We start from the raw sequence: 57,671 nt of genomic DNA, 5'->3' as shown, positions 1-57,671 counted from the left end.
AATATGCAGTGTTAAGTGATGAATATGTAAAAAAAGAAATTGATAATAAAATCTTTTCAAATGCTTTAACAAACGAACAAATTGCTGCCGGCTTAACAAAATTAATGAATAAAACTGTTGAGCCGAAAGAAGTTAATAATCCTAATCTTAATTTAGTTGAAATAAGAAAAGTAAATCCTGAAATATTTGATAAATTATTATTTGCCAACCAATCTCAAACATCTTCAAAAGACAAACCTGCTATTCATCAAGAGAATCAGAAAGTAAGAACAAGAGGACCTGCTCTTTAATTAGCCTTCTTTCCAAGCTGTGAAGATTTCTAAAAATACCTTAAAATGGGATATGTATTAGAAATCTTCATAGAACCTATCGAGGGTGTCAGGAAGTTTGTGTAAGTTGTAAAAATAGTTAAGAATAAAAATAACATAAACAACTTACATGGAGCTAATATGAAGAACAATAACAAAGTATCAAATCCAGCTATAGAAAAATTAGTATCAGAAATACTATCACAAAGTGATCCATCTGAAATATTTGGTAAAGAAGGGATATTTCAGGGAATTAAAAAGCAGATAGTAAATAAGATTTTAGAGAAAGAAATGGAATCTCATATAGGTTATGAGAAACATTCTAAAAATGAGAAATACTCAGATAACAGACGTAATGGTAATTATGAAAAGACTCTAATAGATCCAGAAGGTCGTAAATTGACAGTAGAAGTGCCAAGGGATCGGGATGGAGAATTTGAACCTCAACTAATTCCAAAAGGAGTGCGTAAATTTGAAGGATTTGATGATAAAGTAATATCCTTATATGCTCGGGGAATGACCATTAGGGAAATACAAGGGCACTTAGAAGAACTATATGCCACCAAGGTATCATCTGAGTTAATATCAAAGGTAACTGATGGTATTTTAGAGGAAGTAACTGCTTGGCAGAATAGAGCACTTGATAATGTATATCCTATAATGTACTTAGATTGTATTCATGTTAAGGCAAGAGATAATCATGTAATAATAAATAAAGCGGTTTATCTAGCTATTGGAGTGAATATGGAGGGCAAGAAAGAGCTATTAGGAATTTGGATAGGCAAGAATGAAGGGTGTAAATTTTGGATGCAGGTAGTAACAGAACTGAAGAATCGAGGAGTTGCACAAATATATGTTGCATGTGTTGATGGTCTTAAGGGTTTTCCAGAGGCGATAAATAGCATTTTTCCAAAGACGATAGTGCAGTTGTGTATTGTTCATATGGTAAGAAATTCTGTAAAATACGTATCATACAAAGATCTAAAAGCGGTAACAGCTGATTTAAAAGCAGTTTATTCTGCAATAAATGAAGCAGAGGGATTAAGAGAATTACAAAACTTTGCCAAAAAATGGGATGAAAAATATCCAGTTATTTTTGACATATGGCAACGAAATTGGTCTGGCATAGCTCCATTTTTTAGCTTTCCGGAAGACATTAGGAAGGCGATTTACACTACTAATGCTATTGAATCCACTAACCGTCAAATTCGTAAAATTATTAAAAATAAAGGAGTATTTCCAGATGACAAATCGATTCAGAAAATAATCTTTTTGGCGTTGACAAATGCCTCTAAAAAATGGACAATGCCTATTAAGAATTGGGCGATGGCTTTAAATCAATTTGCTATACTTTGTGATACTAATTTACAAAATTGGGCAAATGGAGAAATCGTACTTACACAAAAAATCTGACAGACCCTATCTTAGTTATTTTACATCGTTAATTTTTTAAATATTTCTATCAAAAGATAAAAAAGTTGCAAATTAATGTACATTGTGCTGAATTAGGATGCTTAAATTTAATCAGTATCTTCTCTTTTCTCCTAGTTGGCTGATGGGCATTCTCAATCCGATTATTTAGTCTTTTATCGGTACGATGCTTAGTCCTAGGACACATATACCTAACTGGTTTAATGTAGCTTTTTAGCTTATCAGTCACAATAACCCTTGGACATGGATAATGACCCAATAATCTTGATAAAAAGCGAATAGCTGATTTCTTGTTACGACGCTTCTGCAGTAATACTTCTAATTCATGTCCCTCAGAGTCAACAGCTCTCCATAATATGAATACTTCACCTTTGATCTTGATATTCATCTCATCCAAATGCCATTTATCAGTTGGCTTTCGCTCTCTCTTACTAATAACATCTTGAAAATAAACTACAAACTTATAACACCAAAACCTTACAGTCTCATGACTTAATATAATACCTCGATAAGCCATCTGCTCTTGAACATCTCGGTAACTATTATTAAAGCGATGATATAACCATACTGTATGGCTAATAATGCTTGCTGGAAAACGATGTCTATTCGGGGCTTGAGTAATATGCATAGCGGTAAAATCTAGGATAAATTGTTACTGCTATTCTATAAATCATTCCCTGTAATTGCTCAATACTTAATTTATACCTCCCTTAACTTGACGGTGCCGTTGCTACATATGAAATAGATCAATCAAATATAAAATTAATTGAATTAACAAAAGATGAAAACAGATTCTTAGAATTTTCTGCTTATTGTTTTAAAACTTATTATTATATTAATTGGGAAAAGAAAATAAAAAAGATAAAAGCTAATGCTCGAAAAAATAATAGCTCTATTATTAGAGCTAAAGAATTAAAACTATCGGAGTAATAACTTTTTCAGATGCGTACAGATTTTTTAGAAAATACTAAAAATCATAAAATCTTCTCAAAAATACTATTAGGGTCACTATACTTCTAATAAATTGAACTTAACACTAATATCTTTGTAGGCTTAAAATGTAATTGAATACACAATAGGGATAAGGTGCTGGGAATTAAGCTCAGCCATTAATATAACGACTTTCCGCTATACTTCTTATTTTAAAAATAATTATAATAGCAGATTCCCAGCATAAAGTGTACACTTGGATTTGGTTTATATTAATAGTAGAGTTCAAATACTATTAGATAAGTAAACTATAGATAAAATTATTAATTAGTCAACCCTCAATTTAAATTTATTTCATATTTTTATAGTTTATTTTTTATTTCATTTATAGTTAAGCGTTGTTTTTTTAATTTTTGAATTTTTTTGCCTTGCTCAAATGCTTCCATAGAGTAAAGTTGATAATTTGAAGTAGTAATATCAGCAACTTCAAGCAACCCTGCCTTAGCCCAAAAACGAATTGTAGAAACGTTTTCTCCTATAGCACTGGCTAACTCTCCGATCTTCATTAATTTTTCAGATTTTCTAATATCTGTTGGCTCTTTCCCTGTTACCGCTTTTAAATAAATATCAAGTGAACGATTAACTGCGTTATAAATAATTTTCTGATATTTTTCTTTTGAACCACCGAGTTGAGCAATCTCTAAAGATGTAATATATGGCAATCGTTCTTGAGGTCTTATAATTGCGGGAGGATACCCTTCCATAATTAAGATTAAATTCATTAACAAACGTGCAGTACGTCCATTTCCATCTGAAAATGGATGGATAGTGACAAGTCTATAATGAGCCTCCCCTGCTAGTTCAACTAAAGGAACATTTTTACTTGAATTTAACCAATTTATAAAATCTGTCATTAACGATGGTACTTTTACAGGGTTAGGCATTACTACACTAGAACCTGAGATGCGGACAGGTACAGACCTATAACATCGAGCATTATGATCATCAATCCCATGAAGAATTGTATAATGAATTGCTAAAATATCTTTTTCAGTAATTTCATAATATTTTTTTCTAGCAAGTTCATAGATAATATCCAAAGCTTTTGCATGGTTTGTTGCTTCTAGATGCTCTGCTAGGGTTTTACCTCCTACAGTTAAACCCTTTTCAATAATTATAGCAGTCTCTTTACGGGATAAAGTATTCCCCTCAATAGCATTACTTGTATAGGTTAACTCTACCCTAAACCATTCTTCTAAATTTTTAGCTAATTCAGAACTTAATGGACGTAAGACATCTAATCTCTTCTTTTTTTTATCTAAAAAATCATATTTCATAAGTAAAGTATAAAGTATTACTTAATACTTTATACTATTTTTATTTCATTATCAATATTTTTTATTTTTCCTCTGTCATCCCGTGATTTATTAAATATAGTAAAAGGGCACCGTCAAGTTAAGGGAGGTATAAATTAAGTATTGAGCAATTACAGGGAATGATTTATAGAATAGCAGTAACAATTTATCCTAGATTTTACCGCTATGCATATTACTCAAGCCCCGAATAGACATCGTTTTCCAGCAAGCATTATTAGCCATACAGTATGGTTATATCATCGCTTTAATAATAGTTACCGAGATGTTCAAGAGCAGATGGCTTATCGAGGTATTATATTAAGTCATGAGACTGTAAGGTTTTGGTGTTATAAGTTTGTAGTTTATTTTCAAGATGTTATTAGTAAGAGAGAGCGAAAGCCAACTGATAAATGGCATTTGGATGAGATGAATATCAAGATCAAAGGTGAAGTATTCATATTATGGAGAGCTGTTGACTCTGAGGGACATGAATTAGAAGTATTACTGCAGAAGCGTCGTAACAAGAAATCAGCTATTCGCTTTTTATCAAGATTATTGGGTAATTATCCATGTCCAAGGGTTATTGTGACTGATAAGCTAAAAAGCTACATTAAACCAGTTAGGTATATGTGTCCTAGGACTAAGCATCGTACCGATAAAAGACTAAATAATCGGATTGAGAATGCCCATCAGCCAACTAGGAGAAAAGAGAAGATACTGATTAAATTTAAGCATCCTAATTCAGCACAATGTACATTATCACTGATGGGAAAAGTCAGAAATATATTTGCTGTAAATGTTGGAAGATATACTAAAACAGCATCTGAGCAAAGAATTGCATTTGCGTCCGCTAAATCCATTTGGGATGAAGCTACTCAAAGACTTCTTGCTGTCTGAAATCTAAAAATATAGTACTTTCTGACACTAATTTACTTAACTTGACGGTGCCCCGGATAGTTATTATTCTATATCATTCCCGCTTAAGGCTTGCTTGTGTAGATCGAAAAAAGTAAAAACAACTTTTAATACTAATAATTTTAGTATTAAAAGCTGGATTCCGTAAATAAATCACGGGATAACAGGAGGGAGAATGATTCACACAGGCAAAGCTTACTTAGATAGAAGTGTTTATTTCCTACTCGTTTAGTCCGTGGCAATATTTATATTTCTTACCTGAACCACAAGGGCATAGCTCATTTCTAGATACTTTGCCCCAGCTTGTAGGATTTTTAGGGTCTCTATCCTCTGGGTTAATGCGTGATATGATAGGTCTGAGATCAGTTTCTAAGTTACTACCTGCATTATACTTACTAAATGCCAGATCTTCACGGCTTTCATGCATATTATTTTGTAGCTTTTTATTTTCAAGCGATATATCTTCTTTTTGAATATGCTTTAAGTCAATATGGAAGTGGTAGACTGTTTGAATAAAGAGTTCTTTTAAATTATTAAGCATATGCTCAAATAAGTTAAATGCTTCTCTTTTATATTCACTTAAAGGATCTTTTTGGGCATAAGCTCTAAGAGATATACCTTGTCTTAAGTGATCTAAGCTATGCAAGTGATCTTTCCAAACTTGATCAAGAGTAGTTAATAAAATATATTTTACAGCATTATGCATTAAGTCAGGACTATAGGCTTCCTCCTTAGACTTATATATGCTATCCGCCGTTTGAATAACAATTTTTGTAACTTCTTCTTCTGTTACATCATTTTTGCTTATTAGATTTTGATCAAGCTTTATAGCAAAGGTGCGGTGTAGTTCTACGCTTAAATTCTCTATATCCCAATCTTCTCTATAAGAGCCTGCTGGCATAAAAGTTAGCACTATTTTTTTAGCTAATTCCTCAGTAGTACTACTTAAGAAGTCATAACTATCTTTAGATTTAATAATTTCAGTTCTTTGTTCGTATATTATTTTACGTTGATCATTCATTACATCATCAAAACGTAATAAATTTTTACGTATTTCATAGTTATGCCCCTCAACTTTTTGCTGAGCTTTCTCAAGTGATCGGCTAATCATTGGGTGATGTATCGCCTCACCATCTTTTAAGCCAAGCGTCCGAAGTACTCCTGAAATAGGTTCTGAGGCAAAAATACGCATTAAATCATCATCAAGTGATAGGAAAAATTTAGTATTACCTGGATCACCTTGTCTGCCCGATCTACCACGCAGCTGATTATCTATTCTACGACTTTCGTGCCGTTCTGTACCTATTACAAATAACCCACCTGCTGCAATTACTTGCTTTTTCTCTTCAGCTATTTGAGCTTTTATCTCATTTACTTTTTCTTTATAAGCAGCATTAGTTAAAGATTTTCTATCTATCTGCTCTATCAGCATTTCAGGATTACCGCCAAGCATAATATCAGTGCCTCGTCCTGCCATATTAGTTGCAATCGTTACTGCTTTAAACCTACCCGCTTGGGCGATAATAAACGCTTCCTGCTCGTGGAATTTAGCATTTAATACTTTATGAGGTATTTTGTTTTTATTTAGAACATTGGAAATTTCTTCTGACTTTTCAATACTTACAGTACCGACAAGCACCGGCTGACCACGATCATAACAATCTTTAATTAGCTTTAAAATAGCATCATATTTTTCTTTTTTGCTTCCATAAATTTCGTCATCAAGATCACGTCTTGTAACTTTATTATGAGTTGGCACTGCTACTACATCAAGATTATATATGTCTTTTAGCTCTGGTACTTCGGTCATAGCTGTACCAGTCATGCCTGATAATTTAGGGTAATTACGGAAATAATTTTGGAAAGTAATAGATGCAAGAGTTTGGTTTTCATTTTGGATTTTTACGTTTTCTTTTGCTTCTAACGCTTGATGTAGCCCCTCAGAATATCTACGCCCTTCCATTACACGTCCTGTAAACTCATCTATGATCATTACTTTACCATCACGTACTAAATAATCTACATCGATTGTAAACATGTTGTGAGCTCTAAGGGCTTGATTAACGTAATGCACTAAGCTTAAATTTTCAAAATCGTATAATCCAGAATCGGGCTTTATAATATCTGCTTGACTTAAAAGCGATTCTACATGACTAATACCGCTTTCCGTTAAATTGATAGTTTTTAATTTTTCATCTTTTTCAAAATCACTTACATTAAGCATGCGTACAAGCTTATCAACTTTACCATATAATTCTGAATTATCATTAACTGGACCAGAAATAACCAATGGAGTTCTTGCTTCATCTATTAAAATCGAATCTACTTCATCGATAATAGCAAAGTTAAAAGGACGAAGTACCCGCTCCTGCAAGCTATATTTCATATTATCTCTTAAGTAGTCAAAGCCAAGCTCGTTATTTGTGGCATATGTAATATCAGAATTATAGGCTTCTCGCTTAGCTTCATCTGTCATGCCAGCAACAATACATCCAACTGATAAACCTAAAAAATTATAAATCTTGCCCATGGAAGCGGAATCACGGCTAACAAGATAATCATTAACTGTTACGACATGTACACCTTTCCCAGCTAAAGCGTTTAAATATGCAGGAAGTGTTGCAACTAAAGTCTTGCCCTCCCCTGTACGCATTTCGGTAATCATTCCTCTATGTAATACCAAACCACCTATAAGCTGCACATCAAAATGACGCATTCCATATACTCTTCTAGAAGCCTCTCTAACTACCGCAAATGCTTCATATGCTATATCATCTAAAGTAGCACCATTTTTAAGTTTTTTCTTAAATTCTATAGTTTTATTTTTTAATTCTTCATCTGATAATTTTTGAATTGCTGGTTCAAGCGAATTAATTTTTGCAATGTCAGAAAATAGTTTTTTTATCGTACGATCATTTGCCGTACCAAAAATTTTTTTCAATATAGAAAACATCAAAATCCTTAAATATATTTTTGTACATATAAATATAGGCTATTTTATAAAATAATCAATTAGTTATATATTTATTTCAAACAACCCTGTTGCAGAATAATCCGTAAATAATTATTAATAAATAAATATTATAAAATAGCTGTTGACGGGTATTTATTATTTTTATAGGATTTAAATTTATATTTAATAAATTATGAGTCATAAATAATGAAAAAACTATCAATTGTACTTTTATCCGTTAGTATGCTTTCTAGCATAGCTTTTGCAGATAACTCAGACAGAGTAGTTGCTACTTACACAGGTGGTGAAGTGAGAGAATCACAAATAATGAAAGAATTTAAACCACAACTTAATCTTCCTTCAGGTGAAGCTATCAAAAATTTTGACGATTTTCCACCACAGGATCAAGATAAATTGATAAGAATTTATGTTAATAATATTTTATTAAAGAAAGAAGTTGAGAAGTCAAACATCACCTCTTCTAAAGAATTCCAAGCAAAGCTTGAAAATGCAAAAAATCAGTTAGCTCAAAAAGAATTATTAGAAAATTATGTAAAATCTAATCTTACCGATAAGATGTTTGATGATGAATATAATAAATATGTAACTAGCTTAAAAGGTAAAGAACAAATAAAAGTTGCTCATATTTTAGTTAAATCTGAAAAAGAAGCTAATGATTTAAAAAATAAATTAAACAAAGGTGCAGATTTTGCTAAACTTGCTGGAGAATCTTCTCTTGATAAAGCTTCAGCTGCAAATGGTGGCGTAATTGGTTACATTTTATTAAATCAACCAGGACAGTTAGTGCCTGAGTTTGAAAATAAAGCCTTTGCTTTAAAAGTAAACGAAGTTTCAACACCAGTGAAAACTGACTATGGTTGGCATATCATTAAGGTTCTTGAGAAAAAACCTGTACCTATCCCAACTAAAGAAGAAGCTAAAATGACTATCGATAATGTATTAGCAGCAGAAATACTAAAAAAATATATTAGCGATTTAGAAGCTAAAGCTGATTTAAAAATTATGTTACCTCCAGCTGCAAATAACGAAGCCAAAAAGTAGTTATACTCTATCCTATGTCATTCCCGCGGAGGCGGGAATCTAGAAAAATAAGCATCAATACAGCGAGTTTTTAAAATTAAAAGCTTAAGTATCTCGCTTTATGCTGGATTCCCGCCTCCGCGGGAATGACATTAAACATTAAAAAACGTAGTCTAATTTCAAAATAATATATCTTTTAAGCTAAGCAACTATTGACAATCCGGCAAAAAAAAATTATATTCTACAAAATCTAATTTAAGTTAAAAAATTATTAAGCTATGTCTAAAGCAAAAACTGCTTCTAAAAACAACCCAACCGCTAGGGAATCAGCTAAAGTACATTTTTATAAAGGTGAAGAGATTATACCATCAAAATATATTCCTCAACAAGGTTCTTCTTTTTTAGCTGCCGAAATTAAATCTTCTGGAAATTTGGTATTAGGAAATAATGGGCAAGTGCTACCTTGGAACTTAGTCAAAAATTTAGCTTAGTTTGATTTAATTACTTACAAATATAACAATTCCACTTCAGTAACTTATATAATAAGTCACATATTGGGGGCATAGCTCAGGGGTAGAGCATCTGCTTTGCACGCAGAGGGTCAAGGGTTCGATTCCCTTTGCCTCCACCAGTTCCTACAAGGGTTTTCAGCCTTTCTTAAATCTTCTAAAAAACACATATGTTCCTTATATGTTCCAAAATACTTAATTTTAATATTGAGACAGTATAAAAAAATAATCAGCTCATAAGCTATTCTTACTTAAAACATAATCAAGCAATGCCAAGCTATTGGCTTCGTTATCATCTCTAGACTCAAATACTTTCTGCTTAATAGCATCTAATACGTCATATTTAGTAGCGTTACCTTTACCGGTTATATGCTTCTTTATAAGTACCAACGTGCTAGTAACTAAAAGCCAATAATCCATCTTGATTTCATTTATCTTCAATTGCGGCTGCGGGGCATTTTAAGTACCAACCTTGCGACAAAAATTTGACCGAAGAACGTTGTGTTGTTGCATAGCTAGATTTTTCCCTGTCATGCTGTGATTTATTCTATAGTATCAGGGTAGTTTTATTATTATAAGGATATTAAATGGCTTCCAAATCGTCATTGCGAGGAGCGTAGCTTTGTTGCAATCTCATGAGGAAAAACTCCTGAGATTGCTTCGTCAAAACTTATAGTTTTTCCTCGCAATGACGAGAAAAAGTGATCCACGCAACAATGCCGGCTTGATTAGACGCCGAACATTAGAGCGATCATTGTTTTTAAACGAAACAACTACAGAAACAGTTGTTAGCTCTGCCTAAAATACCATCATATTTGCATTTTAGTAAAAATTTCTTAGATATTCTGTTATAATTATAGATAGTAATTATTTCTAATTATTAAAACCTTTTGTTATTTCCCTTTGTTCCTTATTAATCCTTATATTTCCCAAATTATCCTAAGTCATTAATTTATATCTTTGATTAAATTTCTGTTGCATTCTTAAAACTTCTTCTTATTATCTAATTTATATATTTTTTAACAAAATATTAAAATTTATAGAATTTAATAAGGATATAATTATGTTTAGTTGGTTGTTTAGCTGGTTTCAAAATCCAAAAACATCACATGAGAAGTTAATAAAAACAATAGAAGAAAGAAATAAAGCAGAAGCACTAAAATTAATTGCTGCAATGAATATTACAGAGTTAAGCAAAGTTAACGATAAAGGCGAAACAGCTTTAACTTTGGCTGCATCTTACGGCTTTTACGGCCTACAAGAGGTTTGTGAAGCATTAATTCCTAAAATGTCAGAGCAAGCTATTAATCAGGTTACTAATGACGGCGATACAGCTTTAATATGGGCTGCATGTAAAGGCTTAAGTAGTGTTTGTGAGGCATTAATTCCTAAAATGTCTAATGAAGCTATTAATGCTGTTGTTAAAAAGGGGCTACTTAAAGGTCATACAGCATTAAGCATAGCTAAGGCACAAGGTTTTAAAAATATATGTGATTTATTAAGTCATAAGATGGATAATAAAGATAGTCTACCCACAGAAGTAACCAAGCAAGATGAAACTCAAACAGATTTGAAATTAACTGTAAAGAAAACACCACATGAAAAATTAATAGAAGCAATCAATAGTTGCAATAAAACATCGCCAGAAGTTATCATAAACATTTTAAAACTTGAAAAAGAAAAACAATTTATGATAGAAGCAATCAATAATTACAATAATACGTTAGTAAAGGAATTAAATTCAATTTTGAATAACAATAATCCAAATAATACTATTAAAATGATTTGGGCGGTTGAAATTTATAAAAAATTATTTAAAGAGTATTTAACAGTAGAAAAAACTGAGAATTTTAAACCTTTACAAAATAAAATAGAAGACTTTATTAAAAATAATTTTTTTACTGCTGCAGGGGTATGCAAAAACTTAATACCTGAAATTGATAATAATGAAATGCACATATCATGCCTGCCTACTGAAATAATAGCTAATATTGTTGAATATTTGGAAAATGAAAAATGGGGGTTAGAAGTTGAGGCTTTGGGTTAATAATAACATATTATGATATAAGTTAACTAAAATCTCAACCTTGTCCCCACCCCTTAAATTTTCATCCTGCTTGTGAATTTTGTTGCATAAAAAAAGCGTCATTTATATACTGTCTTTTATCCGTGGTGGTTAGCAGATCGTACTACTTGCTTCTACCACACTAAAGTTTATCTACTTTAATCAGTTCTTTCTTAACAAATTAGTGATAATTTTTCTAAATCCTTAATATAAATCTCATGAAATTATCCGATTTTGACTTTGACTTACCTTTAGAGCTAATCGCTCAAAATCCAGTAAGCAAACGTGATGAGTCAAATTTATTAATTGCTTCTACAGAGCAATATGTTAAAACCAAATTTTACAATATTGTTGATTATTTAAAAGAAGGGGATCTATTAGTTTTTAATAACAGTAAAGTGATCAAAGCCAAGTTAAATTTAGACAAAAACATCAACATAAACTTAAATCAAAGACTTAAGGATATAGCGACGAACGACGATGCAGACAGGCTTAAATCAATCGACTATTGGTCAGCTTTTGCAAAACCTGCACGTAAGCTAAAGGTAGGCGATGAGTTTTATTTTGATAATCATAAAATAATTATCACCGAAAAGCTCGAAATGGGTGAGATTAAAATTAAATTTGAACTTGCTAATATTTCGGTTTTTGAGTTTTTAGATAAATATGGCGAAATGCCATTACCACTTTATATTAAGAGACCATTTCAAAAATCGCTAGCTCAACGTCATTGTGAGGAAAGACACAGTCCTGACACGGCAATCTCGTTACAAAATCCTGAGATTGCCACGGCGTCCCAAAGGACGCCTCGCAATGACAATAAACTCGACGATGAACGTTATCAAACAGTTTATAGCAATATTCAAGGTTCAGTTGCTGCACCAACGGCAGGCTTACATTTCACAAACGATATAATAAATAAGCTTAAAGAAAAAGGCGTGCAAGTGGCGTTTGTAACTCTACATGTTGGAGCAGGAACTTTTATGCCAGTTAAAACCGAAAATATTAGCGAGCATAAAATGCATACGGAATATTGCTCTATCACCCCTGAAACCGCTGTAATCATAAATAAAGCTAAACAAGAAAAAAGACGTATTATAGCAGTCGGCACTACAAGCCTTAGAACTCTTGAAAGCTCTGCTATAAATGGCAATTTAAATTCTGGCGAATTTGAAACTGATATCTTTATAACTCCTGGCTTTAAATTTCAAATAGTCGACATGTTGCTTACTAATTTTCACTTCCCAAAATCTACTTTATTTATGCTAGTCTGTGCTTTTGCTGGCTTTAAAGAGATGCACGAACTATATAAATACGCCATAAAAGAACAAATGCGTTTTTTTAGCTATGGCGATGCAACACTTTTGTACAGAAAAGTATAAATTTAAATATATCCTAAAAACTTCTTGATTAGAATTTGGATGAAGTAAAAGAATATTACGGCAGCACAGCAGATCATAATACTTATTTGCATAGAATATGGGAGCTGTCTTGCTATATTTGAGGTTTCATTAGAAGAAGATTTATAAATAAATCCTAGTATTTTAATAAGATACAGACTTGAGAATATACTACTAATTATTATAACAGCCATCACGATAAACTGATTCTGCTCGGCTGCTGCCAGTAAAATCGAGAATTTACTTATGAAGCCGCTTAAAACCAGAATACCGATTAACGATAATGACGATATTAATATCATAAAAGAAATCAATGGGAATTCTTTTGAAGTACCTGCTAAATCCTGCACTTGATTGGCTTTCTTTAGGCTATAAATACTCCCCATACTATAAAATAAACAGATCTTTGTAAAAGAATGCGATACTAAATGCAAAGTTGCAGCGGCTAAGGACTTAGGAGTTAGCATAAAAGCACTAAGCAATGCTATGCCTAATTGGTTCATGGTGGAATAGGCAAGTATTTTCTTAATATTATCCGTTCCGAAAGCTTTAAATGTACTATAAAAAATACTTACTATCGGAATAAAAATCAGCCAGTTAAATGCTTCAAATATTTCTTGTAAATAAGATAAACCAAATATATATACTAAAATTTTATAAATACAAAATAAGCCAGTTTTTACTACTATCACTGCATGCAGTAAACTACTAACGGGATAATGTGCAACCATTGCTGCGGGAAGCCATGTATGTACTGGAAAAATCGCTGTCTTTGCAATACCGAAAATAAACATTAGCAATAAAAGAATAGACTGATTTTTAGCAAAATGCTCTAGCATTAGCCCTTTACTTCCAAAATCCCCATTACCGATTTTAGCATAAATAATTATAATAGCCGGCAAAAATAGCATAATTCCGGTAATCATCAAAATTTTTAAATATTTATATAATCCCGTAAGTACTATATTATTTTTAGTATGCCCTATTAAAAAAGCTGTAGAAATTGTTAAAAGCTCATAACAAATAAACATCGTAAATAAATTGCTAGATAGGGCAATTAAAACGCCGATAAGAATAGTCAAATTGAAGAAAAATAAAAACCTTGAAGAGTTTTCTATATTATTAATAGCAAGATATTTCGGAGTATAAAGCAGCGAGCAAATCCATAAAAAGCTAATCAAACTTAAGAAGATCAACCCTAAAGGTTCGAGATGAAAACCTATAAAATAATTACCGAATATATGGAACTTAAACCCTGCTCTTACGCCTTTTAAAAATACCCAATCAATAATTAGAATATTACTAAAGAAAAAAATCCCGATAGCAATAAGTAAAAAATTACGTATAAAACTATCTTCTTTAGTCACAAACGGACTAGTTAAATTCAGCATACCAACTAGTAAAGTTGATAGAATCAAAAGATTCGGAGTAGTAAATTGTGCTAGCATGCTAGATAATTATTTTGTTAAATTGTACAATACCTGCTTTCTTGCTTGCTTGTTTTAAGGATTTATCAAGTGTTGCTATAGGTATCCCGTAACGCAGTGCTAATTCTAAATAACTAGCATCATAAAGGGTTAGACTATATTGGGTTGCTATATCCATTGTTTCAAACCAAGTATGTTCTAAAGTTGTTTGATCAAATTTAATATACATATCTTTTAAAGTATAAATTGCTTGATGACGCTGGTTTGTTGTAATACGCTTTGCACGTTCTGCAAATATTAGTACATTACCTACTTCAAGCCCCCAAATAGTAGGAACAATAGCTTCCCCTGCTACAGTTTTATCTAATATTTCTAAATTTGCTATTTCATTAGGCATAAACCATGAAAGAGTTACAGAACAATCTAAAACAAACAACGACATTCTTATCTCTTTCCCTCATTTCTATAATTTAACCACTCCTCAAAATCAGAAGATTGCAAATTTAGTTCTTTAGCAAGCTTTCGTAGTCTAATTGCTGCTATTTTTGAGGTTTCAGAATTATAATTAGAGTTAATTGGCACAATTTTTGCTGTTACTTTTCCTCTTTTGGTAATTAGAACTTCTTCGCCTTTACTAGCACGATCTAATAATTTAGAAAAATGAGTTTTAGCATCAAATGCTGTAATAGAATTTTGCATATAATTAACTAGTCTGTTATCTAGTTAAATTATAATATATTATACCGTTATTGTCAAAATATGTTTTTAATCTCTCCAAAATAAAATTTTTACCATTTTATAGTGATAAAATAATGATCCTACCGAGCTTAGTAAAATTATTATAAAATCTAACAATAGATTTTGCTTTAAAAATAATTCTAGAATACTTACCTTAACAAAAAATAACGGACTGATTGGCAAGCCGCTGCTACAAATTACAGCTATTATTACTAAAACTTGGTTCGGTTTTTTTGAATATGCTTCTTTATAAGCAGCAATTAGAAAAAGAGCTATTTTATTTATGCTATCTATAATCAATAAGTATGGTAAAATTTTCATACCGCTATCGGTAACATATGATAAAAATACATAGCCTATTTGAGTAATACACGAATATACTATAATTTTCTTAAAACTCTCAGACTTATAAGCAAAATACGGGGCTATAATAAGCGTTGCTAAAGCGATAGGTCTTATAAAATGGTTAATTGCTAGTTTAATCGTTTCATAATTTATAATGAGATAGGTAAATTTATATATTATATATACACCTATTATGGTCGAAATCCCTGCCAAATATACTAAAATCACCGAGGCAGTGGTGCTATAAGCCCTCATCATCCAAAAATGCATAGGGAAAAGAGCAGTTTTTAAAATAACCCCTATTAAGAAAAATCCTATAGATAAAGTTAAAATATTTGAATCAGAATATTTTTGTAAAAATCCAGCTACATCCAGCATATTTAAACTACCTGTAATGCTTAGCAGAAAGCCTATGGCTATAAGAATCAAGGTTGCACCGATACTACCCATTATTAAATAATCAAAAGCACCGATTAAAGCCTTTGGATTACCACCACTAGCTATCAAAACATAGCTACTAAGTGCTGAAATCTCTATGAACACATATAAATTGAAGAAATCATTAGTACTAACCATTCCTAAATAACCCATATGAGCAAACAACAATATGGCGTAAAATAAAGCTCTTCTATTGCGGTTAATATATTTTAGAATAGTTAGGTTAGTGATATTGTAACAAAAAATTAGAAAAAATAATAAAACCAAATTAAGGTAAATAATAATAGCTTGATTCAAAGAGTTTAAATAATACTCAATCCCAATAGACGAAGTCCACCCTCCCATCACATAAGAAATTTCAGTATTTTTTACAATAGAATACCCGTAAATACTAATTATAAAACTCGTTAAAATAGAGCAGATAGTAATGATTCGAGTTAATAAAATAAAACGAAAAAATATTGTCGCAAGTAATGCCCCTGCAAATGGGAATAAAATCTGTAAGATTGGGAAATGGTTTGCTAGGATCATGGGTTTTTATTCAAATCGGTGTCATCCTGTGGCTTGGGAACTAGATCCAGTATAAAGCAAGAGAATCGAGCTTTTGATATCTGCATTCTTTACTGGATCCCGTGGACAAGCCACGGGATGACAGAAGTAACAAGCCTTATACAAGAGAATAACATACTAGAAATATATCTATTTATCAAAACTAATTTCGTTTTCTGATATTGTATCAAAGTGTTTATAAATTTGATATATGAAACTTAAAGCTACGCTAAGTGTTGCAAAGCCCACTACTATAGCTGTTAGCATCAATACGTGAGGCAATGGGCTGGTGTAGGTAGTGACGCTTTCTTGTATAATAGGTACAATACCTGTTTTAACTTTACCAAGGCTTAAATAAAAAATTAATACTGAACTTTGAAAAATCCCAAGCCCTATAATTTTATGAATATAATTATGGCTTGTAAGCATTATAAACAAACCAGAAGTAAGTAATATTAAAGCAAAAAAATATATTAAGTGGGACATATGTATATAGTTAAGTGAAAGATAATACGGAGATCAACTTGAAAAAGAGCAAGGAGTCTGTAAGCCGAGGTGCGGAGCGTATACTTAATACGTGAGCAGCCGAGGACTTACAAAGACAACGCAGCCAATTGTTCAAGTTCTATCTTAGTATCAGTATACTCTAAAAGATTCATTGAATATACAAGTAATCTTTTTACCTTTACGTACGGCAAGTTTTGGGAATACTTGTTCAAGAATAACTAAATTAGGGTTATCTGGAGCGAGGCGATAATTTACTAAAGACTCACGCAGTGAATCATCTACAGCAAAAATCCCAGGAATTTCAGAATTTTTATCTCTAAATTGTAGATAGGTGAATTCGCCATCGTCAAAAATTTTGATAGGAGCTATTTCTTCACTACCGCTAATATAATAGTTGAAGTTATATTTTTCTGGATGATTAAGATCAGGGGTTGCTGAAGAGGCAATATAAGTTTGTATGTGACCACCAGCATTATCATTTTCATCATCAGGATAGAGGAACTTGACGTTAAAAACCATTTCTGGATCACGCATATCAAGAGTCTCAGCAGCGTATAGTTCAAAGAAATATGTTCGTTTATTAGTAATTAAAGTCATATTAGTAGTGGCATCCTGTTCCATCGGTTTAATAAAAATCCTATGACTGGCAGGTACTATTTGCCAAGAAGTAGTATCACCCATAGAGATACTCACTATTTCTTCATCTCTTGCAAGCTCTATACTTGCTTGATAGCCGTAATATCCTGTAAATTTAAAAACATCATCAGGGTTATAAACCATAACTCTTAAACGAGAATCTTGCCCCAAAGGTCTTGACTCTCTAATAGCAAATATATTTAATGTAAAAAATATTATTGTAAAAAATATTATTAATCGCTTCATATTATTTCTGGTTTTTATCTTTTAATAATTTTAGCTTATAACTGGTAACAGTAAAATTAAATGGAGCATTAGGCGGAAGATTTGCACTGATAAAATCCATTATATAACCTATTTTTGCTTCCCATAACATATTTTCTAAAACTTCCCCTGCACTATTTTTAGCTAATGACTCAAAAGTAACAACTACTTCATTATTATTTATATTCTGAATTGATGTTATACTAATTGAACGCCTATATAATTTTTGATATCGCATAACCGGTGATAGTGGATTATCAATATTCATAAAATTAGCAAATTGCATATAAACAATACTTGTAGAACTATTTTTAATAAAGACAAATTGTTGTTTTAATAAATCATAATTATATTCTTCTCGCTGTAGCACATAATTTTTGAGCATAATATTAGCAACAGAACCATAAGGATCACGCAATGTAGATTCTTTAGTGTTAGTTTCGGTACTAGATTTTATCAAGTAACTTATTTTTTCTTTTATAGGTAATAATACATCAATATTTATACAAATAATAGTAAGTAATAACGTAAATGTTGCACATGCTAAAAGTAAAAGAGACCTACTACTTAACGGCACTACATATTTAAAGCTGTACCATTTTCTTGCATCACTAAAATATTCGCCGGATTTAACATATTCTTGTACGGCACTAAGTACTGGATCCATAATTATTTAGTAATTGATGAGTATTTTTATCCCCATAACCTTAGCATAATTATTTTAATATAATTATCATTTGTTAATTTAAGATTATTTAAGTTATAAAATAACTTTATATTGTTGCTACAATACCAAAATACTACTTAATTTTAAAATTAAAATAAATAATTTATAAATTTAAATTATACAATAATAATTATTGATGGTAATAATATTGTATCAATATTATTGTTATATAACACTGTTTACAATCTTTTTAATATTTTTTTATACTTAAAATAAATTTTTGTAAAAAATGCTTGTGAACAATTATATACTAAGCTAATTTAAACAAGTAATAAAATAAACCACTATTATATATTTAAGATGTTAAAATTATTCAAGTTTGGGGTATTATTAATTATGCTTTCACAATTATTATCATGTACACCCTCAGCACCTTACGAAATTAAAAGCCCGTGTGTTGCAGCTGAAATTAATGATGAAGCAGAGTTAAGTATGAATCCTTGTGTAAGAAGACCGGTTAATTCTATAATAGATATAGCATAAATATATCAATGACACTTATTTCGCTAGTAACTGTTTAATATAACAATAGAAGTATGTTAGATAATATATTCGGCTTCTTTAAATCAAGTGATAAAGCACAAAATGATGCAAAGAGCGAGCAAAACCAAGCAAATCTGCTAAAGATAACTCAAAATTGGTATGAAGAACGTGCTGATAAGCTGATTGTTCAACGTAACTTGTTAATAATATTACTGATAATATTATCAATTTTTATGGTAATATCTACTTTAGTAATAGCTTTTGTAGTAAAATCTAAACAGTTTGATCCTTTTGTCATTCAACTTGATAATACTACTGGTCGTGCATCAGTAGTAAAGCCTATTTCATCACCAGTGCTTACCGCAGATGAATCTCTTACAAGATATTTTATAAAAAAATATATAAATGCAAGAGAAACATATAATTTTGTTGATTTCACTACCTTGGCACGCACTACTATAAGATTACTTTCAACGAGTAATGTTTTTTATGGCTATCTTGGGTATATAAGAGATAAAAACAATGATCCAAGTTTAAAGTATCAGGAAAATAATACGACTTATTTAGTAGTAAAGTCATGGTCAAAAATTGCCTCAGACAAATATATAGTTAGGTTTTCCGTAAATGAAGCAACAGGAAATCAAACAGTTTATAATAAAATAGCAGTAGTAAGTTATGCTTACGTACCAATGCAATTAACAGATTCAGAACTTGATATAAATCCTGTAGGATTTCAAGTTAACGGATATAGGGTAGACGATGATAATAGTTAGATTTTGTTTTTTAATTTTTATATACTTAAGTGGCTTAATAGCTAATGCTGACTGTCCACTTTTAGAAAATGATCCATGTAGTAATATCAGTAATAATTATTTGGATGATTTATCTATAACTAGGGATAATAGGATACAAACATATATATATAATCCTAATGAAGTTTATTTATTAACACTGCATTTCGGTTTTCAAGCACATATAGAATTTGCTAAAAATGAAGAAGTTCAAAATATCATCCTTGGAGACGCCTATGCGTGGAAACTAACTCCTATTGGCAATCGTTTATTTATAAAACCTCTTGAAAAATATATTCGTACTAACATGACTATCATAACTAATAAAAGAACATATGAATTTGATATTTCTTCTGTTGAGTTAATGGAAGGGCATGAGAAAGAGTTAGTATATGTAATTAAATTTGACTATTCTAAGAATAGAACAAGCAATAATTACATGGCAAGATATTAGTGTCATTCCGTGGCTTGTTATAATGTCATTCCCGCGTAGGCGGGAATCCAGTAATAAAAAATACAAGTATACTAAAATCTTAAAATAAAAAGCTCGATTTATCTCGCTTTATGCTGGATTCCCGCCTACGCGGGAATGACATTGGGAGTGGGAATAACGTAACAATAAACAATAATGCTTTAACTAATATATAATTTAAATATGGCCGAAGAGCAAAACAATAACAGTTCTTTATCAGGAGCGGATACACCTGAAGTTCAAAAAGAATTATCAAAAGTTTCAGTGAGTTTTAATAAAAGTATCGCTATCGTAGTTGTAATTTGCGGTATTCTTATATATATTTTTTATTCCCTTTTCTTTGCTCCTAAAAAAGAAGAAATTCAAAATACTAATATACCTAGCAATATTGTTAAACCTGTTGAAGATAATTCAGATAACGTACCTGAAATACCTAAATTACCAGATCCACCAAAGCTTGAGACACCGACACCTCCACCTACCCCTCCGGTAGTGGAAGTACCACCAGTTTTACCTCCAACTACCCCAGTAGAAACGGATAAGTCAAAAACACTTCTAGCTCCGCCTATTTCGTTACCTTCAACAAACGGACCTTTAGTTGAAAGTGATGAGGAAAAGAAGCGTAAACAAGCAAAAAGAACATCATCTATTGTGCTAGTTAGCGGCGTAGAACCTAAGAAAACAGCAGAACAAGTTGCTGCGGATGCAGTATTTAAAGATCGTGGTGACATGTCTTTAATCTTAGGGCGTGGTAAATTAATTGAGGCAGTACTTGAAACAGCCATAAATAGCGATCTTGGTGGTGAAATAAGAGCTATTATTAGTAGAGATGTATATTCTGAGAAAGATAAGATAATATTAATACCAAAAGGATCGAAAGTATTTGGTAAATATGCAACTTCAACTTCATCAGATAGCTATGGCAGAGTTTCTGTAATATGGGATAGAATAGACTTAACTAATGGTTATACTATAGCATTTGATTCGCCCGCAGTCGATAACTTAGGAAGACCAGGGATACAAGGAAGAGTAGATAATAAATATAAGGAGCAGTTTGCTAACTCAGTATTACAGTCTGCTTTCAATATAGGAATTGCTAAAGTTCTTGATAAATTAGTACCTCCGCCTATAAACTCACAAGCTGCTGCTACTAATAGTGCTATTGCTACTCAGTTATTAAATACTACTCAAACAATTTCCCAAAATACTAGTTTGGATCCAAATATAAGAATAGTTACAATTTGTACAAATGTTTTAGCTGCTATTACTGATAAAACATCTACTGCATATACTACAATGACACAAGCCTGTACAACCGCCCAAGATGCTTCTTCGGCAAATACCCCTGAACAAATGCTAGCTACATTAGTACAAGCGGTTAATACAGCTGCTTTAAGCTTGCTTACTAGTACTTCTATAGCATCAAATCCAACTCAGGCACAACAAGCTTCTACGCAAGCTTTTACAGATATTACTAATACTGTACAAAATATGATAACTCAGCAGCAATTTAAACCTACTACAACGATTAATCAAGGTACTCCGATTAAGATATACGTTAATAAGGATTATAAATTCCCTGCTACTGTTTTAACAAAATCAAAGGTAGTAAAATGAGTGATGCATTTGCTGCCTTAGAGACATTTTTATTACCGTTTAAAGAATTATTTGCTGAAGATGGTATTAACGAGATTATGGTTAATAAACCTGGAGAAGCATGGGTTGAGAAAAAAGGCGATATATATTCTAAACAATTACCAGAGCTTGACGCGGAACATTTACTTTCGCTTGGACGTTTAGTTGCTCAATCTACTGAACAAATGATTTCAGAGGAAAAACCTTTACTTTCAGCAACACTTCCAAATGGTTATCGTATTCAAATAGTATTTCCACCTGCTTGTGAAATAGGACAAATCATTTATTCTATAAGAAAGCCAAGCGGTATGAATCTAACTCTAGATGAATATGCTAAAATGGGAGCTTTTGATGAAACTGCAACAGAAAGTTTAGTAGACCAAGATGAAATAATTCTAAACGGATATTTAGCTGAAAAAAAGATAAAAGAATTCATCAAACATGCAGTTATTTCAAAGAAGAATATTATAATTAGCGGCGGTACTTCAACAGGTAAAACTACTTTCACTAATGCAGCACTTACTGAAATACCTCAATTGGAAAGATTAATTACAGTAGAAGATGCTCGTGAAGTTGTATTATCTAGTCACCCTAATAGAGTTCATTTGCTTGCTTCTAAAGGCGGGCAAGGACGAGCAAACGTTACTACTCAAGATCTAATAGAAGCGTGTTTGCGTTTAAGACCTGATAGAATTATAGTTGGTGAGCTTCGAGGTAAAGAAGCTTTTAGTTTCTTGCGAGCTATTAATACTGGTCACCCAGGTTCTATATCTACACTTCACGCTGATAGTCCTGCTATGGCAATTGAACAACTAAAATTGATGGTTATGCAAGCTGATCTTGGTATGCCACCTGAAGAAGTAAAAAAATATATTTTAACAGTTGTAGATATTGTAGTACAATTAAAACGTGGCAGTGGCGGTAAAAGATATGTATCGGAAGTATATTATAAAAAGAATAAAAACGCCGAAGGAATGGTGTAGACTATAGTGTCATCCCGTGGCCCCGCCACGGGATGACAATGTAGAAATGATATAGAAAGACAGGATTACTAAATGGAATGGCATAACATACTCAAAGTCACTAGAAATATATTCGGTCATGCTATAATTTATCCGGTTGTTATTTTTAGTACCTTATGGATAAGTGGTGCATTTGTTGCAATCTTTACCAATGAAATTGGGACTCTTGGAGTAGATGTAACTGCTATAAATATTGCTTACAAATGGGCTTATTGGCTTGTTAGCGTTTGGGGACAATTAAAAATCTCTGATTATAACTATTTAAAATTAAAGCTACTTGCTTCACTTCTTGGTCCTGCTCTTGTCGTTATAATATTTTACATTAAAAACTTTGAGAGAATCAAATCGCTACAATTTTTTGAGCAACCTGAAAAAGTCTATGGTGATGCTAGGTGGGCAAGTCCTGCAGATGTTGAATCGGCTGGTCTTAGAGCTAAAAAAGGTATGCTAATCGGAGTTGATAGTGGTGGTTATTTTGTTGCTGATGGATTCCAACACGCCTTATTATTTGCTCCTACTGGTTCTGGTAAAGGTGTGGGTTTTGTTATACCTAACCTATTATTTTGGTCTGATTCCGTAGTCGTTCATGATATAAAACTTGAAAACCATGGCTTAACGAGCGGTTGGCGTGAGAAACAAGGTCAGAAAGTCTTTGTATGGGAGCCATCTAACCCAGATGGTATTACTCACTGCTATAATCCGATTGACTGGGTTAGTACTAAGCCTGGGCAAATGGTTGATGACGTACAAAAAATTTCAAACCTTATCATGCCTGAAAAGGATTTCTGGAATAATGAAGCACGAAGCTTATTCTTGGGCGTAACCTTATATTTAATAGCCGATCCTGTTAAAACCAAATCCTTTGGTGAAGTAGTGCGTACCATGAGAAGTGACGATGTGGTATATAATCTAGCGGTCGTGCTTGATACTTTAGGCGGGATAATTCACCCTGTTGCATATATGAATATTGCAGCTTTCCTACAAAAAGCCGATAAAGAGCGTTCAGGTGTTATATCAACCATGAACTCATCACTTGAGTTATGGGCAAACCCATTAATTGACTCTGCTACTGCTTCTTCTGACTTTAACGTGCAAGAATTCAAGAAAATAAAAACAACTGTATATGTAGGTCTTACTCCTGACAATATACAACGTTTGCAGAAATTAATGCAGGTATTTTATCAGCAAGCTACAGAGTTTTTAAGTCGAAAAATGCCTGATTTAAAAGAAGAACCTTATGGCGTGATGTTCTTACTTGATGAGTTCCCAACGCTTGGTAAGATGGATACGTTCAAAACAGGTATTGCTTATTTCAGGGGATATAGAGTTCGTTTATTCTTAATTATTCAAGATACACAGCAGCTAAAAGGAACATATGAAGATGCGGGTATGAACTCTTTCTTATCTAACTCAACATATCGTATTACCTTTGCTGCAAATAACTATGAAACCGCAAATTTAATATCACAATTAGTAGGTAATAAAACTGTAGAACAAAGATCATTCAGCAAACCTATATTTTTTGACCTTAATATTTCTACTAGAACACAAAATGTTTCTCAAGTTCAAAGGGCTTTACTTTTACCTCAAGAAGTAATACAGTTACCAAGAGACGAGCAGATTGTTTTAATAGAGTCTTTTCCTCCGATAAAATCTCGTAAGATTAAATATTTTGAGGATAAGTTTTTTACTAGTAGATTATTACCGCCGACTTTTGTACCTACTCAAGTACCTTTTGATCCGCGAGCAAATAATAATGAAACTTCTAATGAGACATAAGAGGCTACTGTTGCTCCAGAAAATAGTGAGTAATATATACCCAAATGATTTGAGTATAATTCTACTCTTACAAGAAAAGAAGTATATACGAAGATGCGTTCAGCTATTATTGATATCGGTTCAAATGCTTTAAGAGCTGTAGTTTATGAAACCGATGAGCTTGGAGCTCCTGAAATTTTTAATTATAAATTCAAAAATTATCTAACTAATCTACTTAATTTAGATAATTTAGACATAAAACATCAAACATATTTATCTTTACAATATCTCACTCATATTTTTACTAAGCTTTCTGTTACTAATATCAGATGCGTCGCAACTGCTATACTCAGGGGACACCCAAAAGCAGAAGAATTTAAAGCAATAATCGAAAAGAAATTCAATATTGAAGTTGAGATTATCTCAGGTGAACATGAAGCTTATTTAACCGCTGCTGGTTTAATTTCAGGAATTAGCGATGCTTCCGGTATTGTAGCTGATCTTGGTGGCGGCAGCTTAGAGCTTGCACAAATTGCGGATAAAAAAGTTGGTAAGTTAAAATCGCTACCGCTTGGCACACGGATTATTGCTAATAATAATTTTGATAATCTTGGGCTTATTACAGAATTAATTGAAAAAGAATTTGGTCTTGAGCATTATCCTAACCTATATTTAATCGGTGGTGCATTACGTTTAATGAGCCGAATATATATGGAGTCTATTAATTACCCTCTTAAAAATTTACATAACTTTGAAATAAGTCGTGTAGAATTTGAGTTATATTTGGAAAAATTATCACAAATCGATAAGTTAAAGCTTAGCTATTATGAACAAAAAGCGATTAATTATAACGCTGTTTTAGTAATAAAGGCGATGATTAAAGTATTTTATCCAGAAAAAATTATCATCTCAAATTATGGCTTAAAAGAAGGGGTGAGATTTGATGCACTACCGGATAATGAAAAAGAAAAAGATATTATTTATGAGCGAGTTAAGAGATTAGTAAAATTTGATAGAAATATATGTAAAATCGATCAATATATTGAAGCTGTAAAATATCTTCTCATTAATCCAGATGATACTACTCTAATAACAGTCGAGCTAGCTATAATGCTTGCTCAGTATAACAAAAATATCGATAAAACACTCAGAGCTAATTTCGTTTCAGAATTTATTCTATCTTCAGATATTCCCTTTAGTCATAGACAACGGCTTATGCTAGGTATCGCACTAACTGTTACTTATACTGCTAAAACTGATATGAATATTAATAAGATAGCTAAAAAAATGATCAGTAAAAGCGATTATTATAACAGCAATATTATCGGTTATTATATAAAAATTGCTAGAGAAATCGATGGTCCAGAATTTCAAGAACCCTCTTTCTCTATCAAGCTAAAAGATGACGAATTTTTACAAATCAATACTTCTATTCTTCCTAAACAAGTCTTCGAAAAAGTCCATGAACGCTTAAAAGATATAAGAAGTGCTAGGAAAAATATCAACCAAAGCTTTAGTGATTAGATCACCTCGGGTGTCATGCCGTGACTTGATCACGGCATCCAGTAAAAATATACAAATAAAAAAAGCTCGATTCCTCTCGCTTTATGTTGGATCTAGTTCCCAAGCCACGGTATGACACTGTTAAACAACTATATTTACATACATTACATAAAATAGTATAATACATAAAGTATGATAATTTTATTAGGATATAGATATGGCACAGATAGTTAAGGCAACAGAAGCTGTTCGTTCATTTTCCGATATTATTAACCGTGTTTATTATAAAGGCGAAAGCTTCGATATTCAAAAAGGTAATAATATCGTGGCACAAATTACACCTGTCGAAAATAAATCTTCTGTGAAAGTAAAAAATTTAGATGAACTTTTTAAAAATGGTCCACATCTCGACCCTGAGGATGCTGAACAATTTATGAAAGATGTTGATGATGTAAGACGTAGTACTAGAATAAACATTGAGGAGTTGTATCGTAAATGGGATTAATTGTTGATACCTCTATAATTATAGCTTTAGAAAGAGGAAAAATTAGTACTAAAGCATGGTCAAATTATGATCAAGCTTATATTAACCCTATTGTGTTAACTGAACTATTAATAGGAATAGATAGAGTTAAAGATGAAAATAAGCGTGGACAATGTTTAACTTTTATAGAATATGTAAAAAGCTTATTTACTCTACTACCTTTCGGTATTGAAGAAGCATATGTATATGCAAAAATTATAGATAATTTATATAAAGAACGCATAACTATTGGTGTTCATGATTTATTAATTGCAGCGACAGCAATAACTCATAATTACCCTATTCTTACCCTAAATACAAAAGACTTTAAAAGAATTCCTGGACTAGAAGTATTAACAGTTTCGCTTAAAGATTAAAATGTTTCAAAACACTAAATTATCATTTTTCCTTGCTAATTTTGAGCTGATATTTGACTTTAGCACGCAAAACCAATTAATAGCGGTAGCATTTTTACTAATTACCGCTATTGCAAATTTATATGCGATTTCTCAAAATAGAAAACTTGAAAGTTTAATCGGTAGTTTATATTGCCTTTCATCTCTCATCTGCTTATTTTCAGGCGATTTTATCTCTATGATAATTTCGTTAGAATTTATGACAATTTTTGCCTGCATAATTATTTTTATAGGAAGTCGTAGTGTAAAACATACTAGGCAATATTTCCTAACCCACTTATTTAGTAGCGGGTTGATTCTAATTGGAATGAGCTTATTAATTAACGAAACAGCGAATACAGCTTTCATTCCGTTGACAACAGCGATATATAATTCTGAATTACCGGCAATATTAATACTTGCGGGCTGCCTAATAAACGCTTCAATTATTTTCTTCAATGGATGGGTAGTTAATTGTTATCCTAAAGCTTCAAGTAGCGGTATGATTTACCTACTTAGCTTCACTACTAAAATTGCATTAATCACAATATTTAAGTTATTTAGCGGTCTTGAAATACTTAAATTTTTTGGTCTTGCTATGATCATTTATGGTTTAATATTTGCTTTAATAGAAAAAAACCTTAGAAGACTAATATGCTACCTCACCGTTTCACAGCTTGGTTTTATTTTAGCAGCTATAGGAGTAAATTCTCCTAGAATATTATATCTTATTCCGATTTTTATATTTATGCATATATTATATAACGGGGTATTTGCTTTATATTTTGCTATTATAGAAGATTCAAACGATATTAAAAATTATCAAAACCTTAAAACTGCCAAATACAATCCTATTTTATTAATTGGATTTATACTTACCATATTAATATATAGCTCCATACTTCCAATTAATTCTTCTTATATAAAATTAGAACTAGCAAATGCTTTAAACGAAAACTACATTATGATTTTCTTTAAAATAGTAACCTGCACTATATTATTTAGCTTGGTTTTTGAGGGGGTGTTAGCATTATTGCAAGTGAGTAATAAAGAGGTAACACGTCATTGCGAGCGACTACAAGGAGCGTGGCAATCTCATTTTATTATCCTGAGATTGCTTCGTCAAAACTTACAGTTTTTCCTCGCAATGACGCCAGTTTATTTATTATACCTCTCTTCTTGCCTTATAACCTTAGCAATATGTGCATTTTATCCTGTTCAAATTTCTGGTGTAAGTAATAGCTTATCAATTATCTTAATTGCACTATTCTTAGCTTTGCTACTCCGCTTATCACCACGTATTTTAACAAAAAATATTAACCTTGATTTATACCGCTATATACAAAAAATTATTTACTTCTGTATCACCAAATATAAAGAAGCAAAAAGTGATGAAATAGAGGAAGATGAATATTTCAATTTTAAAGCTTTCTGGCAAGATACTTTAAGTAAAATATCTACTTGGCATTAATGGTCAAACTGCTATATTTATTATAGTATTGATGTTAATTAGCTTGATTTTAGTACTCAATGTCATTCCCGCGTAGGCGGGAATCCAGCATAAAGCGAGATAAATCGAGCTTTTAATTTAAGAAATTTAACGCATTTAAAATTTTTAGTGACTGGATTCCCGCCTACGCGGGAATGACATCAAAGCTCCAACCCTATAACACTTATAAAAATATGAAACCACCAATTGCCGACAAACAAAACTACAATAATGACGATTATCACTGGCTGCGTGATCCCAAATGGCCAGATGTACAAGATGATAAAATCCTAGATTATTTAAAAGCTGAAAATAAATATACCGAGCATTTTTTTACTGATTTACAAGATGATAAGGAAAAGATTTTTGAAGAATTAAAAGGACGCATTAAGCTAGATGATACATCCGCATACACTAAGAAAAAGGATTATTACTATTACCATCGAGTAGAAGCAGATAAAAACTATCCGATATATTGCCGAAAATATAAAAATATAAATGCTCCTGAAGAAATAATATTAGACGTTAATCTTTTAAATACTGGCTTTACTGATGTTGATGAAGTTGCAATGTCACCTGATCAAAATTTAATGGCTTATAGTGTTAATTTCATAGGTAATGAAAAATATGACATCAAAATATATGATCTCAAAGAACAAAAATATTTAGCTGATATAGTCAAAGAAGTAGCTCCTACTATAATTTGGCATGAGAAATTAAATGGCTTTTTCTATATTACTATCAATGAGAATCAACGCTGGGATAAATTAATGTTTCATCGTTTAGGCGAGGATGCAATAAACGATAAACTCATATTTGAAGTAAAGAACTCGGCTCATTTTGTTAGCGGTGAGAAATCTAGTAGCCGCAAATATTTATTTATTAATTCAGGTGATTACAATGGAAATAAAATTTATACAATTTCTATGCATGATGAGAGTTTTATGCCAAAATTGGTACGACCTTTAGAGAGTCATATATTTTATGATGTAGCTCATCATGGGGATTATTTTTATATCAAAACTAATTATAAAGCTAAAAACTTCCGTATAGTCAAAGTTCCAGTAGATAACTTCCAAAATGATGATTGGTATAATGATTATATTAAGGAAGAGCAAGATAAATATTTGAAAGATTTTGATATAACAGAGAATTATCTTATTTTAAATTATCGTGATAATGGCTTACCGCTCGTCAAAATAAAAAGATTTAGTGACTCTTTAGAGAAAGTCGTTTCCTTTCCTGACGAAAGCTTCCAAGCAAAGGGCTATTCTACTAATTTCGATGAAGACGATATACGCTTAAACTACTCTTCTCTTGCAAGACCGAACACCACTTACAGCTATGATTTTGATAGCGATAAGCTAACAATATTAAAAGAGCAGGAAATACCATCTGGCTTTAATCCTGATGAGTATAAAGTAGAGCGAATATTTGCAGATAATGAGGGTGTTAAAGTTCCTATCACTCTCTTTTATAAAAAATCTTTATTCAAAAAAGATGGCTCAAATCCTTTATTTTTAATGGGTTATGGAGCTTATGGTATCGCAATACCGGTTAATTTTAGAAATATGGCAATAACACTTAGCGATCGTGGTTTTGTTTACGCAGTTGCTCATATTAGAGGTGGCGATGATCTTGGGCATGATTGGTATAAGGCTGCTAAATTCTTAAATAAAAAAAGAACTTTTGAAGATTTTATAGCTTGCTCAGAAACTTTAATTCAAGAAAAATATACAAGTGCGAATAATATAGTAATAATGGGTGGTAGTGCTGGCGGTATGTTAATCGGCTATGTTCTTAATGAGAAACCAGAACTCTATAAAGTAGCCGTCGCTCACGTGCCTTTTGTCGACGTCCTTAATACTATGCTTGATGAAACTCTGCCGCTAACTCTTTTAGAATATAATGAATGGGGTAACCCAAAGGAAAAAGAATATTTTGACTATATCAAATCTTATTCGCCTTATGATAACGTTAAAGCACAAAACTACCCTGCTATATTTGTTACTTGCGGTATATCAGACCCACGTGTAGGATATTGGGAACCAGCAAAATGGGTAACAAAATTACGTGAGTACAAAACTGATAATAACCTCTTATTGTTAAAAACAAATATGGATACGGGGCATAAAGGTTCTGCTGGTCGTTTCGACTATCTTAAAGAAACAGCTGAAGAGTTAGTATTTATTTTTAAGATGTTTAATGTAGGGGTTTAGTGATGTTTATATCATTCCTGCGTAAGGCTTACCAGCGTGGATCGGAAAACGTCTTATATGTCATTCCCGCGTAGGCGGGAATCCAGCATAAAGCGAGATAAATCGAGCTTTTAATTTTAAAAACTTGCTGCTTTTATGTTTATTTTTCTGGATTCCCGCCGTTGCTAAGAATGACATAGAATAATAACTTTCCGATACTATAGAATAAATCACGGGATGACAATTGGACAACTCATCCACACGGGCAAGCCTCACGCAGGAATGACATATAAGGTGCTTATTCGATCCACACCACCACCATGGCATGACACTATATAAGGTTAAACATGTTTGACGATAAACTTAGTAAAGATTTGTTACTATCTGCTAGAGCTAATAATAATTTAGCTCTAATAAGAATATTACAAGGTACAACCATTGCAATTAATTCGAATCTACAAGATGAGACTAGGAAAACTGCCTTACATTGGGCAGTAATAAATTTAAATCCTCTTATAACTTGCTATATACTTAAAATCGAAAAAGTAAATGTTAATATTCAAGACAATACTGGCTTTACTGTTCTACATTATCTTGCTAAAACAATAAATAAACTTAAATTTACCACTATCAATGGTTCTTTTTATAAAAGCAACATAGCATTTTAAAAACTTTGTTTGAATATGGTATTGATGTTAATATCCAAGATAATAAAGGTAATACTGCTTTACATTATGCAATATGTAAAAATAATTTCTTTTTTATAGAAGAATTATTATCTAATAATGCTAGTCCTTTTATTTTAAATAAAGCAGGTTTTTCTATCTTATATAAATTAAATACAAAAAATTATAATTTTAAAGATGAAATTATAGAATCTTTATATTCTAAATACCCTAAATCGATTGAATTCGGACTAGTTGATAACAAAATTATTATTTATGATATACATAAATTACTTTATAATTTACCTTATTTTATGTATGAACATAATATTTTGATACTAGGAAATGATGCATAAAAACTATTTTGAACAAATAAAAAGACTACCACTTACTTTAATCCTACTCATTAGCCTAATTTGTTCTATTGGGTTTATTGTTCTTTATTCTGCTGCAAATAGCAATCTGCAACCTTGGGCACTTAAACAAATTGTGAATTTTTGTATATTCATGCCTATAGCTATAATCATTGCTTTAATTGATTTACGGATTATCTTTAGATTATCTTATATTTTCTATTTCTGTGTACTCGCTTTATTAGTTGCCGTAGAGCTTTTTGGCTCAACAGCAATGGGCGGAAAAAGATGGATAGATATTGGGATAGTAAAGCTGCAACCTTCCGAGCCGATAAAAATTGCCATAGTATTAATGTTAGCCCGATATTTTCACTCACTAACAGTGGATGATCTTAGTAAACTTCATAAAGTAATTATACCAATTATAGGAGTATTAGTTCCAGCTTTTTTAATAATTAGAGAGCCGGATCTTGGTACAGGCATGATTACCTTAATTGTCTCCAGCATTATATTTTTTGCAGTAGGTTTTAGAATAAAATATTTTATAATACTCGGAGTTACAGCTCTTGTTAGCTTACCTATCGCTTGGAATATGTTGTATGATTATCAGAAAAAACGGGTAATGGTATTTTTAGATCCGGAGCGTGATCCGCTAGGTGCTAGCTATAATATTATACAATCTAAAATCGCTATAGGCTCAGGAGGATTCTTTGGTCTTGGGTTAAATCAAGGTAGTCAAAGTCATTTAGATTTCTTGCCTGAACATCAAACCGATTTTATTTTTGCCACTTTTGCCGAAGAGTTCGGCTTTTTAGGCGGTATGTTTTTACTTGTGTTATATTTCTCACTTATAACTCTTTCCTTATTAATTGGCGTCAATTGCCGCACTGTTTTTAGCAAATTAATGGTCATAGGTATAACTGCCACACTATTTAGTCATGTATTTATCAATATGGCTATGGTTATGGGATTAGTACCTGTAGTAGGAGTACCACTACCATTTATTTCTTATGGCGGTACAATGATGGCATCAATGTTGATGGGCTTTGGGCTTGTTATGAACGCTCAAGTAAATGGGCATACTAACTTAACGAATATATGAGAGTTTGGTTTGACTATTATAACGAGCATGTTATAATAGTCATGACCAAATTAACATGCTCGTTATAATGGTCACGAATATTATTTTTTCACAACCACTTTTTCTTCTTAAAATATTTATAGGTAACGGCTATAGATATGACCATTAAAAACAAGGCTATAGGGTAGCCATAACGCGATTGAAGCTCAGGCATCATAGTAAAATTCATGCCGTAAATACTGGCTATTAAAGTAGGCGGCAAGAAAAATATAGTCACTAATGAGAAAAGTTTAACCATATTATTTTGCTCAATAGCAATCATACCAAGTGCTGCATCTAAGGTTCTTGCGATCTCGCTAGATATAAATTGTGAAAAATTAATTATTGAATCCACATCACGAAGCAAAGTATCTAATAAATCTTTGGATGCTTTATTTTGACTTATTTGCGGGGATTTTAAAATATACTGAATAACCATAGTAAGCGAAAATAAACATTCACGACTTTTTGAGAGTAAATCCCCTTTCTGCCCTATTTTCTTCAATATTCTTTTATGACCTATTCGTAAATCATTTAAATTATTATCAAGTATCAAACGCCCATAATCATCAATATCCATACTAACAGATTGCACAACATTTGATAAGCCTGTTACCATATTACGAAGTAACATAAAAAACATATGCTCTGCTGTATATTTATAATTCAACTGTTTAGCAAATTTATTAATACAATCATTGAAAGAGGTTAACTCTACATAACGAACAGTTATTAAATAAGATTTATGCAAAATAAATACTATAGAATGCGTTTCTGGAAACTTTTTCTCTTTATTAATAAGTTCGGCACCGTCAAGTTAAGGGAGGTATAAATTAAGTATTGAGCAATTACAGGGAATGATTTATAGAATAGCAGTAACAATTTATCCTAGATTTTACCGCTATGCATATTACTCAAGCCCCGAATAGACATCGTTTTCCAGCAAGCATTATTAGCCATACAGTATGGTTATATCATCGCTTTAATAATAGTTACCGAGATGTTCAAGAGCAGATGGCTTATCGAGGTATTATATTAAGTCATGAGACTGTAAGGTTTTGGTGTTATAAGTTTGTAGTTTATTTTCAAGATGTTATTAGTAAGAGAGAGCGAAAGCCAACTGATAAATGGCATTTGGATGAGATGAATATCAAGATCAAAGGTGAAGTATTCATATTATGGAGAGCTGTTGACTCTGAGGGACATGAATTAGAAGTATTACTGCAGAAGCGTCGTAACAAGAAATCAGCTATTCGCTTTTTATCAAGATTATTGGGTAATTATCCATGTCCAAGGGTTATTGTGACTGATAAGCTAAAAAGCTACATTAAACCAGTTAGGTATATGTGTCCTAGGACTAAGCATCGTACCGATAAAAGACTAAATAATCGGATTGAGAATGCCCATCAGCCAACTAGGAGAAAAGAGAAGATACTGATTAAATTTAAGCATCCTAATTCAGCACAATGTACATTATCACTGATGGGAAAAGTCAGAAATATATTTGCTGTAAATGTTGGAAGATATACTAAAACAGCATCTGAGCAAAGAATTGCATTTGCGTCCGCTAAATCCATTTGGGATGAAGCTACTCAAAGACTTCTTGCTGTCTGAAATCTAAAAATATAGTACTTTGTGACACTAATTTACTTAACTTGACGGTGCCGACCAAACATATATATGATAATTAAAGAAAAAATTGATATAAAAGTGTAAGGTATAACTAACTGATGTTTAGTGATTCTTCGCGGGGTTTTACTACGCTCTAAATCCCTTACAATATTTGTTATAAACGGCTTATTGTATTTCTGCTCTAAATTAGTATTGCACTCGGCAACATTCGTAGTGATTTTTTCAATAAATGGTATAGATGCAACAAGAGCCGCAAATAAAGAAATATAGTAATTATTTATCTCGTCACGTCTATCTTCTACATGCTGTTTATTAGCAATCGCTATTTCGTATAATTTCGTATCAGTTATAAAATCTGACATAATTTACAGCCCTATTTAAATATTACATATGTGCTATAATATGCGATTCTTCTTGACCGGTAAGTGGCACTTCTTGAGGTAAATGATCAATATAATCTAATAATTTATTTGTTCCTTCTTCTACTAATTTGAAATTATTATGATATTCTTTATTTGAAGATTGCTCAAACTTTTTAACCAATCTATTTATATCAACTACCTTTTTGACAGCCTCAGCTGGGTTATAACCTTTATCCTTTTCTAATTTCAGAAGATAATTATTCCATAAATGATGAATTAATATTGGCTTTATATTTATCCACTCTTCGTACATCCCCGTCGGTAGCTACTACATTATCCTTAACCTCTATCACCTTATTTGATAGAATAAGTAATGCTTTACAGGGAACATTTTTTGCTTATCTCGTTTGTAGGTATTAGCTCATAATTAAGCTTCATTCTTTTATCTTTAAGCTCACTAATCTTTTTATAATATTCTTTTAGCTCATTTGGTTGAATTTTTTCTATATCTTGCTTTAGTTCTTCCGGCGAAAAAAGTTCTTGAAATTTAGCAAGCCATTCGCCAAAAGCTGTGGACTCTAATGACTCAAATTTTTGTTGCAGTTTCATCTAAACCTCCGTTATAAAATAGTTAAAAACTTACACTCCACTACATCCATAATTATATTGCCCTAATAAATATGCTTCTATTTCTTGAATGTTTTCTTTTATTTGACTGTAATGTCCTGAGTATGTAAGTATTTCAATTAGCTGATTTTTATCACTAATATTTTTAAAAAACTCAATATTTTTTTCTTCCTGTGCAAAATAATCTTTAAATTCTCTATGGTCCTTAGGAAGCTTTATTAAAAAGTCTACAAATGCTTTACTTAACCTCATACTTAACTCCCTATTTACTTGATGTTTTGTTGTATATAATAAAAAGTTGTCATTGCGAGAAGAAACTGAAAGTTTCGACGAAGCAATCTCAGGAAGTTTCACAAGATTGCAGCAAAGCTTTGTTCGTCGCAAGGCGTTGTTGCGTGGATCATTTTCCCCTGTCATCCCGTGATTTATGAACTAGAGCCAGCTAAAAAATACTAATAAAATTAGTATTTTTTATTATTTTCTGGATGCCGTGGTCAAGCCACGGCATGACACCGAGGGCGTTTTCCGATCTACGCAACAAAGCCTCTTCGCAATGACGGAAAAAATCCACGCAAGCAAGCCTCACGTGGGAATGACATTGATGACAATTCTTGACCTATACAACAATACCATTTACTTATGATGCATTCATTATATAATTAAGCTGAAAATAATCAAACTATATTTTCTACTAATAGTTAATAATCATATAAAAGTTTACTTAAGGTATTAAAATAATTTGACTATTTCAGAAAAAATTCATAACATTTATTAATAAACTCAATCTTAACAATAATATAAAATATGAAAACAGCCTTTATCTTTCCAGGTCAAGGGTCGCAAACCATTGGCATGGGCCAGGATTTTTACGATAATTTTGAATCCGCAAAAGAAACTTTTCAAATAATCGATGAAGCACTAAACCGAAAACTTACCGATATAATTTTTAACTCTACTTCGGAAGAGCTAACATTAACTACCAATGCACAGCCGGCATTAATGGCTGTGTCCATGGCAATAATTAATGCTATCAAAGCTGAGACCAACAAAAATGTAGCTCAGCTATGCGATTATGTTGCTGGTCACTCTTTAGGTGAGTACTCTGCTTTATGTGCTGTCGAAAGCATCAGCGTTGAAACAGCCGCAAAATTATTGCATACACGTAGCAGCTCTATGCAGGAAGCCTGCCCTCCAAATATCGGAGCTATGGCTGCTTGTATCGCTATATCTATCGAAAAGCTTGAGAAAATAGTTAAAGAAAGCAAATGCGAAATAGCAAATGATAATATCGAAGGACAGATTGTAATTAGCGGTAAAGTGGAAGCTGTTGATCACGCTATCAATCTTGTTAAAGAAGCAGGCTATAAAGCAATAAAGCTAAAAGTTAGTGCTCCATTTCACTGTAGTTTAATGAAGCCAGCAGAAGAAAAAATGCGAATAGCACTTGATAATAGCGTAATTAACAAACCGCTAATACCAGTAATTCAAAATTATACTGCAAAGCCTGTGTTAGATCCTCTAGAAATTAAGCAAAATCTGGTGTTACAAATATGCGGGCGAGTTAGATGGCGTGAGACTTTAGAGCTATTTAACACGCTAAATATCACCCATATAGTAGAAATAGGAACAGGAAATGTGCTAACAAATATGCTTAGAAAAATCAACTATCCATTTAAATTGAGTAATATAAGTAACGTAGAAGAGATGAAACTATTTCTACAAGCTTATGAAACTGCGAATTAGGTTTTTTGCTAATTTATATAATTTTTTAATAGAAGATTATCCTCTGCAACCGAATAAAGAAAATATAATAAAATTATCAAAATCTTTATTTAAGAATTCAGCAGAGGTTAATTTCCTATTAAAAAATATTCATATTTTAGATTTGCCTGATCTAAAATTAAGTAGAGTACAAGCCATAAAAGAGATATTAAAATTATATCTTTTAAAGTCTGATATACTAAATATTAGTATACCGAAATTTGAATATCAAATAAAACAGGATGATTTTCATGGAAAAGATCTAATACTCATAGAAAAAGTTTTGCAGCCCCCAATTAAAGAATGTGAAACTCATTATTTTTTATTTAAAGATTATAGCCTTCCAGAGTCAAACACTCTTATAGATAAAGGGCGTAATTTACTACTTTTTAATGTCCCCCTTCGGGGATCAAAAATCCCTCGCCTTTAGGCGAAGGGAAGATATAATGAAATTGCTTTAGCAATGAATTTATATCAAGAAATATGAGAAGTTATAGAAAGAATAGTCATAGTCAGTATGATTTAAAAGTGCATCTTATATGGATACCAAAATATAGGAAGAGAATATTGATAGGCAAAGTATCGGAAAGGACTAGAGATTTACTGAGGCAGATTTGTATGGAACATGAAGTACATATAATTTCAGGGAAAATATCATGTGATCACGTACATATGTTTATCTCATATAAGCCGCAAATATCTCTTAGCAAGTTAGTACAGTATTTAAAAGGCATTAGCTCAAGAATTTTATTGCAAGAATTTACTCATTTGTGGGCTAGGGGCTATATGGCAGTCAGTTCAGGTAATATAACTGATGAAATGATACAGCACTATTTGTATATTGCTAGTACATTTTATGATGAAGAGGATCTAAAAATTTTATTGGATACAGAATATTTGTAGCAATAATCATCATTTAACAAAATCATTAATTACTTGTTCTAATCCTCTTACCCTAGAAACATGTACCAATAATATTAAAAAATTAATATATACATATAAACCTACTGAACCACTTAAAACATTAATTCGTGTAGTCCCTAATTATAAACAACTTTTAATTTTATATAAAGATTTGTTTGATAATAAAGATAAAGTTCCTAAAAATTCTGCCATTCTTGGAGCAAAAAAATATGCCGTTATAAAGAAAGCTGATATTTTTCCTATATTTAAAAATATATATGACAACCCATCTGTATATGTTTTAGAAAGGCTTAAGGAAAAAACGCCACCTCCAATAAAAGTAGCAACAATAGTCGTAACAATCGTAGAAGTAGAAAAATTTCTACTTCCAACTGCATATTCTTTTATAGTCTTAATTCCTCGGCTATAATACATTCCTACAATTAAGTTGATTGCTAAGAATGAGATAAAAATAACCATATCCCAATTAATCTAGTATTAATTTATTGTTTTTAAAAATATAATTAAAAATTAAAGGCTAATTGTATTTTATTGTAAAATACGTAATATCTTAAAAAAATTCTAAAATATTAACTTGATAACTAAACAACCCTCAGCTATAAGCTGAGGGGTTATAAAGTGGAATCGATTAGAAATCGATCATCATTCACAGGTTCACCACTAACTTGCTAAGAGATATTTGCGGCTTATATGAGATAAACATATGTACGTGATCACATGATATTTTCCCTGAAATTATATGTACTTCATGTTCCATACAAATCTGCCTCAGTAAATCTCTAGTCCTTTCCGATACTTTGCCTATCAATATTCTCTTCCTATATTTTGGTATCCATATAAGATGCACTTTTAAATCATACTGACTATGACTATTCTTTCTATAACTTCTCATTTCTTGATATAAATTCATTGCTAAAGCAATTTCATTATATCTTCCCTTCGCCTAAAGGCGAGGGATTTTTGATCCCCGAAGGGGGACATTAATAGTTGATAATGTATTTATTATTTTGTAAATAATAGGTATTTTATGTTTTCAAAAAATGATACTGAAACAAATCAAGTTTCAAATTACCTAGACAATATTTTAAATTCAACCTCACCTATTACACCAAAAATTTTATTTGATGCACTTGATAATTGCGAAATAAACGAACAAGATAAATTAAAGCTTCTTTTTGATAAAGCTTTTAAGCAAGGCATAAATATTGATATTAAGGAAGAAACGGCACCGTCAAGTTAAGGGAGGTATAAATTAAGTATTGAGCAATTACAGGGAATGATTTATAGAATAGCAGTAACAATTTATCCTAGATTTTACCGCTATGCATATTACTCAAGCCCCGAATAGACATCGTTTTCCAGCAAGCATTATTAGCCATACAGTATGGTTATATCATCGCTTTAATAATAGTTACCGAGATGTTCAAGAGCAGATGGCTTATCGAGGTATTATATTAAGTCATGAGACTGTAAGGTTTTGGTGTTATAAGTTTGTAGTTTATTTTCAAGATGTTATTAGTAAGAGAGAGCGAAAGCCAACTGATAAATGGCATTTGGATGAGATGAATATCAAGATCAAAGGTGAAGTATTCATATTATGGAGAGCTGTTGACTCTGAGGGACATGAATTAGAAGTATTACTGCAGAAGCGTCGTAACAAGAAATCAGCTATTCGCTTTTTATCAAGATTATTGGGTAATTATCCATGTCCAAGGGTTATTGTGACTGATAAGCTAAAAAGCTACATTAAACCAGTTAGGTATATGTGTCCTAGGACTAAGCATCGTACCGATAAAAGACTAAATAATCGGATTGAGAATGCCCATCAGCCAACTAGGAGAAAAGAGAAGATACTGATTAAATTTAAGCATCCTAATTCAGCACAATGTACATTATCACTGATGGGAAAAGTCAGAAATATATTTGCTGTAAATGTTGGAAGATATACTAAAACAGCATCTGAGCAAAGAATTGCATTTGCGTCCGCTAAATCCATTTGGGATGAAGCTACTCAAAGACTTCTTGCTGTCTGAAATCTAAAAATATAGTACTTTGTGACACTAATTTACTTAACTTGACGGTGCCGTTTAAATTAAGAATTAAATTACTTCACCACTTCAATCAACTTTCTAACGCCGTCTACTGACTTATCAAATAAAGCTTGCTCATCGGTAGTTAGTTGCAGCTCGATTACTTTTTCTACGCCATTTTTGCCTATAATAATTGGCACACCAGCATATAAATCTTTTACGCCATATTCGCCTTGCAAGTAAGCAGCACAGGTTAGAATTTGTCGTTTATCTTGTAAATAAGATTCAAGCATTTCTACAGCAGAAGCAGCAGGGGCATAATAAGCTGATCCTGTTTTAAGTAGTGCCACGATTTCGCCACCGCCATTTCTAGTGCGATCAATTATTTTTTCGATACGTTCGTTAGTTGATAACCCCATTTTTACTAAGTCAGGTATAGGTACGCCTTTCACAGTAGAATATCTAGCAAGCGGTACCATAGCATCACCGTGACCGCCAAGAACTATGCTACTAACGCTATTAGTTGATACTTTAAATTCTTCGGCAAGAAAAAGGTTAAATCTTGAGGAATCAAGTACGCCCGCCATACCAATGACTTTATTATGTGGCAAGCCGCTTTCTTTCAGCATCACGTAAACCATGACATCTAGCGGGTTGGTAATTACTATTACAAAAGCATTAGGAGCATATTTTTTAACATTTTCTGCAACGCTTTTCATAATACCAGTATTGACGCTAATTAAATCGTCTCTACTCATGCCAGGTTTTCTAGGCAAACCGGCAGTGATAATTATTGCATCTGACCCTTCAATATCTTTGTAGTCATTTGTGCCTTTAATTTTGATATCAGAACCTGCTAAGGTATTTGCTTGCATTATATCTAGAGCTTTGCCTTGTGGAATCCCTTGAGCCACATCAAATAATACTATATCACCTAAGTTTTTAAGACTGATTAAATGAGCAAGCGTTCCACCTATATTACCGCTTCCTATTAATGAGATTTTTGGATTTTTTTTCATTATGTCCTCATACGTTTGAATATACGTATCTAATATATTATAAATATGTTCAAGAAAAAAGGTTTTTTAAAAGAGATAATAGTAATTTTATCTATCTTTATATTAGATCCTGAATTTAAGTTAGCTAGGTTCTGGTGAGGTTATAATTTAGAATCAATTTGAGAAAGATGTAAATGCTTCCTAATATTTATTATATCAGTTTTGGTTTCTATTTTTTGAGTTAGCCCTTTTCCTGCTTTAATATCTTTAATAGATTGTAGAATTTCTGCACTGATATCTCTTTTTATTTTCATAAGGCACCGTCAAGTTAAGGGAGGTATAAATTAAGTATTGAGCAATTACAGGGAATGATTTATAGAATAGCAGTAACAATTTATCCTAGATTTTACCGCTATGCATATTACTCAAGCCCCGAATAGACATCGTTTTCCAGCAAGCATTATTAGCCATACAGTATGGTTATATCGGCACCGTCAAGTTAAGTAAATTAGTGTCACAAAGTACTATATTTTTAGATTTCAGACAGCAAGAAGTCTTTGAGTAGCTTCATCCCAAATGGATTTAGCGGACGCAAATGCAATTCTTTGCTCAGATGCTGTTTTAGTATATCTTCCAACATTTACAGCAAATATATTTCTGACTTTTCCCATCAGTGATAATGTACATTGTGCTGAATTAGGATGCTTAAATTTAATCAGTATCTTCTCTTTTCTCCTAGTTGGCTGATGGGCATTCTCAATCCGATTATTTAGTCTTTTATCGGTACGATGCTTAGTCCTAGGACACATATACCTAACTGGTTTAATGTAGCTTTTTAGCTTATCAGTCACAATAACCCTTGGACATGGATAATTACCCAATAATCTTGATAAAAAGCGAATAGCTGATTTCTTGTTACGACGCTTCTGCAGTAATACTTCTAATTCATGTCCCTCAGAGTCAACAGCTCTCCATAATATGAATACTTCACCTTTGATCTTGATATTCATCTCATCCAAATGCCATTTATCAGTTGGCTTTCGCTCTCTCTTACTAATAACATCTTGAAAATAAACTACAAACTTATAACACCAAAACCTTACAGTCTCATGACTTAATATAATACCTCGATAAGCCATCTGCTCTTGAACATCTCGGTAACTATTATTAAAGCGATGATATAACCATACTGTATGGCTAATAATGCTTGCTGGAAAACGATGTCTATTCGGGGCTTGAGTAATATGCATAGCGGTAAAATCTAGGATAAATTGTTACTGCTATTCTATAAATCATTCCCTGTAATTGCTCAATACTTAATTTATACCTCCCTTAACTTGACGGTGCCTCGTCTATTAACGGAAACATTTGATGAAGTTTAATATTTTCCCTACTTAATACTTCTTTTACCATATCACATATAATAATTAATTAGTTCAACTTGGAAAAGAGCTATGAGCCTATAAGCCGAGGAGTGGCAGCAGTTACTTAATATGTGAGCATCCGACGATTTACAAAGATGATAACGTCAATTTTTCAAGTAGAGCAAATAATACTTTAAGTATTTATATATTAAACCTAAAATGTACTATATCCCCATCCTGCATTTTGTATTCTTTACCCTCTAGTCGCATTTTTCCTACTTCTTTGGCTTTTGCTTCGCTACCGAGATTTATATAATCTGCGTAACCTATTACTTCCGCTCTAATAAAACCTTTTTCAAAGTCGGTATGAATAATACCCGCAGCACCAGGTGCAAGGATGCCGTCTTTAAAAGTCCAGCTATGTGCTTCTTTCGGACCAATCGTAAAAAAGCTTTTCAGATTTAAGAGATTATACCCTTCTTTAATTACTTGACTTAAGCCTGTTTCTTCAAGGTCAATGCTATTTAGGAATTCTTTCTTCTCTTCCTCATCTTCAAGCAAAGCAATATCTGCTTCTATTTTTGAGGAAATAATAACGCTTTTAGCTTCTTCTTTTTTTGCTTGTTCTGCTACTAATTTTGTAAACTCGTTACCGCTCGCTGCGTCTTTCTCAAGCACATTACACACATACAGAACAGGCTTAGAGGTAAGCAGCTGTAACTGCTTTAGATTATCAGTTCCAAAAGTTTTATTTAGCACTCTTGCAGGCTTACCATCGGCTAACACTTTATAAACTTCTTTTAATAATTCTATCTGCTCTGCTAAAGTCTTATCGCCTGATTTCAAACGTTTTTCGCTTGTAGCGAGTCGCTTTTCCACCGATTCTATATCGGCAAGTATTAACTCCACCTCAATTATTTCAAGGTCATGAATCGGATCAACCTTATTATGTACGTGCGTTACATCTTCATCCTCAAAACAACGTAACACATGCAATATTGCGTCTACTTCTCTAATATTTGACAAGAACTTATTACCAAGCCCCTCCCCTTTACTTGCACCTTTAACAAGACCTGCAATATCGACAAATTCGATATAAGATGGGATAATTTTTTTACTTCCTACAAGTGCGGCAAGCTTGTGTAAACGCTCATCTGGTACTGAAACAACGGCACTATTTGGTTCAATCGTACAAAACGGATAATTAGCAGCTTCAGCTGCCACGCTTGCAGTCAAGGCATTAAATAACGTTGATTTACCAACATTTGGCAAACCCACAATTCCTAATTTTAATGTCATAAATCTTTCCTTAAATGATATGAAACTGAATCTTTCTCATAGCCGCATCTTGTGAATTCAAGTTTATATCCTAATTTTTCATAAAATGGTTTCGCTTGAAAGTCCATAGTCGATAGATGTATAAAAGTACAACCACGTTCACGTGCTAGATTTTCAGCTTTTTCTATTAATAAACTTCCGTAATTTTGATTTCTATGATTTTCATCCACAAATAATGAAGTAATGTACAGACTACCCCACAAACTCACACCACCGATCCCTGCAATAAAATTTTTATCTTGATCTAACAAAGAAAATGAAAAGGATTATAAATCTCCTATTAAGCCTTTTTTCTCTCGTGCATCTTTATTAAAAGCATCCCAAATTATAGCTGAATATGCTTTATCCATTTCTTCGGCATATATAATTTCAAAATCTTGGGTCATAATTTTTTTTATTTGTTTTAGCTAATATATCATTCCGCATAAGCTAGGTGTTACTGTATGGATCAAAAAATACGTACGATGTCATTCCCGCGGAGGCGGGAATCCAGCTAACTATACTGTCACCCCGTGACTTGATTACGGGGTCTTTTATCACAGCCTATGTCCTGAGATACCGCGGTCGAGCTAGCTAGTATGACGTAGGGACTTTATGCTGGATTCCCGCCTACGCGGGAATGACATAAGAGCCATGCAACAATGCCAGTTTTTCCTCGCAATGACGATTTTGTGTCCATGCGAGCAATGCCGGCTTGTCCACGTGATAAAACCTAAACCATTTTACTCTTAAACTCTTCTAATTTATTTTCTAATATCAAATCAAAGTTATCGGTTATTTTATCTATAGCCTGCTCTGCTAGTACATATTCAGATTTAGGAAAGTTATTTAGCACATAATCAGCTACATCCTGACTGTGTTGCGGTCTACCAACACCAATTCTAATACGGTTATAATTATTTCCTATAATTCCATCAATGGACTTTAAACCGTTATGTCCACCATTTCCACCACCAGTTTTAAACTTTATTTTACCCAATTCTAAATCAATATCATCATGAATAACAAAGATTTTTTCAAGAGGAATATTATAATATGTTTTTACTGCTATCACCGACTTACCCGATAAATTCATGTAAGTAGTAGGTTTTATAAATATTAGCTTCTGCCCACTATTAGTACTTTCAGCAATTTCGCAATGAAATTTTTTCTTTACACTAAATGATGCATCACATTGTTTTGCTATATTTTCTAAAGCAATAAAACCAATATTATGCCTTGTATGCTCATACTCCTTACCTGGATTACCAAGACCAATAATAAGCATCATAATATTATACTCGTTTTATTTGAAAAATTTTAAAGATATATATGATTTGAAATAGAATGAGGATGTGCGTATTTTGTTCTTGTGCGAATCTTACTCCTATGTGGTCATTTCCGCTTAAGGCTTGCCCCGCATGGGTCAGTTTTTCCGTCTGAGCTAAAGAAATTACGAAGTAATTGACGAAGCAAGGAAGTGTAAAAAATGCTAACTTATAGCATTTTTTATTATTTTTTCTGGATTGCCACGCTCATTTCATTCGCTCGCAATGACGACTTAGTATCCAAGCAACAACACTTCACAAGGATGACATTAAGAGCTATGCAATAAAAGCGATTTGCTAACTAAAGCTCTCAAAAAAAAATACTATGTATTTTTAACTGGATCCCGTGGACAAGCAACTAGATGACACCGAAAGTGCTTTTTTATCCACACAACAAGCCTACGCAGAAATGATATAGGAACACGGCATGACAAATTACTTTGCTGCTTCAGCTGGTTGCTCGCTTTCAGCTTCAGTTTTTGCTCCTCTACGTCCTATTATAGTTGCAAGCACAAATTCTTTTTTTGTAGTAAAGCTACAACCTTTTGGTAGTTTTACTTTTGAAGATTTTAATGAAGTAGCGATTGGCATATTAGTAACGTCAATAGTTACGTTTCTTGGGATATTATTAACATCACATAATAAAGTAACTCTTCTTTTTACTATATTGAAATATCCGCCTCTTTTAACGCCTAATGCTCTTTCTTTCCCTTCATATACTACAGGAACTTCCATTTTTTTGGTTTTATCTTCTAAAAAAACAAAATCAACGTGACGTACTATATCTGTAACAGGATGTAATTCTACAGCTTTCGGCAGCACTTTATATTGCTTACCATCGATTTTTAAACTAATTAGCTGAGATATGAAAGCTGGCTTTCTATAATATTTTGTTATTTCTTTTTCTTCTAAAGAAATACTAACTGGGGTTTTCTTTGCACCATAAATAATAGCAGGAACACGCCCCTCTCTTCTTAATGCTCTTGCTGCACCCGTACCAAATTCATTGCGAGACTTTGCTTCAAGTTCTAATATTTCACTCATTATTTCAACACTTTAAACTTTATAAAAAGGTTATAATAGTACTAATTAATCTAAAATTCAAGATATATTTGTAATTACTCTATGCCTATAAATTTATGAGTTTGTATTGACAACCTAGCACCACTCTCTAAAGCTAATTTTACCGCTAATTCGTTATTTTCTTTGTTAAGTTTTTGATCATTTTGATCCATAGGCTGAACAAAAACTGGTATATTGTAAGCAGTTTGTCCTATTTCAGGTATTAAGCTATACTCTAAAATATTCTTAGCAATGATAAATTTTACAGCACTAATTTTAGGCAATAAATCTTCTCTGATTTTGCTATAGCCGTTTTTACCTGCTTTAGACGAGCATATTATAGATACTTTATCCGGCAAAGAACGATATAACGTGCCGTTAGTTTCTATCTGCACCTTAAAATCTTGTTTTAATAATTTTTGGCACAATAATTCTATAGGTTGACGCATCGGCTCACCACCCGTTATCACTACTAACTTAACTGATTGCTCGTTTTTAGAATTTAAAGTAAGCAAGTTAACCTTAAATAAAATATCATCTATTTTGATTATTTTAAAATCTTCAAATTCTGTATCGCAAAAATCGCATGCAAGGTTACATCCTCCAAGCCTAATAAATATAGCAGGAACGCCTACAAATATCCCCTCCCCTTGAATAGTCTTAAAAATAGAATGCACTTGTAATTCTGTCCCATCACCTTTTAATATTCCTCTTTTAGGATTCTGCCCAAACATTATATTTAATAAATAAGTATTAATCTTAGCAATTATAACATATATTAAAAAAAACGTCTTGCAATAAATCGTAAAAAAACTATTATGTAGCTTCTAATCGGTAACGTGGCTTTGGTATGCCTAAAATATTACCGACGAATCTTGTAAATACCAATTAAAGGAAAATCATGCCTAAATTAAAGACAAAATCCGCTGTAAAAAAGCGTTTTAAACTTACTGCCAGCGGTAAAGTGATTGCATCTCAAGCAGGTAAAAAACATTTTATGCGTCGTCGTACTAAAGCTCAAATTCGTAACTTACGTGGAACTACGATACTTTGTGATCAAGATGGATATAACATCAAAAAATATTTTCTTCCATATGGTACAAATTAATTAAGGAGCTAAAAAATGACGCGTGCAAAATCAGGAAAAATTTCCAAAAATCGACATAAAAAAATCCTCAAACTTGCAAAAGGTTATAGGGGTAGAGCTAGTACTTGCTTTAGAGTAGCTATTGAGAAAGTAGAAAAAGGGTTGCAATATGCTTACAGAGATCGTAGAAATCGTAAACGTGATTTCAGAGGTCTGTGGATTCAAAGAATAAATGCAGCGGTAAGAGAGCGCGGTCTTGTTTACTCGCAATTTATGGGTGCTCTTAAAAAAGCTCAAATCGATATAGATCGTAAAGTCCTTGCAGAACTTGCTGTAAATAACAATGAAGGATTTGCAAGTATCGTAGAACAAGCAAAGGCACATATTTAATATAGACAACGTCATTGCGAAGCTACTTCGCTGCTGTGGCAATCTCAGGATTTTTTCACTAGATTGCTTCGTCAAAACTTATAGTTTTTCCTCGCAATGACATTTATTTCATTATAAATAATTAATTTTCGTTTGGTATAAATATTATGAAGCGTACATTTCAACCTAGTAATTTAGTAAGAAAAAGAAGACATGGTTTTAGAGCTAGAATGGCTACTCCCTCTGGAAGAGCAATTTTAAGAAACCGTCGTGCTAAAGGCAGAAAAAAACTATCCGCATAAATACTAATCTGACCTATTCAATTGTTTATCACCTCTTTAAAAAATCAAAAGGAATTTGAGCTTATAAATAAGCTTGGCAAAAAATTTCATGAAAAATATTTTATTTTGGTGATAGCAAAGAACATCCCAAAAATCTTTCTTGAATCAAAATATAATACCTTCCTAGGAATAAAAGTTAGCAAAAAGCTAAATAAAAAAGCTGTAGTACGTAATAAAATTAAAAGACGTATAAAACATCTTATTAGGCTTATTTGTAATAATTCTAATCTCAAAAAGCTTGCGATGATAATTATTCCAAGAAAGGGCTTTGATACGACAGACTTTTCAGTATTAAATCATGAATTGAGCAAAGCAATTTTAGATTTTTACAATTCAAAAAAATAATACACTGACTTTTGTGACAGGCATGAGAGTAGAACAATAGTACCAAACAGTTTTTATTCTATGTCATTCCCACTTAAGGCTTGCCCTGCATAGATCGGTTTTTCCGTCATTGCAAGCGACTGCAAAGAGCGTGGCAATTGTAAGTAAAAAATAATAAAAAATGTTATAAAGTTAGCATTTTTTTACTTCCTTGCCTCGTCAATTACTTCGTAATTTCCTCGCAATGGCGACTCTCGATCCACATAGGCAATGTTTTTGTGGGAATGATATAAAAGCCTTATTGCATAGATCAAAAAACACTTTCGGTATCATCCCGTGGCTTGGTCCTATATAGTAAACTCAGTTGAATTTTGTGACAGGCGTGAGGAGCGACGCCTATAATAATAGGCGAGACGACGAGCAACGAAGCACAAAGTTCAAATCAGTTTACTATAGTACCGGACAGTTTAAAAAAAATGTTATATTTTATTCAGGTGTAAGTGACCTTATGTGTCATTCCCGCGAAAGCGGGAATCCAAGAAAAAAATCTAAATATAGCATTTTTAGAATATAAAAGCTCGATTTATCTCGCTTTATGCTGGATTCCCGCTTCTAGCTAGGAATGACATAGAATAATAACTGTCCAGTACTATTGAACAAGCCACGGGATAACAATCTTTCACCTTTATCACTAACTATCAAAATGTTGTTTTAAAACCCAAGATTTTTAGCACAACATTTATATCTAACGTGTTGGGCTATTTCTCCTTGCTAGAGTTTTTCTTAGATCGTCTTGAAAATTATTATTTCCTTGCTGCTTATTCCCATCTTGAGATGTGTGTATAGTTTTTAATGTTTCTTGCAATTTCGGTGGAATAGCAGGCATTGGAGATGGTTTTGGACCAGCCCCACCCTTTCCTAGCATTGGAGGTGGCGGAGGCGGAGGAATAGGAACACCTTTCCCCGGAGGAGGTGGCGGTGGAGGCGGTATAACACCAGGTTTTAGAGGTTGTGTAGCTGGATTATTAGCAATTATAGCCTTACTAGCAGCTTCTTCTCGTGCTATTTGCTCTTTTCTACGCTGGATTGCTGCCATACCACCTTTTAGCTGCAAGTCAGCCGCTGTAGGCTCACCCTTTAAATCCGTAGATTGTGAACTTTTATTAAATTGTTTCTCTCTTTCTTCAGCAGTATTTATAGTATCATATTGCCTTTTTATGCTTTCAAGTTGTTTACTAATTCCATCTAATTCCTTGTTAATTTTCCATTTTTCTTCTTTAGGAGTATTAGAATCAGCCTTTTTTTCTTCAAGTTCTTTCTTTTTATTTTCTAGTTCTTCCTGCTTTTGCTTTAATTCCTCTAAACGTTTTTTGTGATTATCTATTTGTGCTTTAGGTTCTTCGTTTTTAGTTACTGGAGCATTAATAGCTTGCTTTTTTTGTGCATTTTTCCAAGCTAACTCTTCTGCAAACGAATTAAATTTTGGCTTTTTTACTGGTTGATTTAGCTCTTCTATTGGTTGAGTTTTTGCTGGCTGAATGCCTATCTCTGCTTGTTTGAGATCTTGAAAATTTGTTTCAGAGGCTAAAGGAATACTTTTAGTATCAGGTATTTCTGGATCAGCTTGTTGTACTTTTGCGGTAGTTTCTTTTATTTGATTATGAAGATCTGCCACTGAATTTGCTTTTCTTAGTTCTTGTTCAGGGTTTTTATAATAATTTTCTAAATCCTGTTTTAGATAATCATATGTTGCTTTAATAGAGGTTACTTTAGTGTCAAAACTTGCTGCAATTTGAGCTGCTAATTTTAAAGATTGCTCTGATCCCCCTTTAGGCTGAATCACAAGTTTACTTTTTTCTCCTAAAAACCATTTTGATAAAATATTTGGTTTATAAACTTGTATTTCTACCTCTGCATTACCTGCTTTAACTGATATACTACCCTCATAACCTGCAAACTTATTAAGCCATGTTTTTGGTTGTTTATGCTCGGCAGTTACATTATTTCCTAGATTAGAAAAAACGTTTTTTATATCTGTTTTTCCTGTTAAAAAATCATCTAGTTTTTTAAAAGTTTTATCATTTTGTGAACTTATACCGGATATTTCATAACCAGTAGCAGTTTCTATAAAATTTGCTTCAAAAGGCTCTGCCTTTATTCCATTATAAATATTTTCTAAGAACTCATTGCTAAAATTTTTACCACTCTTAATTCCTTGCAATTTACTTTCTGTATTTAAACCTCTTAGTTGATCCTTAAACTGATCAATTGTCCATTTATCTTTTACGCTAGGATTATGAAGATTAGTATTAAGACCTACAGTAGCGTAAGCTGATATAAAAGCTGCGTCTGCATGATTTATGTCAGTAGTAGTATTTTGCTCATGATATTTAGAGGCAAAACTTTCAACCAATCTATCTATTTTTTGAGCCTCACCTGGTAATTTAAAAGCCTTTAAAAACTCTCTTAAACTTTTCAAATAATTTTTATCTTTAAAATCAAATTGTTTAACAAAATGATCCAATACTTTTTTATTATCTTCTCCATCTGTTCCAAGATAATCCCCAACAGCTACTAAATCTAAATTATTTTTTTCCTCACGAAAAAACTTAGCTGTCTCTTCTGCAAAATCTTTATTATTACTAGCACACCATTCTTTAATCTTACTGATTCCATCTTTAGGTTTATCATTAAATGAACTTATTACTTCTCTTTTTATTAGGGGGTCCATAACTATCTCTCATAAGTTAATTATTATTAATCTTTAATATAGCTATTTTATAGACTCAATACAAGCAAAAGTTGCTATTTTTAGTATTTCACTTGCTGATAGCGTGGCTTGCAGGATTTGAACAGGCTTTTCAAAACCATTTGTTATAGGACCTATGAAACTATTCGAAGAAAACTCTTGCAATAATTCAGTAGAGATAGCAGCAGAGTTTAAACCTGGCATAATAAGCACGTTAGCAGGACCAGACAACCTACAAAACTTATATAATTTACGTAAGTTAGAATCTAAGGCAACTTTAACCGACATTTCGCCATCATATTCAAAATCTACATCCATATCATTAAGCTTTGCTTTATCTTCACTAAAATTATCTAATATATTTACTGCTTCACGAATACGAGCTGTTTTTTCCTTAGAAGAATTGCCAAAGCTTGAAAATGAAAGAAGTGCAACACGTGGGACAATTCCCATATCTTTAGCTATTTCTGCTGTCTGAGCTGCTATTTCTGCAAGCTCGTGACTATTTGGATATTCAGTAATACAATTGTCAGAAATAATAATATTATTGTCTTTTGCAATCATGATAGAATAACCTAAGATTCTACGATTAGGCTTTCGTGAAATAACTTTTAGTATATCTTCTAAACTATCAACATAGCTTTTTGTAACACCCGTTAAAAGTGCATCACCATCACCACAAGCAAGCATACAAGCGGCGAAAATATTCTTATCGGTTTTAACGAGCTTAGCACAATCTCGGTATAAATAACCTTTGCGTTGCAGCCTTTTATATAAATAATCAATATATATATCTAACTTATCAGTTAAAGCAGCATTCATTATGGTAATACCATCTAAACTAATATTATGCCCTAATTGCTTTAGCTTTGCTTCAATTCTCTCAATGCGACCAACTAAAATAGGGTTTCCATATTTCTCATCCCGCATCATTATTGCAGCAACGATTACTTCTTCTTCTTCCCCTTCAGCAAAAATAATACGTTTTAGAGGTGCATTATGGATTTTTTTAGATAAGAAATTCATATAGTTAGAGGTAGGGTTTAGTCTACTTTCTAATTCTTTTTTATATTTATTGAGATTAAAATCAGAAACTTTAGCAACATCGCTATCTATGGCTGCTTTAGCTACCGCTACCGGCACTACTGTAATTAAACGAGGATCAAACGGAACAGGGATAATATATTCATTACCGAAAATCATCTTACGTCCAGCATATGCCTTATATACTTCCTCTGGCACAGGCTTACGAGCGAGTTCTGCTATAGCTTTTGCTGCTGCTATTTTCATTTCTGTATTAATGGTTTTAGCTCTAACGTCTAATGCTCCCCTAAAAATATAAGGAAAACCCATAACATTGTTAATCTGATTATTATAATCAGATCTACCTGTTGCTATAATCGCATCATTACGAACTTGCTTTATCTCTTCAGGCGTAATTTCTGGATCAGGGTTAGCCATAGCAAAAATAATCGGATTATTTGCCATTTTGCTAACCATCTCTTTAGTTACTGCACCTTTTACGGATAATCCTATAAATACATCCGCATCTTTTAATGCTTCTTCTAAAGTTCTAAGCTGTGTGCTGTTTGCATAAGTCTCTTTCCATTTATTCATACCCTCCGTGCGACCTTGATAAATAACACCTTTAGTATCGCATAAAATAATTTTTGATTTATCCGCTCCAAGTGCAATCAATAAATCAATACACGCAATAGCGGCAGCACCCGCACCATTAACTACTATTTTTAAATTCTCTAGCTTACGGTTAGTAATATAAGCAGCATTTATTAGTCCTGCTGCTGTGATAATTGCCGTTCCGTGTTGATCATCATGAAACACTGGTATATCCATTAGAGACTTCAGCTTCTCTTCAATAACAAAACACTCAGGAGCTTTAATGTCTTCAAGATTAATTCCGCCGAAACTGTAACCAAGATATTTTACAGCATTAATAAACTCTTCTGGATCATTAGTATCAACTTCTAAGTCGATTGCATCAATATCGGCAAATTTTTTAAAAAGTACCGCTTTACCCTCCATAACTGGCTTTGAGGCAGCAGCTCCTAAATTACCAAGACCAAGCACCGCAGTACCATTAGAAATCACAGCAACCAGATTCCCACGTGCGGTGTATTTATACATTTCATCAGTACTTTTAGCAATCTCAAGACAGGGAGCCGCAACACCAGGAGAATAAGCCAGCGATAAATCATGCTGCGTAACAAGCGGCTTAGTCGCAGAAATAGCAATTTTACCTGGTTTATCTTTTTGATGATATTCAAGTGCTTCAGTATAATTTATTTTGTTCATTTCATCCATTTTTTAGATATTCCTGTTTTGTTTGTTTACTTCAAGTAAAATACGAAGATCAACTTGGAAAAGAGCAAGGAGTTCACAAGACGAGGAGCGGAGCGTATACTTAATACGTGAGCACCGCAGTACTTGTAGAACGACGCAGCCAATTTTGCAAGTTCATCGAGTATTACCCCATCAAATACATAATAATCGATATAGTCACTACCGAGAAGAAAGTTGTAAATGTTATGATCGATGCCATCGAATCAGGATTGCCGCCGAGCTGACGTGATAAAACATAAGCAGTGCTTGCACATGGCAGTGAGCTATATAATATACCTACCGATCTATCTATCCCGCTAATTGACATCATCCATAGCACTACTACACTTACTAACGGAAAAGCAATTAACTTAATAAAGCTCGTAAATACTATGCTATGTAAAAGCTCTTGTCTAATAGTAAAATTAAGCCCTGCCCCAACATTTAACATGCCGATCGCTAAAGCAGCATTAGAAAGGCTATCTAAAGTTTTTTTAAGACCTAAATGTAGTTCAAGGTTTGAATAATTAAAAACAAACCCTACTAGGCTGGCAATAATAAGCGGGTTGCGTATGATTAGCTTAATCATTAAAACAATACTAGTTCTAATGGTAGTAGTGACCGACTTATCAGGAACGTAATATGCAAAAATCATTACCGATAAAATATTGGTAAAAATAATCATGTAAGAAGAAATAACAGCAACGATAGAAAGACCGCTAGAGCCAAGCAAAGGGCTGCCTGCTGCAAAGAAAATATAGCTATTATAACGAATTGATCCTTGAAAAATAGAAGTGAATTCTATCTCATCAATATTGTATTTTCTTTGATAAATTATTAGACCTAACGTAATAAGAAGTGTAGAAATAACAAGAGCGATTACTAATTTAATTATTGATGTAACGCTTAAATCAGCTGTAGAGATATAGTTAAAAAGCATTGCAGGAAACAATACAAAATAGGATAATTTCTCTATGCCACGCCAAAATTCTTCTGAAGTTAGCCATTTATTTTTTATAATACTACCAAGTAAGGTAATTAAAAAAATCGGCAACGTACTGCAAAAAATATTATTCATTCATTTTTGATGTCATACCGCGACTTGATCGCGGTATCTTTATAAGTTAGTTTTTAGATACCGCGATCAAGTCGCGGTATGACAAAAATTACCCTTTACAACTTTTCCTCAATCAACTTCATAGTTTCATTTATACCATAAAGCTTTATGAAAGTACCAAGTCTTGGACCATCGCTTTGCCCAAGTAATATCTGGTATAAATCTTTGAAATAATCACGCAAATTTTCATACTTTGCTTTCATTCCGATATCATAAATTCCTTTTTGGATGCTTTCCGCTTCTATCTGCTCAGGCAAGCTTTTTAACATATCTAAAATATCTTGCAAAATAGCTTTATGCTTTTCAGACGGAGCTAAATATGATTTATGTGCTTTAACAAAATCATTATAATATCTTATAGCAAATTCTGCTAAGTGGTCAAGATAAGGACTATTATTTGGCGTCGCTTTTGGTTCATATCTGCTAATAAAACCCCAAAGTACCGACTTATCGGACGGATTACACACAGAAGTTAGGTTCAATAATAGCGAGTAAGTAATACCAAAAGTCTCAATTTTAGGCACATTTCCATGATGAATATGATAAACCGGATTTGCAAAACGTTTTGATCTATCTTCTTCTAAATGATATTTTAGATTAAAGGTAATATATTCGTCAACATTTTTAGGTATTACGTCAAAAAACAACCTCTTAGCTCTTGTAGGATTTTGGTACATAAACAAAGCCATACTTTCAACAGGGGCATATTTAAGCCAATCATCAACGCTAATACTATTGCCTTTTGATTTCGATATTTTTTCACCATTTTCGTCTAAGAACAGCTCATAACATAGTTGCACTGGCGGTTTTCCACCTAGAATTCGGCAAATCTCAGAGTAAAGTCTACCATTTGCTAAGTGATCTTTTCCATACATCTCATAATCGACTTTCAAAGCTGCCCAACGCATACCAAAATCTGGCTTCCACTGTAATTTACAATGACCCTTTGTTACAGGTACTTCTATTGTCTCACCGTTTTCATCTTTATAAGTTATTGTACCAAGTTTTGCATCCCATTTATGTATAGGTACTTGCAGTACCTTGCCAGTTTTCGGACAAATGGGCATAAAAGGTGAATAGGTAGCTTTCCGCTCTTCTCTAAAAGTCGGTAGCATCAGCTCCATTATTTTGTCATATTTCTCAAGTACTTTGATCAACATTTCGTCAAACATACCGGCTTTATAGCACTCGGTGCTGCTATAAAATTCATACTCGAAGCCAAATTTATCAAGGAATGAGCGAAGCTTTGCATTCATATAATGCCCATAGCTTTCACATTCGCCGAAAGGATCAGGAATAGAGGTTAGCGGCATATCCATATATCCAGCTACCATTTCAGGATTTGGGATATTGCTTGGTACTTTACGAAGCCCATCCATATCATCAGAAAAACAAATTAGCTTAGTCTTTATATCGGATAATTGTTCAAACGCTTTCTGCACCATTACCATACGGGCATTTTCACCAAAAGTCCCAATATGCGGCAACCCTGATGGACCATAACCGGTTTCAAACAATACATAACCTTTTTCAGGAGCTTTTCCGTTTAAGCTATCTAGTATTTTTTTAGCTTCTTCAAAAGGCCAAGCTTTTGACTTTATTGCATCTTCCAAAATTTCCGACATTTATTTTTCTTATACTTGTAATTAATTATCAGTGACAATATACTATATTTAGCTAATTGTAAAATATCACTTGAATTTTTTGTAATTTTAAATAATAAACTAATGTCATTGCGAGGAGATTCGGCTTTGTTACATGTCTTGGTGTCATTCCCAGCAACGGCGGGAATCCAGCATAAAGCCCCTATGTCATACTAGCTAGCTTGTACCTTAGGTATCTCAGGACACAGGCTGTGATAAAAGACCCCGTGATCAAGTCACGGGGTGACAGTATAGTTAACTGGATTCCCGCCGTTGCTGGGAATGACATAGAGAACGTTTTTCAAGCCCTGCAACAAGATTATACGCTTCTCGCAATGACGTTTTATAAAATAAAAATATGCCATTTAATACTATTATAAACTACATAAGAAAAGACAGCTATAAAATGCTGCATATAGGCTTAATTGCGATTTCCGTAATAGCTCTTGCTACTGCTTATTTTGCTGAGTATATATTGCATTACGCCCCCTGCCCTTTATGCGTTTACGAAAGATTCCCTTGTCTAACATTAATAAAAATTTGCCTAACTGCTTTAATTATCAGGCAATTAAGTAAATACACTTTAATATTTATTTTCTTAACACTACTTAGTTCATGCATATTATCAACCTATCATAGTATGGTGGAGCGAGGAATAGTTCAGCCAAGCAGCCTTTGTTCGTCCATGATTCGCTTCCCAAAAGGCTTATCTGTCGAGCATATTAAACAGATGCTTTATTCACAGCCAATAACTTCCTGCACCAAACCGGCAATTAAGCTTTTAGGCATTTCCATGACGGAATACAATTTACTCCTAAATCTCGGTCTTTTAATCGGATTGTTAATTGTTTGGCTTTATCCTAAAGAATCTTCACTATAAACTTCTACCCTAATATCTTTTTCAATTCTCTCATAGAAAAAGCCAGTGGTTTTAGGTAGTCTTGTACTACCTAACCATTATCTAAAACTATAAGTCTTTTTCCATAATTTACAGCATCTTCCAAATTATGTGTGATCATTACGGCAGTTATTTTATGTTCATCAATAATCTCTGACATTTTTTTCATCACCTCATGCGAAGCTTTAGGGTCAAGGCTTGCAGTATGTTCATCTAAAAATAATATTTTAGGCGGATGAGAAATAGCTAGTGCGAGCAATATAAGTTGTTTCTCCCCACCAGAAAAATTACTAAGCGGCTGCGTTAGACGTGATAAAAAACGCTTAGATTTCGATAAACCGATAAGTTCTAATACTTCCACATTTGTTTTACGCTCATTTGCTGGAAAGCGGCTCTCCCATAGGGTAATATTTTCTTCTAAAGTTAACTCCGAAAATAATCTATCTTCTGCTT

At 32.6% G+C, this 57,671-nt stretch carries 59 protein-coding genes, 1 tRNA gene and 4 pseudogenes (2 of these 64 only partly in view); 32 read left to right on the top strand and 32 right to left on the bottom strand.

What is annotated here, in order from left to right; genetic code table 11:
* Together BA173_RS06605 and BA173_RS06600 are read left to right on the top strand one after the other, a co-directional pair.
* Nucleotides 1–290: the 3' end of a hypothetical protein gene (locus BA173_RS06605; RefSeq protein WP_016948345.1), read on the top strand. It extends 1,087 nt beyond the left edge of the window; only the last 290 of its 1,377 coding nucleotides appear in the window; the start codon falls outside the window, past its left edge; the stop codon is at nt 288–290.
* Between the two features lie 159 nt (nt 291–449).
* Nucleotides 450–1,721, top strand: coding sequence for an IS256 family transposase (locus BA173_RS06600; RefSeq protein WP_068042377.1), 1,272 nt, complete (start codon nt 450–452; stop codon nt 1,719–1,721).
* 49 nt (nt 1,722–1,770) lie between these two features.
* On the opposite strand, the gene BA173_RS06595 is transcribed toward BA173_RS06600, so the two are convergent.
* Together BA173_RS06595 and BA173_RS06585 are read right to left on the bottom strand one after the other, a co-directional pair.
* A complete protein-coding gene (locus BA173_RS06595) occupies nt 1,771–2,367 on the bottom strand; it encodes an IS6 family transposase (protein WP_198387182.1) in 597 nt (198 codons plus the stop codon).
* A 664-nt stretch (nt 2,368–3,031) separates the two neighbouring features.
* On the bottom strand, nt 3,032–4,006 hold the full coding sequence (locus BA173_RS06585; protein WP_068042179.1) for a Fic family protein: 975 nt from the start codon (nt 4,004–4,006) through the stop codon (nt 3,032–3,034).
* A gap of 204 nt (nt 4,007–4,210) precedes the next feature.
* Here BA173_RS06585 and BA173_RS06580 point away from each other — a divergent pair, with 204 nt between their 5' ends.
* Nucleotides 4,211–4,921 (top strand): IS6 family transposase, encoded by a 711-nt coding sequence (locus BA173_RS06580; RefSeq protein WP_095568243.1) that lies wholly within the window; start codon nt 4,211–4,213, stop codon nt 4,919–4,921.
* A 238-nt stretch (nt 4,922–5,159) separates the two neighbouring features.
* Here the strand turns inward: BA173_RS06580 and secA are convergent, their stop codons facing one another.
* Nucleotides 5,160–7,892 carry a preprotein translocase subunit SecA gene (gene secA, locus BA173_RS06575; RefSeq protein ID WP_016948055.1) on the bottom strand — a complete coding sequence of 911 codons (2,733 nt, stop codon included), beginning with the start codon at nt 7,890–7,892 and terminating at the stop codon, nt 5,160–5,162.
* A 207-nt stretch (nt 7,893–8,099) separates the two neighbouring features.
* On the opposite strand from secA, the gene BA173_RS06570 reads away from it, so the two are divergent.
* From BA173_RS06570 to BA173_RS06560, 3 genes are all read left to right on the top strand, one after another.
* The gene (locus BA173_RS06570; RefSeq protein ID WP_068041216.1) at nt 8,100–8,954 is read left to right on the top strand and encodes a peptidylprolyl isomerase; all 855 of its coding nucleotides are present in this window, start codon (nt 8,100–8,102) and stop codon (nt 8,952–8,954) included.
* A 257-nt stretch (nt 8,955–9,211) separates the two neighbouring features.
* On the top strand, nt 9,212–9,424 hold the full coding sequence (locus tag BA173_RS06565; protein ID WP_016947802.1) for a hypothetical protein: 213 nt from the start codon (nt 9,212–9,214) through the stop codon (nt 9,422–9,424).
* 65 nt (nt 9,425–9,489) lie between these two features.
* Nucleotides 9,490–9,564, top strand: a tRNA-Ala gene (locus BA173_RS06560).
* Nucleotides 9,565–9,676: 112 nt separating this feature from the next.
* On the opposite strand, the gene BA173_RS06555 is transcribed toward BA173_RS06560, so the two are convergent.
* The gene (locus tag BA173_RS06555; protein ID WP_016947803.1) at nt 9,677–9,862 is read right to left on the bottom strand and encodes a hypothetical protein; all 186 of its coding nucleotides are present in this window, start codon (nt 9,860–9,862) and stop codon (nt 9,677–9,679) included.
* A 643-nt stretch (nt 9,863–10,505) separates the two neighbouring features.
* On the opposite strand from BA173_RS06555, the gene BA173_RS06550 reads away from it, so the two are divergent.
* On the top strand, nt 10,506–11,489 hold the full coding sequence (locus BA173_RS06550) for an ankyrin repeat domain-containing protein (RefSeq protein ID WP_016948053.1): 984 nt from the start codon (nt 10,506–10,508) through the stop codon (nt 11,487–11,489).
* 236 nt (nt 11,490–11,725) lie between these two features.
* Nucleotides 11,726–12,889: a tRNA preQ1(34) S-adenosylmethionine ribosyltransferase-isomerase QueA gene (gene queA, locus BA173_RS06545; protein ID WP_068041218.1), complete on the top strand. Its 1,164-nt coding sequence runs from the start codon at nt 11,726–11,728 to the stop codon at nt 12,887–12,889.
* A 2-nt stretch (nt 12,890–12,891) separates the two neighbouring features.
* On the opposite strand, the gene BA173_RS06540 is transcribed toward queA, so the two are convergent.
* The 7 genes from BA173_RS06540 to BA173_RS06510 form a co-directional block, all read right to left on the bottom strand.
* Nucleotides 12,892–14,355: a proton-conducting transporter membrane subunit gene (locus BA173_RS06540; RefSeq protein WP_016948051.1), complete on the bottom strand. Its 1,464-nt coding sequence runs from the start codon at nt 14,353–14,355 to the stop codon at nt 12,892–12,894.
* 1 nt (nt 14,356) lies between these two features.
* Entirely contained in the window at nt 14,357–14,776 is a 420-nt protein-coding gene (locus BA173_RS06535) for a type II toxin-antitoxin system VapC family toxin (protein WP_016948050.1), read from the bottom strand.
* Between the two features lie 2 nt (nt 14,777–14,778).
* Entirely contained in the window at nt 14,779–15,033 is a 255-nt protein-coding gene (locus tag BA173_RS06530) for a type II toxin-antitoxin system Phd/YefM family antitoxin (RefSeq protein WP_016948049.1), read from the bottom strand.
* Between the two features lie 66 nt (nt 15,034–15,099).
* Complete coding sequence (locus BA173_RS06525; protein ID WP_068041223.1) at nt 15,100–16,386, bottom strand: proton-conducting transporter membrane subunit; 1,287 nt, start codon at nt 16,384–16,386, stop codon at nt 15,100–15,102.
* A 168-nt stretch (nt 16,387–16,554) separates the two neighbouring features.
* A complete protein-coding gene (locus tag BA173_RS06520) occupies nt 16,555–16,890 on the bottom strand; it encodes a Na+/H+ antiporter subunit C (protein ID WP_016948046.1) in 336 nt (111 codons plus the stop codon).
* Nucleotides 16,891–17,040: 150 nt separating this feature from the next.
* A complete protein-coding gene (gene virB9 / locus BA173_RS06515) occupies nt 17,041–17,793 on the bottom strand; it encodes a P-type conjugative transfer protein VirB9 (RefSeq protein WP_016948045.1) in 753 nt (250 codons plus the stop codon).
* A 1-nt stretch (nt 17,794) separates the two neighbouring features.
* Nucleotides 17,795–18,478, bottom strand: coding sequence for a VirB8/TrbF family protein (locus BA173_RS06510; protein ID WP_016948044.1), 684 nt, complete (start codon nt 18,476–18,478; stop codon nt 17,795–17,797).
* A 360-nt stretch (nt 18,479–18,838) separates the two neighbouring features.
* On the opposite strand from BA173_RS06510, the gene BA173_RS06505 reads away from it, so the two are divergent.
* From BA173_RS06505 to rodA, 13 genes and pseudogenes are all read left to right on the top strand, one after another.
* Complete coding sequence (locus BA173_RS06505) at nt 18,839–19,021, top strand: DUF2706 domain-containing protein (RefSeq protein WP_016948043.1); 183 nt, start codon at nt 18,839–18,841, stop codon at nt 19,019–19,021.
* A gap of 53 nt (nt 19,022–19,074) precedes the next feature.
* Complete coding sequence (locus tag BA173_RS06500; protein WP_016948042.1) at nt 19,075–19,794, top strand: virB8 family protein; 720 nt, start codon at nt 19,075–19,077, stop codon at nt 19,792–19,794.
* Complete coding sequence (locus BA173_RS06495; RefSeq protein ID WP_011477674.1) at nt 19,781–20,266, top strand: TrbG/VirB9 family P-type conjugative transfer protein; 486 nt, start codon at nt 19,781–19,783, stop codon at nt 20,264–20,266. Before BA173_RS06500 ends, BA173_RS06495 begins: the two co-directional genes overlap by 14 nt.
* A 201-nt stretch (nt 20,267–20,467) precedes the next feature.
* Nucleotides 20,468–21,901, top strand: a complete 1,434-nt coding sequence (locus tag BA173_RS06490) for a TrbI/VirB10 family protein (protein WP_068041226.1) — start codon at nt 20,468–20,470, stop codon at nt 21,899–21,901.
* Nucleotides 21,898–22,902, top strand: a complete 1,005-nt coding sequence (gene virB11, locus BA173_RS06485; protein ID WP_012151688.1) for a P-type DNA transfer ATPase VirB11 — start codon at nt 21,898–21,900, stop codon at nt 22,900–22,902. Before BA173_RS06490 ends, virB11 begins: the two co-directional genes overlap by 4 nt.
* A gap of 72 nt (nt 22,903–22,974) precedes the next feature.
* Nucleotides 22,975–24,720 carry a type IV secretory system conjugative DNA transfer family protein gene (locus BA173_RS06480; protein ID WP_016948039.1) on the top strand — a complete coding sequence of 582 codons (1,746 nt, stop codon included), beginning with the start codon at nt 22,975–22,977 and terminating at the stop codon, nt 24,718–24,720.
* A gap of 93 nt (nt 24,721–24,813) precedes the next feature.
* Nucleotides 24,814–26,223 carry a Ppx/GppA phosphatase family protein gene (locus tag BA173_RS06475; protein ID WP_016948038.1) on the top strand — a complete coding sequence of 470 codons (1,410 nt, stop codon included), beginning with the start codon at nt 24,814–24,816 and terminating at the stop codon, nt 26,221–26,223.
* A gap of 196 nt (nt 26,224–26,419) precedes the next feature.
* The gene (gene vapB / locus BA173_RS06465; protein ID WP_011477679.1) at nt 26,420–26,707 is read left to right on the top strand and encodes a type II toxin-antitoxin system antitoxin VapB; all 288 of its coding nucleotides are present in this window, start codon (nt 26,420–26,422) and stop codon (nt 26,705–26,707) included.
* Complete coding sequence (gene vapC, locus BA173_RS06460) at nt 26,698–27,102, top strand: ribonuclease VapC (protein ID WP_016948037.1); 405 nt, start codon at nt 26,698–26,700, stop codon at nt 27,100–27,102. The genes vapB and vapC overlap by 10 nt, the downstream gene beginning before the upstream one ends.
* A 1-nt stretch (nt 27,103) precedes the next feature.
* Nucleotides 27,104–28,667: pseudogene (locus BA173_RS06455) on the top strand (proton-conducting transporter membrane subunit).
* A gap of 136 nt (nt 28,668–28,803) precedes the next feature.
* The gene (locus tag BA173_RS06450) at nt 28,804–30,828 is read left to right on the top strand and encodes a S9 family peptidase (protein WP_016948035.1); all 2,025 of its coding nucleotides are present in this window, start codon (nt 28,804–28,806) and stop codon (nt 30,826–30,828) included.
* A 326-nt stretch (nt 30,829–31,154) separates the two neighbouring features.
* Nucleotides 31,155–31,828 (top strand): annotated as a pseudogene (locus BA173_RS06445) (ankyrin repeat domain-containing protein).
* On the top strand, nt 31,821–32,927 hold the full coding sequence (gene rodA / locus BA173_RS06440; protein ID WP_016948032.1) for a rod shape-determining protein RodA: 1,107 nt from the start codon (nt 31,821–31,823) through the stop codon (nt 32,925–32,927). Before BA173_RS06445 ends, rodA begins: the two are co-directional and overlap by 8 nt.
* Before the next feature lie 88 nt (nt 32,928–33,015).
* Here rodA and BA173_RS06435 read toward each other — a convergent pair.
* Nucleotides 33,016–33,750 (bottom strand): annotated as a pseudogene (locus BA173_RS06435) (CorA family divalent cation transporter); the annotation flags it as partial.
* Nucleotides 33,705–33,827 (bottom strand): hypothetical protein, encoded by a 123-nt coding sequence (locus BA173_RS08855; RefSeq protein WP_257789546.1) that lies wholly within the window; start codon nt 33,825–33,827, stop codon nt 33,705–33,707. The pseudogene BA173_RS06435 and the gene BA173_RS08855, both read right to left, overlap by 46 nt.
* A gap of 21 nt (nt 33,828–33,848) precedes the next feature.
* Between BA173_RS08855 and BA173_RS06430 the strand changes: the two genes are divergently transcribed.
* Nucleotides 33,849–34,559, top strand: coding sequence for an IS6 family transposase (locus BA173_RS06430; protein WP_095568243.1), 711 nt, complete (start codon nt 33,849–33,851; stop codon nt 34,557–34,559).
* A gap of 32 nt (nt 34,560–34,591) precedes the next feature.
* Here the strand turns inward: BA173_RS06430 and BA173_RS06425 are convergent, their stop codons facing one another.
* The 4 genes from BA173_RS06425 to BA173_RS08020 form a co-directional block, all read right to left on the bottom strand.
* A complete protein-coding gene (locus BA173_RS06425; protein WP_016948031.1) occupies nt 34,592–34,939 on the bottom strand; it encodes a hypothetical protein in 348 nt (115 codons plus the stop codon).
* A 22-nt stretch (nt 34,940–34,961) separates the two neighbouring features.
* Entirely contained in the window at nt 34,962–35,252 is a 291-nt protein-coding gene (locus tag BA173_RS08625) for a hypothetical protein (RefSeq protein ID WP_016948030.1), read from the bottom strand.
* A 65-nt stretch (nt 35,253–35,317) separates the two neighbouring features.
* On the bottom strand, nt 35,318–35,548 hold the full coding sequence (locus BA173_RS08620) for a hypothetical protein (RefSeq protein ID WP_016948029.1): 231 nt from the start codon (nt 35,546–35,548) through the stop codon (nt 35,318–35,320).
* A 30-nt stretch (nt 35,549–35,578) separates the two neighbouring features.
* On the bottom strand, nt 35,579–35,983 hold the full coding sequence (locus BA173_RS08020; RefSeq protein ID WP_143548574.1) for a hypothetical protein: 405 nt from the start codon (nt 35,981–35,983) through the stop codon (nt 35,579–35,581).
* A gap of 387 nt (nt 35,984–36,370) precedes the next feature.
* Here BA173_RS08020 and fabD point away from each other — a divergent pair, with 387 nt between their 5' ends.
* The 3 genes from fabD to tnpA (BA173_RS06400) are packed head-to-tail and all read left to right on the top strand — an operon-like array spanning nt 36,371 to nt 38,230.
* Nucleotides 36,371–37,309: an ACP S-malonyltransferase gene (gene fabD / locus BA173_RS06410; protein ID WP_016947828.1), complete on the top strand. Its 939-nt coding sequence runs from the start codon at nt 36,371–36,373 to the stop codon at nt 37,307–37,309.
* The gene (locus BA173_RS06405; RefSeq protein WP_068041610.1) at nt 37,293–37,757 is read left to right on the top strand and encodes a hypothetical protein; all 465 of its coding nucleotides are present in this window, start codon (nt 37,293–37,295) and stop codon (nt 37,755–37,757) included. Before fabD ends, BA173_RS06405 begins: the two co-directional genes overlap by 17 nt.
* Nucleotides 37,758–37,810: 53 nt before the next feature.
* Nucleotides 37,811–38,230, top strand: coding sequence for an IS200/IS605 family transposase (gene tnpA / locus BA173_RS06400; RefSeq protein WP_157738099.1), 420 nt, complete (start codon nt 37,811–37,813; stop codon nt 38,228–38,230).
* 141 nt (nt 38,231–38,371) lie between these two features.
* On the opposite strand, the gene BA173_RS06395 is transcribed toward tnpA (BA173_RS06400), so the two are convergent.
* Nucleotides 38,372–38,710, bottom strand: coding sequence for a hypothetical protein (locus BA173_RS06395; protein WP_068945249.1), 339 nt, complete (start codon nt 38,708–38,710; stop codon nt 38,372–38,374).
* A gap of 187 nt (nt 38,711–38,897) precedes the next feature.
* Nucleotides 38,898–39,143 carry an IS200/IS605 family transposase gene (gene tnpA / locus BA173_RS06390; RefSeq protein ID WP_232505910.1) on the bottom strand — a complete coding sequence of 82 codons (246 nt, stop codon included), beginning with the start codon at nt 39,141–39,143 and terminating at the stop codon, nt 38,898–38,900.
* A 135-nt stretch (nt 39,144–39,278) separates the two neighbouring features.
* Between tnpA (BA173_RS06390) and BA173_RS06385 the strand changes: the two genes are divergently transcribed.
* A complete protein-coding gene (locus BA173_RS06385) occupies nt 39,279–39,491 on the top strand; it encodes a hypothetical protein (protein ID WP_095568328.1) in 213 nt (70 codons plus the stop codon).
* Nucleotides 39,492–39,573: 82 nt separating this feature from the next.
* Nucleotides 39,574–40,284 (top strand): IS6 family transposase, encoded by a 711-nt coding sequence (locus tag BA173_RS06380; RefSeq protein WP_095568243.1) that lies wholly within the window; start codon nt 39,574–39,576, stop codon nt 40,282–40,284.
* A 71-nt stretch (nt 40,285–40,355) separates the two neighbouring features.
* Here BA173_RS06380 and mdh read toward each other — a convergent pair whose 3' ends face one another.
* From mdh to BA173_RS06340, 8 genes are all read right to left on the bottom strand, one after another.
* A complete protein-coding gene (gene mdh / locus BA173_RS06375; RefSeq protein WP_016948025.1) occupies nt 40,356–41,300 on the bottom strand; it encodes a malate dehydrogenase in 945 nt (314 codons plus the stop codon).
* A gap of 246 nt (nt 41,301–41,546) precedes the next feature.
* On the bottom strand, nt 41,547–41,672 hold the full coding sequence (locus BA173_RS08850) for a hypothetical protein (RefSeq protein WP_257789545.1): 126 nt from the start codon (nt 41,670–41,672) through the stop codon (nt 41,547–41,549).
* A 146-nt stretch (nt 41,673–41,818) separates the two neighbouring features.
* The gene (locus BA173_RS06365) at nt 41,819–42,529 is read right to left on the bottom strand and encodes an IS6 family transposase (RefSeq protein WP_095568243.1); all 711 of its coding nucleotides are present in this window, start codon (nt 42,527–42,529) and stop codon (nt 41,819–41,821) included.
* A gap of 315 nt (nt 42,530–42,844) precedes the next feature.
* Complete coding sequence (gene ychF / locus BA173_RS06360) at nt 42,845–43,942, bottom strand: redox-regulated ATPase YchF (protein WP_068041333.1); 1,098 nt, start codon at nt 43,940–43,942, stop codon at nt 42,845–42,847.
* Nucleotides 43,939–44,232 carry a GNAT family N-acetyltransferase gene (locus tag BA173_RS08615; RefSeq protein WP_232505918.1) on the bottom strand — a complete coding sequence of 98 codons (294 nt, stop codon included), beginning with the start codon at nt 44,230–44,232 and terminating at the stop codon, nt 43,939–43,941. Before BA173_RS08615 ends, ychF begins: the two co-directional genes overlap by 4 nt.
* A 461-nt stretch (nt 44,233–44,693) precedes the next feature.
* On the bottom strand, nt 44,694–45,251 hold the full coding sequence (gene pth, locus BA173_RS06350; RefSeq protein ID WP_068041325.1) for an aminoacyl-tRNA hydrolase: 558 nt from the start codon (nt 45,249–45,251) through the stop codon (nt 44,694–44,696).
* 472 nt (nt 45,252–45,723) lie between these two features.
* Nucleotides 45,724–46,332 (bottom strand): 50S ribosomal protein L25/general stress protein Ctc, encoded by a 609-nt coding sequence (locus tag BA173_RS06345; protein WP_068041320.1) that lies wholly within the window; start codon nt 46,330–46,332, stop codon nt 45,724–45,726.
* 74 nt (nt 46,333–46,406) lie between these two features.
* A complete protein-coding gene (locus BA173_RS06340; RefSeq protein ID WP_016947699.1) occupies nt 46,407–47,084 on the bottom strand; it encodes a 7-carboxy-7-deazaguanine synthase QueE in 678 nt (225 codons plus the stop codon).
* 167 nt (nt 47,085–47,251) lie between these two features.
* Here BA173_RS06340 and rpmI point away from each other — a divergent pair, with 167 nt between their 5' ends.
* The 4 genes from rpmI (at nt 47,252) to rnpA (ending at nt 48,492) form a co-directional block, all read left to right on the top strand.
* Nucleotides 47,252–47,458 carry a 50S ribosomal protein L35 gene (gene rpmI, locus BA173_RS06335; protein WP_016947700.1) on the top strand — a complete coding sequence of 69 codons (207 nt, stop codon included), beginning with the start codon at nt 47,252–47,254 and terminating at the stop codon, nt 47,456–47,458.
* A 15-nt stretch (nt 47,459–47,473) separates the two neighbouring features.
* On the top strand, nt 47,474–47,827 hold the full coding sequence (gene rplT / locus BA173_RS06330; protein ID WP_016947701.1) for a 50S ribosomal protein L20: 354 nt from the start codon (nt 47,474–47,476) through the stop codon (nt 47,825–47,827).
* Nucleotides 47,828–47,973: 146 nt separating this feature from the next.
* Nucleotides 47,974–48,108 carry a 50S ribosomal protein L34 gene (gene rpmH, locus BA173_RS06325; RefSeq protein ID WP_016947702.1) on the top strand — a complete coding sequence of 45 codons (135 nt, stop codon included), beginning with the start codon at nt 47,974–47,976 and terminating at the stop codon, nt 48,106–48,108.
* Nucleotides 48,109–48,129: 21 nt separating this feature from the next.
* Entirely contained in the window at nt 48,130–48,492 is a 363-nt protein-coding gene (gene rnpA / locus BA173_RS06320) for a ribonuclease P protein component (protein ID WP_016947703.1), read from the top strand.
* Nucleotides 48,493–49,216: 724 nt separating this feature from the next.
* On the opposite strand, the gene ralF is transcribed toward rnpA, so the two are convergent.
* The 4 genes from ralF to BA173_RS06300 all read right to left on the bottom strand — a co-directional run bounded on the left by ralF (nt 49,217) and on the right by BA173_RS06300 (nt 56,302).
* Entirely contained in the window at nt 49,217–51,202 is a 1,986-nt protein-coding gene (gene ralF, locus BA173_RS06315; protein ID WP_068041318.1) for a T4SS guanine nucleotide exchange effector RalF, read from the bottom strand.
* A 42-nt stretch (nt 51,203–51,244) separates the two neighbouring features.
* On the bottom strand, nt 51,245–53,542 hold the full coding sequence (locus BA173_RS06310; protein WP_068041316.1) for an NADP-dependent malic enzyme: 2,298 nt from the start codon (nt 53,540–53,542) through the stop codon (nt 51,245–51,247).
* Nucleotides 53,543–53,705: 163 nt separating this feature from the next.
* The gene (locus tag BA173_RS06305; RefSeq protein ID WP_068041313.1) at nt 53,706–54,638 is read right to left on the bottom strand and encodes an AEC family transporter; all 933 of its coding nucleotides are present in this window, start codon (nt 54,636–54,638) and stop codon (nt 53,706–53,708) included.
* A 95-nt stretch (nt 54,639–54,733) separates the two neighbouring features.
* A complete protein-coding gene (locus BA173_RS06300) occupies nt 54,734–56,302 on the bottom strand; it encodes a lysine--tRNA ligase (RefSeq protein WP_016948322.1) in 1,569 nt (522 codons plus the stop codon).
* A gap of 376 nt (nt 56,303–56,678) precedes the next feature.
* On the opposite strand from BA173_RS06300, the gene BA173_RS06295 reads away from it, so the two are divergent.
* Nucleotides 56,679–57,200, top strand: a complete 522-nt coding sequence (locus BA173_RS06295; RefSeq protein WP_068041312.1) for a disulfide bond formation protein B — start codon at nt 56,679–56,681, stop codon at nt 57,198–57,200.
* A 4-nt stretch (nt 57,201–57,204) separates the two neighbouring features.
* On the opposite strand, the pseudogene BA173_RS06290 reads toward BA173_RS06295, so the two are convergent.
* A pseudogene (locus BA173_RS06290) lies at nt 57,205–57,671 on the bottom strand (ATP-binding cassette domain-containing protein) (it continues 262 nt past the right edge of the window).

The sequence above is a fragment of the Rickettsia sp. MEAM1 (Bemisia tabaci) genome (assembly GCF_002285905.1).
Classification (GTDB): Bacteria; Pseudomonadota; Alphaproteobacteria; order Rickettsiales; family Rickettsiaceae; genus Rickettsia.
This window is presented reverse-complemented; position numbering and strand designations above follow the sequence as displayed.

Coding starts and splice junctions, on each gene's coding strand:
- BA173_RS06600 (WP_068042377.1), top strand. CDS start 450: ATGAAGAACAATAACAAAGTATCAAATCCAGCTATAGAAAAATTAGTA.
- BA173_RS06595 (WP_198387182.1), bottom strand. CDS start 2,367: ATGCATATTACTCAAGCCCCGAATAGACATCGTTTTCCAGCAAGCATT.
- BA173_RS06585 (WP_068042179.1), bottom strand. CDS start 4,006: ATGAAATATGATTTTTTAGATAAAAAAAAGAAGAGATTAGATGTCTTA.
- BA173_RS06580 (WP_095568243.1), top strand. CDS start 4,211: ATGCATATTACTCAAGCCCCGAATAGACATCGTTTTCCAGCAAGCATT.
- secA (WP_016948055.1), bottom strand. CDS start 7,892: ATGTTTTCTATATTGAAAAAAATTTTTGGTACGGCAAATGATCGTACG.
- BA173_RS06570 (WP_068041216.1), top strand. CDS start 8,100: ATGAAAAAACTATCAATTGTACTTTTATCCGTTAGTATGCTTTCTAGC.
- BA173_RS06565 (WP_016947802.1), top strand. CDS start 9,212: ATGTCTAAAGCAAAAACTGCTTCTAAAAACAACCCAACCGCTAGGGAA.
- BA173_RS06555 (WP_016947803.1), bottom strand. CDS start 9,862: ATGGATTATTGGCTTTTAGTTACTAGCACGTTGGTACTTATAAAGAAG.
- BA173_RS06550 (WP_016948053.1), top strand. CDS start 10,506: ATGTTTAGTTGGTTGTTTAGCTGGTTTCAAAATCCAAAAACATCACAT.
- queA (WP_068041218.1), top strand. CDS start 11,726: ATGAAATTATCCGATTTTGACTTTGACTTACCTTTAGAGCTAATCGCT.
- BA173_RS06540 (WP_016948051.1), bottom strand. CDS start 14,355: ATGCTAGCACAATTTACTACTCCGAATCTTTTGATTCTATCAACTTTA.
- BA173_RS06535 (WP_016948050.1), bottom strand. CDS start 14,776: ATGTCGTTGTTTGTTTTAGATTGTTCTGTAACTCTTTCATGGTTTATG.
- BA173_RS06530 (WP_016948049.1), bottom strand. CDS start 15,033: ATGCAAAATTCTATTACAGCATTTGATGCTAAAACTCATTTTTCTAAA.
- BA173_RS06525 (WP_068041223.1), bottom strand. CDS start 16,386: ATGATCCTAGCAAACCATTTCCCAATCTTACAGATTTTATTCCCATTT.
- BA173_RS06520 (WP_016948046.1), bottom strand. CDS start 16,890: ATGTCCCACTTAATATATTTTTTTGCTTTAATATTACTTACTTCTGGT.
- virB9 (WP_016948045.1), bottom strand. CDS start 17,793: ATGAAGCGATTAATAATATTTTTTACAATAATATTTTTTACATTAAAT.
- BA173_RS06510 (WP_016948044.1), bottom strand. CDS start 18,478: ATGGATCCAGTACTTAGTGCCGTACAAGAATATGTTAAATCCGGCGAA.
- BA173_RS06505 (WP_016948043.1), top strand. CDS start 18,839: ATGTTAAAATTATTCAAGTTTGGGGTATTATTAATTATGCTTTCACAA.
- BA173_RS06500 (WP_016948042.1), top strand. CDS start 19,075: ATGTTAGATAATATATTCGGCTTCTTTAAATCAAGTGATAAAGCACAA.
- BA173_RS06495 (WP_011477674.1), top strand. CDS start 19,781: ATGATAATAGTTAGATTTTGTTTTTTAATTTTTATATACTTAAGTGGC.
- BA173_RS06490 (WP_068041226.1), top strand. CDS start 20,468: ATGGCCGAAGAGCAAAACAATAACAGTTCTTTATCAGGAGCGGATACA.
- virB11 (WP_012151688.1), top strand. CDS start 21,898: ATGAGTGATGCATTTGCTGCCTTAGAGACATTTTTATTACCGTTTAAA.
- BA173_RS06480 (WP_016948039.1), top strand. CDS start 22,975: ATGGAATGGCATAACATACTCAAAGTCACTAGAAATATATTCGGTCAT.
- BA173_RS06475 (WP_016948038.1), top strand. CDS start 24,814: ATGCGTTCAGCTATTATTGATATCGGTTCAAATGCTTTAAGAGCTGTA.
- vapB (WP_011477679.1), top strand. CDS start 26,420: ATGGCACAGATAGTTAAGGCAACAGAAGCTGTTCGTTCATTTTCCGAT.
- vapC (WP_016948037.1), top strand. CDS start 26,698: ATGGGATTAATTGTTGATACCTCTATAATTATAGCTTTAGAAAGAGGA.
- BA173_RS06450 (WP_016948035.1), top strand. CDS start 28,804: ATGAAACCACCAATTGCCGACAAACAAAACTACAATAATGACGATTAT.
- rodA (WP_016948032.1), top strand. CDS start 31,821: ATGCATAAAAACTATTTTGAACAAATAAAAAGACTACCACTTACTTTA.
- BA173_RS06430 (WP_095568243.1), top strand. CDS start 33,849: ATGCATATTACTCAAGCCCCGAATAGACATCGTTTTCCAGCAAGCATT.
- BA173_RS06425 (WP_016948031.1), bottom strand. CDS start 34,939: ATGTCAGATTTTATAACTGATACGAAATTATACGAAATAGCGATTGCT.
- BA173_RS08625 (WP_016948030.1), bottom strand. CDS start 35,252: ATGTACGAAGAGTGGATAAATATAAAGCCAATATTAATTCATCATTTA.
- BA173_RS08620 (WP_016948029.1), bottom strand. CDS start 35,548: ATGAAACTGCAACAAAAATTTGAGTCATTAGAGTCCACAGCTTTTGGC.
- BA173_RS08020 (WP_143548574.1), bottom strand. CDS start 35,983: ATGACAGGGGAAAATGATCCACGCAACAACGCCTTGCGACGAACAAAG.
- fabD (WP_016947828.1), top strand. CDS start 36,371: ATGAAAACAGCCTTTATCTTTCCAGGTCAAGGGTCGCAAACCATTGGC.
- BA173_RS06405 (WP_068041610.1), top strand. CDS start 37,293: ATGAAACTGCGAATTAGGTTTTTTGCTAATTTATATAATTTTTTAATA.
- tnpA (WP_157738099.1), top strand. CDS start 37,811: ATGAGAAGTTATAGAAAGAATAGTCATAGTCAGTATGATTTAAAAGTG.
- BA173_RS06395 (WP_068945249.1), bottom strand. CDS start 38,710: ATGGTTATTTTTATCTCATTCTTAGCAATCAACTTAATTGTAGGAATG.
- tnpA (WP_232505910.1), bottom strand. CDS start 39,143: ATGAGAAGTTATAGAAAGAATAGTCATAGTCAGTATGATTTAAAAGTG.
- BA173_RS06385 (WP_095568328.1), top strand. CDS start 39,279: ATGTTTTCAAAAAATGATACTGAAACAAATCAAGTTTCAAATTACCTA.
- BA173_RS06380 (WP_095568243.1), top strand. CDS start 39,574: ATGCATATTACTCAAGCCCCGAATAGACATCGTTTTCCAGCAAGCATT.
- mdh (WP_016948025.1), bottom strand. CDS start 41,300: ATGAAAAAAAATCCAAAAATCTCATTAATAGGAAGCGGTAATATAGGT.
- BA173_RS06365 (WP_095568243.1), bottom strand. CDS start 42,529: ATGCATATTACTCAAGCCCCGAATAGACATCGTTTTCCAGCAAGCATT.
- ychF (WP_068041333.1), bottom strand. CDS start 43,942: ATGACATTAAAATTAGGAATTGTGGGTTTGCCAAATGTTGGTAAATCA.
- pth (WP_068041325.1), bottom strand. CDS start 45,251: ATGATGCTTATTATTGGTCTTGGTAATCCAGGTAAGGAGTATGAGCAT.
- BA173_RS06345 (WP_068041320.1), bottom strand. CDS start 46,332: ATGAGTGAAATATTAGAACTTGAAGCAAAGTCTCGCAATGAATTTGGT.
- BA173_RS06340 (WP_016947699.1), bottom strand. CDS start 47,084: ATGTTTGGGCAGAATCCTAAAAGAGGAATATTAAAAGGTGATGGGACA.
- rpmI (WP_016947700.1), top strand. CDS start 47,252: ATGCCTAAATTAAAGACAAAATCCGCTGTAAAAAAGCGTTTTAAACTT.
- rplT (WP_016947701.1), top strand. CDS start 47,474: ATGACGCGTGCAAAATCAGGAAAAATTTCCAAAAATCGACATAAAAAA.
- rpmH (WP_016947702.1), top strand. CDS start 47,974: ATGAAGCGTACATTTCAACCTAGTAATTTAGTAAGAAAAAGAAGACAT.
- ralF (WP_068041318.1), bottom strand. CDS start 51,202: ATGGACCCCCTAATAAAAAGAGAAGTAATAAGTTCATTTAATGATAAA.
- BA173_RS06310 (WP_068041316.1), bottom strand. CDS start 53,542: ATGGATGAAATGAACAAAATAAATTATACTGAAGCACTTGAATATCAT.
- BA173_RS06305 (WP_068041313.1), bottom strand. CDS start 54,638: ATGAATAATATTTTTTGCAGTACGTTGCCGATTTTTTTAATTACCTTA.
- BA173_RS06300 (WP_016948322.1), bottom strand. CDS start 56,302: ATGTCGGAAATTTTGGAAGATGCAATAAAGTCAAAAGCTTGGCCTTTT.
- BA173_RS06295 (WP_068041312.1), top strand. CDS start 56,679: ATGCCATTTAATACTATTATAAACTACATAAGAAAAGACAGCTATAAA.